A 54,514-nucleotide genomic window follows, 5' to 3' on the forward strand; every position below is an offset into this window, starting at 1 on the left:
CCGCAACGAGAATAGCGGGGCCGGGCAATCCGGCATTCCGGCGCTGATCTTCGAAAAACCGCTCGAAGGGCATTGAGGCCGTGGTGGTCGAGTTAGCCGACATTCGCATTCACCAGGCGCGCAAGGAAGATCTGCCGGCATTCGTGGCAATGTCGGTGCGCTGATAATTGAATTCGCCGTTGCCGAGGCAAAAGGCCGCGGCATCAGGCGGGTAGCGTTGACCTCGAACGCGGTGCGTAGGGATGCCCATCGTTTCTATGAAAGGCTGGGCTTCAGGCCCTCGCATCTGGGCTTCAAGATGGCTTTGAAATGACCCGTGGCTGTCGTGGAATCGCTGGACAATTCGGCTTGACGACGGCATAAGCGAGGAAACGAATTCTGGTTTGGCTCGCATCTGGCGGGCACAAGGAAAAGACATGTGGAATCTTCTGGTTCAGACCTTTACTTGGTGGAACGGTCAGACGATGGGCACGCGTTTTGCGACCTGGCGTTTTGGCAAGCGCGTCGGCGAGGATGAATTCGGCAACGTCTATTACGAAGGCGGCATGTCTTCCTATGGTCTGCCGAAGCGCTGGGTGATCTACAAGGGTTATGCCGAAGCCTCCGCCATTCCGCCGGGCTGGCATGGCTGGATGCATCATCGCACCGATGTTCCCCCGTCCAAAGAAACCTACGTCGCCAAGGAATGGCAGAAGGCACACCGTCCCAACCATACCGGTTCGCCGCAGGCCTATCGTCCGCCGGGCTCCATCGCCGTTCCGGGCGAACGTCCGCGCGTCACCGGCGATTACGACGCCTGGACGCCCGGCAACTGAGACGGCCCGACCGGGCAAACCCAAGACCCGGCTTTTGGCCACAATTGACCTTTACCCGCAGGTTGGCCGCGCTTGACCGCGGCCGCGAACTGAAAATGTCTGGAGACGGGTACACATGAAGCTCTTCACGCGGAACAAGGTGCTGCGTGCCGCCGGATCGCTGCTGGCGCTCTCGGCCCTGCTTCCGCCGGCTGCGGCACATGCCGCACGCATCGAAAATCCGGTTGCCGTCTTTTCCGGCCTCGACAAGATCACCGGCCGCATCACGACCTTCGACGTCTATGTCAATGAGACGGTCCAGTTCGGCGCGCTGCAGGTGACACCGAAGGCCTGTTATTCGCGCGACCAGTCGGAAGCACAGAAGATCGACGGTTTCGTCGAGGTCGACGAGATCACGCTCGACCGCAAGATCCGCCGCATCTTCACCGGCTGGATGTTCGCCGCCAGCCCCGGCCTCAACGCCGTCGAGCACCCGATCTACGACGTCTGGCTGAAGGACTGCAAGACAAGCTCGGACGTCCCGGCTCCTGACGGCACCAAGGCGACCGCGCGCTAAAGCGCGTCGCAATCTTCAGATTCGCTCCTCGTGCTTTAGGTCTTTGTTTTCCGCATGTCGCGCAAAACCGCGGGACAGTTTTGCGCGACACTTCAGCGCGTGCCGCCAAGCATGCAGCGTTTGGCTCAAAACTGAAGGTGCGGCGATTCCATCGCTTCGGTCAGCATCGCGGCATAATCGGCCTTCGGAACGTCGATCGCTCCGAACGTCTTCAGGTGCTCGGTGGTGAACTGCGTGTCGAGCAGGGTGAAGCCCCTTTGCCGCAGCCGGTCGACCAGATGAACGAGGCAGATCTTCGAGGCATCCGTCCGGCGCGAGAACATGCTTTCGCCGAAGAAGGCCGAGCCGAGCGAGACGCCGTAGAGACCGCCGACCAGTTCATCGCCCTCCCAGGCTTCGACCGTATGGGCATGGCCCATGTCGAAGAGCGTCGAGTAAAGTGATCTGATCGTCTTGTTGATCCAGGTGCTCGGACGCCCGGATGTCTCCTCCGCGCAGGCGGCGATGACCTGATCGAAAGCGTGATCGAAACGGATCTCGAAGGGATTCTTGCGCACCGTCTTGGCAAGGCTTTTCGAAACATGGAAATGGTCGAACGGCAGCACGCCGCGCAGTTCCGGTTCGACCCAGAAGATCTCCGGGTCGTCGGCGGATTCGGCCATCGGGAAGAGGCCGATGGAATAGGCGCGCAGGAGAATGTCAGGGGTGATGCCTGGTGACTTCCTGCGCGATCCTGCCATTCCTGTCCTATGCCGCCGGTGTGTTGGCCAGGTAGTCTTCCAACCAGTGGATGTCGTAGTCGCCGTTGGCGATATCCTGGTTGGAGACGAGATCCTGGAATAGCGGCAGCGTCGTATTGATGCCGTCGACGACGAATTCGTCGAGCGCCCGGCGCAGGCGCATCATGCATTCGACGCGGGTACGGCCGTGCACGATCAGCTTGCCGATGAGGCTGTCGTAATAGGGCGGGATCTTGTAGCCCTGATAGGCACCGGAATCGATGCGCACGCCAAGGCCGCCCGGCGCGTGGAAATGCGTGATCGTGCCGGGTGAGGGTACGAAGGTGCGCGGGTGCTCGGCATTGATGCGGCACTCGATGGCGTGACCGGAAAAATGCACTTCGTCCTGCGTCACCGAGAGACCGCCGCCGGAAGCGACGCGGATCTGCTCGTGCACCAGGTCGATGCCGGTGATCGCTTCGGTGATCGGATGCTCCACCTGCAGGCGGGTGTTCATTTCGATGAAATAGAACTCGCCATTCTCATAGAGGAATTCGATCGTGCCGGCACCGCGATATTTCAGCTTCTTCATGGCGTCTGCGCAGATCTGGCCGATCTTCATGCGCTGCTCGACGTTAAGGGCCGGCGAATTCGCCTCTTCCCAGACCTTCTGATGGCGCCGCTGCAGCGAGCAGTCACGCTCGCCTAGATGGATGGCATTGCCTTCGCCGTCGCCGAACACCTGGATTTCGATGTGGCGCGGTTTGCCGAGATATTTTTCCATGTAGACGGCATCGTTGCCGAAGGCGGCTGCCGCTTCCGTGCGCGCCGTCGACCAGGCCTCAATCACGTCGGCCTCGCTCTTGGCGACTTTCATGCCGCGTCCGCCGCCACCGGCGGTTGCCTTGATCAGCACGGGATAGCCGATTTCGGCGGCTGTCTTCAGCGCATCTTCTTCGGTCTTCACTTCGCCGTCCGAGCCTGGAACGACGGGAATGCCGAGTTCCAGCGCCGTTGTCTTGGCAGTGATCTTGTCGCCCATGATGCGGATATGGTCCGCCGTCGGCCCGATAAAGGTGATGCCGTGGGCTTCGAGGATGTCGGCGAACTTTGCATTCTCCGACAGAAAGCCGTAGCCCGGATGCACGGCGTCAGCGCCGGTGATCTCGCAGGCGGCGACGATCTGGTGGATGTTGAGATAGCTCTCGCGCGAGGAGGGCGGGCCGATGCAGACACTTTCGTCAGCAAGGCGCACATGCATGGCATCGGCGTCGGCGGTGGAATGAACCGCGACGCAGGCGATGCCGAGCTCTTTGCAGGCCCGGAGCACGCGAAGGGCGATTTCCCCGCGATTGGCGATGAGGATTTTCGAAATCATGGGCATGGGCCTATTCGATGACGACGAGGGCTTGGCCGTATTCGACGGGATGTCCGTCATCGACGAGGATCTCGGTTACCTTGCCTGATTTCGGCGAAGGGATCTGGTTCATCGTCTTCATCGCTTCGATGATGATCAGCGTCTGGCCTTCCTTGACGGTTGCGCCGACTTCGATGAAGGCACGCGCGCCCGGAGCCGGCGCCATGTAGACGGTGCCCACCATCGGTGCATTGACGACATTGGCCGGGTTGCGGCTGGGAGCTGCCGCAGGTGTGGCAGCGGCTGCCGCGGCAGCGGGCGCGGCAAAGGCCGGTGCCGCGATTGGCGCCTGGACATATTGCGGCGTGCCGGCGCGCGAAACGCGGATGCGCAGGTCATCCTGCTCGACTTCGATCTCCGTCAGATCCGTTTCGTTGAGAATATTGGCGAGATCGCGGATCAGTGCCTGGTCGATACCCGATTTCTTTTCAGCCATGGTGTTGCCCTGTCTTATTCTTATGCCGTGATGTTCTTCAGCGCGTGAAGCGCCATGATGTAGCCGTAAGGCCCGAAGCCGCAGACCATGCCCTTTGCAGCGGGCGCGATCATCGACTCGTGGCGGAATTCTTCCCGCGCATGGATGTTGGAGATATGCACCTCCACTACCGGAATGGAAATGGCGCGGATCGCGTCGTGCAGCGCAATCGACGTATGGCCGTAGGCGCCGGGGTTGATCGCAACGCCAACAGCCTTGTCGTCGGCCTCATGGAACCAATCGACGAGCGTGCCTTCGTGGTTGCTCTGGCGGAAGTCGATATCGAAGCCGAGCTCGCGCCCTGCAGCCTTGCAATCCACCTCGATGTCCTTGAGCGTCTTGCCGCCATAAATACCGGGCTCTCGTTTACCCAGCATGTTCAGGTTGGGGCCGTTCAGGACAAAAATCGTTTGCGTCATCGAATGTTCCGTAAAATGTACGACGGCAACCTATAGACTCCGCGAAGGCTGAATGAAAGCCCTTACGGATTGCCCAGCGGCAATCGTGCCACATTTGTCCACATGGTTGGAACACTTCGATTTTGACGATTTGATGGGCTGACGGTCGCTCAAGCATGTCGCGTAAAAGTGCGCAGCACTTTGATTGCTCAGCAGGCGGTCTTGCCGCAGCTGCGCATGTTCTTGACCTTGGCTTCGAGATCGTCGAGCCCAACGGCGCCAGGCACCAGTTCGTTGCCGATCACATAGGACGGCGTGCCGCTGATGCCGAGACTGGAGGCGAGCTGGTAGGTCGCCTGGACTATACCGTCATTCGGGCTCTTTGCCATCTCGGCGCGGATCTTGTCCGCGCTGACGCCGAGCGAAGCGGCAACCGCGATCGCTGTTTCGTCGGAGGCACGGCCTTCGGTGCCGAGAAGGGCGACGTGGAAATCGGCATATTTTTCCGGTGCGAGCTTGCGGAAGGCGTCGGCCACCTTGTGGGCGGCGACCGAATCCGGCCCGAGGATCGGGAATTCCTTGAGGACGAAACGGACGTTCTTGTCCTTTTTCAGCATCGCCTGCATGTCGGGAAGCGCATGCCGGCAATAGCTGCAATTATAATCGAAGAATTCGACGACAGTGACATCGCCCTTGGGATTGCCGAGCGTGACGTCGTTCTTCGAATCGAAGATGTCGGTGGTGTTCTCTTCGATCGCCATATTGGCCTTCACCAGACGCTGAGCTTCCTGCTTCTTCTGCAGCGCATCCTGGACTTCGAGCATGATCTCGGGATTCTCGATCAGGTATTGCTTGATGAATTCGCCGAACTCCTTCTTCTGCTGGTCGTCGAGCGCTGCTGCCGGAAGCGGAAGGGCGATCGATGCGGCAAGCGCCAGTGCGGTGAAGGTCTTCGGGAAGAATGCCATGATATCCTCGTCATCGGCGATGTGGTCGTCTCTTCGTCGAGAAGACCGTCGCCGGGTTAATGGACTTGAATGCGTCGCGTCAAGGTACGGTGCGTTCTGTTCTGCTCAAACAGGAATTTTTCATCCCCGCGCGGCCCTCGCGGGATTGTGATGAGCCGATTAATGCGGCAATTGTCGGGCCGTCATTGAAGAAGCTGAGCGAGAAACGAACTTGTTTTCCATATCGAAACGCAGCGAAGTCGAGCCTTTTCATGCCATGGACGTCTTGGCGGAGGCGACGAAGCGGCGTGCGGCCGGCCATCCCGTGATCTCGATGGCGGTCGGTCAGCCCTCGCATCCGGCACCTCAAGCAGCACTCGAAGCGGCGCGCACAGCCCTTACCGAAGGCCGGATCGGCTATACCGATGCGCTGGGCACAGCGCGGCTGAAATCGGCGCTCGCCTGGCACTACAAGGATCGCCACGGGCTGGAGATCGATCCCAAGCGCATCGCCATTACCACAGGTTCCTCGGCTGGCTTCAATCTCGCCTTCCTGTCGCTCTTCGATGCCGGCGATGCGGTGGCGATCGCAAGACCCGGTTATCCCGCCTATCGCAATATCCTCGGTGCGCTGGGTCTGAAGGTCCTCGAAGTGCCGGTAACGGCCGAGACCCACTTCACCCTGACGCCGCAAAGCCTGGAAGCGGCGCAGAGGGAAAGCGGCATGACGCTGAAAGGCGTATTGCTCGCAAGCCCCGCCAACCCGACCGGTACGGTGACCGGCCGCGATGGGCTGAAGGCGCTTTCGGATTACTGCGCCGCCCATTCCATCGCCTTCATCTCCGATGAAATCTACCACGGGCTGACCTTCGCCGGCGAGGAGGCGAGCGCGCTGGAACTGACCGACGAGGCGATCGTCATCAACTCCTTCTCCAAATATTATTGCATGACCGGCTGGCGAATCGGCTGGATGGTGTTGCCGGAACGCCTGGTGCGGCCGATCGAACGGGTGGCGCAGAGCCTCTACATCTCGCCGCCCGAACTCTCCCAGATCGCCGCCACGGCCGCTCTTGGCGCTGGCGCCGAGGTCGATCGTTATAAGGCGAGCTATGCCGCCAACCGCGACTTGCTGATGCGGCGACTGCCGCAGATCGGGTTTTCGATCGCCTCGCCGATGGACGGCGCCTTCTACGCCTATCTCGACGTCACCCGTTTCACCAATGAAAGCATGGGCTTTGCCAAACGCATGCTCGCGGAAATCGACGTCGCCGCCACGCCCGGTCTCGATTTCGATCCGCTGGAGGGAAATCGAACGCTACGTCTGTCCTATGCGGGCTCGGAAGCGGAGATCGCCGAGGCGGTGGAGCGAATCGCAGCCTGGTTGAAGTAACGTCCGCTGCCGGGCAAGCGGCAGTCGCTCTCCAATACTCAGCTGCGTCGCGAAAACAGCGAAGCAAAGGTCGAAGATGGTTTGTTGTTCAGCCGCGGCACCACCACGAGCTGCTTGATGTCGCCGCGCTTGTAGGCGGCGAGGAAGCGGCGGTAGTCCTTGAAGGAGACGCAGCCGTTGGAATCGCCGTTTTTGCCGAGCATGTAGGTATGGGCGAGCAGGCCGACACGGTCATAGATGGCGTCCGAACCCTCGACCGGCGTCAGCCGCAACGCCTCGACGCCATGGAAAAGGCTCTCGCGCATGGTTAGGACATAGGTGTGCGGCGGCGTCGGTCCGCGCATCTTCTTGTTCACGAAACGCGGGTTGTCGCGCATCTTGCCGAGCCCGGAATGGGCCTCGAGCCGCTCGCCGTTCGGCAGATAGACGGTGCTGTTTTCGATGTCGTAGATCGCCACGCCTGCGCGCAGCTTCGGCGAGAAGACCGGCTTGTCGTAGCGCGGCACTGCATCGTCCTCGTCATCCTCGATCGGCGAGTTCGGTTGGGCGTAGGCAAGTACAGGCTCGCCAGTGCGCTGCGAACCCTTGGAGGCCGGTGTCGGTTTGCCGATGAGGCCATCGGGACGTGCCATCGGCAGCGGCACCGAACCTTCATCCGGCGCCAGCACGAGATCGAAGGGGGGCGCGTCGTCCGCGGCGGCGACGACGTCAGGTGTGGGTGCCGAAGCGGGTATGGAGGCGGTTCTGACAGGAGGCGCGGTTGGTTCGACCGGGGCCGGCGCGATTTGCCGGGATCCGGCATCGGCAAGCGCAAGCAGGGTCGGGAGTTCGGCTGCGGCGACCGCCTCCTTCGAGGGAACGATGATCCGGTCGCCGTCGTCTTCGTCCGTCTCTGCCGAGGCGAGCTCGACCGGCGCCGTCACGATGACGTCGTCCTTGCGGAATTTGGCGCTGTCGGAGATCGCCGCCACGACCGGTTGTTCGGCAGCCACAACGAGCCGATTGTTTTTGGCGAGAACCGCAAGCGCTGTCGCGGCGGCAGCGGTCTTTTCCGCATGGGATTGAATGAGGCTCGCCGTCAGCGGGACCTTCGGCTTCGCATCGAAGGCGGCCAGCCGATCGGCCTTGCCGACATGGATCAGCCTCTCGTGGCGCGTTGAAGGCACCACCTTCGGCGCAGCGCCGAGCTGTGCCAGGCGATCCGGCGGAGAATACGGAGCGGCTATCGAGTGCATCGTCGCGAAGGTCGCGATCAGCCATGTAGAGGTCAGAAATCCGGCGCCAACAACACCGTAAAGGAAACCGCGAGATCTGCGCCAACGGAAAGCAGATCCGCCAAGATGGGTGACGTTATCGAACGTCCCGACCGCAAACGCCATACTACACTCGTCTTTCAAACTCGCTACGCAGGCCGGCGGCACTGACTGACTAAACTTCGCCGGGGGCCGGTACAGGCGCAAATGGGCCGAATTTAGACCACCCACGATGTCCGACTGTCTCGCAAGGATGACGAATTATGGTTTCTAATTTGTTTACGCGGCGTTGCAGTTTTTCACGACGTCTCAAAAAGATGCGTTGAGGCGTCTCAGGCGCGCTCCATCACATAACTTCCCGGCGCTTCCTCGATCGCGTTCAGCGCGTCGCCGCCGGGTTTGCGGGCCGGCACGCGTCTGCCGTCATGCGTCTCGATCCAGGCCTGCCAATGCGGCCACCATGATCCCGGGGTCTCCGTCGCCTGCTCGAGCCAGGTCTCGTAGTCCCCCTTGGCGGGGCCGCCGGTCCAGAATTGATACTTCTTCCTGTCGGGCGGGTTGACGACGCCGGCGATATGTCCCGAGCCGGTCACGACGAATTCCACCTTGCCGCCGAAGAACCGGCTGCCGAGGAAGACGGACTTGGCAGGTGCGATGTGATCCTCGCGGGTGGCGAGATTATAGATCGGGATCTTGACGTCCTTGAGCGACACGGACTTGCCGTCGAGGATCATCTCGTTCTGTGTCAGCGCATTCTTGAGATAACAATTGCGCAGGTAGAAGGCATGGTTTGCCGCCGCCATGCGGGTCGAATCGGCGTTCCAGAACAACAGGTCGAAGGGCAGGGGATCCTGGCCCTTGAGGTAGTTGTTGACGAAATAAGGCCAGATCAGCTCGGAGGCGCGCAACATGTTGAAGGCCATCGACATCTTCGTGCCGTCGAGATAGCCGGCCGCCTGCATATGCTCTTCGAGCGATTCAAGCTGCTCCTCGTCGACGAAGACCTTGAGGTCGCCGGCATGGGTGAAGTCGACCTGGGTGGTGAAGAGTGTCGCGGTCTTGATGCGCTTGTTCTTCTCCTTGGCATGCAGCGCCAGTGTCGCGGCCAGCAGCGTGCCGCCGACGCAGTAGCCGACGGCGTTGACATCCTTCTCGCCGGTCGCCTTCTCGACTGTATCAAGCGCGAAATCGATGCCCTCGCGGGCATAGGCCCCCCAGTCCTTGTCGGCGTGGCGCGCATCCGGGTTGACCCAGGAAATGACGAAGACCGTCTGACCCTGGTCAACGCACCATTTGATGAAGGATTTTTGCGGGTTGAGGTCGAGAATATAGAACTTGTTGATCCAGGGCGGGCAGATCAATAGAGGCCGCTTCAGCACCGTTTCGGTCGAAGCGTCGTACTGGATGATCTGGCAGATGTCGTTCTGGGCGATCACCTTGCCTGGCGTCAGCGCCATGTCGCGGCCGACGGCGAATTTCGTCATGTCGGTCTGGCGAAGACGAAGGTCGCCGTTTCCGGCAGCGATATCCTCGGCCAGCATCTTCATCCCGCGCACCAGATTGGCGCCACTGGTTGCGATCGTCTCGCGGTAGAGCTGCGGATTGGTGGCGATGAAGTTGGTCGGCGAAAGCGCTGCCGTGATCTGCTTCACATAGAAACCGGCCTTGTGTTTTGTGTGCTCGTCGAGGCCATCGGTCTCCAACACCAGTTTTTCCACCCAGTCGGTCGTGACGAAATAGACCTGGCGAAGAAAATCGAAGAACGGATTCTTCTGCCAGTCCTCGTCCGAAAAGCGCTTGTCCTTGCGGGTGTCCGGCTCGGGTGGCGTGGGATCGCCTTGCATGCGCTGCATCGAGCGCACCCAGATGCCGAAGAACGAGGACATCAGCTGCGTCTGTGCCTCGAAGGTGCGGCGCGGATCGGAAATCCAGTATTCGGTGACCTTGGAAAGCGTCTTGACCATGTCGGTCATCGGATCGGCGGCGGTTTCGCTGATCTCGCCACGTTCGCGCGGCGCAAGCCAGGCAGACGCTGCTTGTCCAAGATTTTCGAGCGCCCGGGCGAAATTCATCGCCATCGCCTCGGGATCCTTCAACAGATAGGGATCGAGATCACTCGCGTCAAAGCCGGTCTTGCCGCCATTCTCCTGCTTGCTGTCGGTCACCATTTCCTCCGGCGGCAGCACCACTCTTTTTATCCATTCGTTGTACATCGTGATCGAACGAGAAAACAAGTTCCACCCGCATCGGCTCATGCTATTGCTTTGTGGCTGCGACAAATTTAACAGTCGAAGCAGTCAAAACTGGATTTTTGAGGCATGACGAAGAACGGCATTCGGCGCATCGCAATCTTCAACCGCACCGCACTAATCTGCGTCGCGGCGGCGATGGCCCTTGCCGGATGCAATCTGACGGCGGAAGAAAAGGCCGCAGCCGCCGCCAAACGAGCAGCACCCACCGCCGTCGTCATGCCGGCTACCAAGGGCGAGGCGGCCGAGGGCGGCCTTGCAAAATACCCGGACGGCTATCCGAATTTCGGCGCGCCGCTGACGGCTGCCAATGTCCAGATGAGCGACGAGCAGGCTGCCGAACTGCAGCATCAACTGACGGCACTTGGCGCCCGGCGCAAGGCCGGCACGATCTCGGAAGCCGTATATCAGGCCAAGGTCGCCGAAATGCGGCGTCTCGCCGCCGAGCACGGCACTGATACGCTCTCCGAAATCTCCAAATAGACCTTGCCTTTCAGGCAATTTGGACGCAAAGCCATTCCGAATGGATCTGAAGATGCAATTTTCCTGATAATGTGCATTACGCGGCCTTTCCGTCAAAGATTTGCCGCGTGGCTTGGGTCTGATGAATACGGCGTTGCGATTCTGAAGTTCGTGTCGCAGCCGCCGGGAGACGGAACGAACTTCGACTGCGGCCCGAAATGCCGCCTTTCCATGGGGAATGAGATGGAAGAGTTTCACAAAGTCCGGCGTTTGCCGCCTTATGTTTTCGAACAGGTCAACCGTTTGAAAGCAAGCGCGCGAGCGGGCGGCGCCGATATCATCGATCTCGGCATGGGAAACCCCGACCTTCCCACTCCCCAGTCGATCGTCGACAAGCTGTGCGAGGTCGTGCAGGATCCGCGCACGCACCGTTACTCGTCGTCCAAGGGCATTCCTGGGCTGCGCCGTGCCCAGGCCGCCTATTATGCCCGCCGTTTCGGCGTCAAGCTCAACCCGGATACGCAGGTCGTCGCCACCTTGGGCTCCAAGGAAGGCTTCGCCAACATGGCGCAGGCAATTACCGCGCCCGGCGATGTGATCCTTTGCCCGAACCCCACCTATCCGATCCACGCCTTCGGCTTCCTGATGGCCGGTGGCGTGATCCGCTCCATGTCGGTGGAGCCGGATGCGAGCTTCTTCGAACCGCTCGAACGTGCCGTTCGGCATTCGATCCCGAAGCCATTGGCGCTGATCCTCAACTACCCCTCGAATCCGACGGCTTTTGTCGCGACGCTCGATTTCTACAAGGACGTCATCGCCTTTGCGAAAAAGCACGACATCATCGTGCTTTCCGACCTTGCCTATTCGGAAATCTACTTCAACGGCGCCCCGCCGCCGTCGGTTCTCGAAGTGCCGGGCGCGATGGACGTGACGGTCGAGTTCACCTCGATGTCGAAGACCTTCTCCATGCCCGGCTGGCGCATGGGCTTTGCCGTCGGCAACGAGCGGCTGATCGCGGCGCTCACCCGCGTCAAGTCCTATCTCGACTACGGCGCCTTCACGCCGATCCAGGTGGCGGCGACGCATGCGCTGAACGGCGATGGTTCCGATATTGCGGAAGTCCGCAACGTCTATAAACGTCGCCGCGATGTCATGGTCGAAAGCTTCGGCAAGGCCGGGTTCGAGGTGCCGCCGCCGGCTGCGACAATGTTCGCCTGGGCGAAGATCCCGGAAAAGTTCCGTCATCTCGGTTCGCTGGAATTCTCCAAGCTGCTGGTCGAGAAGGCCGACGTCGCCGTTGCCCCGGGCATCGGCTTCGGCGAGATGGGCGACGACTATGTCCGTCTGGCACTTGTCGAGAATGAACACCGCATCCGCCAGGCTGCGCGCAACATCAAGAAGTTCATGTCGACGGCAGACGAGACGATGCACAACGTCATCTCGCTGAACGCACACCGCTAATCCAACCGTTGGGCAGCCGCGTCATGCGGCTGCCGCCACACAGACATTTCAGGATCGATCCATGGCAGATGCCCTCAAAATCGGCATTGCGGGCTTGGGCACCGTTGGCGCCTCGCTTGTCCGCATCATTCAGCAGAAAAGCAACGAGCTTGCCGTCACCTGCGGGCGTCCGATTACCATCACGGCCGTCTCTGCGCGTGACAGGACAAGGGACCGCGGCATCGATCTTTCCACTGTTACCTGGTTCGACCGGCCGGAAGATCTTGCCGAAAAAGGCGATATCGACGTCTTCGTCGAGCTGATGGGCGGCGCCGAAGGGGCGGCCAACATCTCTGTGCGCGCCGCACTTCAGCGTGGTCTCCATGTGGTGACAGCCAACAAGGCGCTGCTTGCCTATCACGGCGTCGAGCTTGCGACGATCGCCGAGGAGAAGGGGTCGCTGCTGAACTTCGAGGCGGCAGTCGCCGGCGGCATCCCGGTCATCAAGGCGCTACGTGAATCGCTGACGGGCAATTCCGTCTCGCGCATCTATGGCATCATGAATGGCACCTGCAATTACATCCTGACCAAGATGGAGAAGGAGGGGCTTTCCTTCGCCGAATGCCTGAAGGAAGCGCAGCGGCTGGGTTATGCCGAGGCCGATCCGGCCTTCGATATCGAGGGCAACGACACGGCCCATAAGCTTTCCATCCTGACGACGCTCGCCTTCGGCAATCAGATCGCCGCCGACGATATCTATCTCGAGGGCATCACCAACATCTCGATCGAGGATATCCACGCCGCTGCCGAGCTCGGTTATCGCATCAAGCTCTTGGGCGTTGCCCAGCGCACCGATACCGGCATCGAGCAGCGCGTCCATCCCACAATGGTGCCGGTCGATTCGGTCATCGCCCAGGTCGACGGCGTCACCAATGCAGTGGCGATCGAATCCGACGTGCTCGGCGAACTGCTGATGGTTGGCCCTGGCGCCGGCGGCAACGCCACGGCCTCGTCGGTGCTTGGCGATATCGCCGATATCGCCAAGAGCCAGCCGGGCGCCCAGCGCGTGCCGGTGCTCGGCCATCCCGCAACGACGCTGGAACCCTACCACAAGGCGCAGATGCAGAGCCACGAGGGCGGCTATTTCATCCGCCTGACCGTGCTCGACCGCACCGGCGTGTTTGCCAGCGTCGCAACCCGCATGGCCGAAAACAACATCTCGCTGGAATCGATCGTCCAGCGCTCCAAGCAGCACCTGGCGCCATCGCATCACCAGACGATCATTCTCGTCACCCATGCGACGACGGAAGATTCGGTGCGCAAGGCAGTCGCCTCGATCAAGTCGGAAGGTTACCTCTTCGGCGAGCCTCAGGTGATTCGCATCGAGCGGCCGAAAGAGGAAGGCTGACCTCTCTTTTGCCTCAATCCGGGATAGCTGACCCGCCCTGTGCACGCAGGGCGGGTTTTTTATTGGCTGTTTAACCGCTCTCACGAAAACTTATATTAACAGATACCGAAACATTGATATAAATAAGCCGGGAGAGGGGAGTCGCCGGCTTTGGAGAATATCGTGAACAAGGGCAGCCATGCCGGGAAGGGGTATGGCCGTTCGGAAGAGAAACCTCCCGATCATCCGGGTGTGTTTGAGAACGTTCCCGAAACGGACCATGATGTGGTTCGTTACCAAATCCCCGGGGCCTCCAGCGAGGCCCATGATGACGACGAAAGTCCTGAAGGCCGCAACTGGGCCATTCTCCTCACCGTGTTTTCCGTCATTCTCGTGCAGATAAGCGGAATCGCCCTGATAGTCTGGGCGGTATTCTAAAGCGTGTCGCGACTTTCAGATTCGCTCTCGCGCTTTAGGTCTTTATTTTTACGCATGTCGTTGTCGCAAAACCGCTGGACACTTTTGCGCGACATGCTTGGTAAAAATCCGTGTCTGCAAATCCATCGCTATGTTATCTCCGCTGCTCCTGTAGAAAGAGCAGATGAAGTCAGCGGAGTGTGGCATGGCAGATCTCGTCGACCCCGTACAGCGCGCGTTTCTCGGCGTGGAGAAATCCGCGCTCGACAATCGCTGGGTGGCGCGGCTCGACCAGGCAGGGCAGAACCGCGCGCTGGCCATGTCGCAGATCCATGGATTGCCGGATCTGATCGCCCGGGTGCTCGCCGGGCGCGGCGTGACGGTGGACGAGGCGATCGAATTCCTCGATCCGACGATCCGCAGCCTGATGCCCGATCCCCATAAGCTGACCGATTGCGAAAAGGCCGCGACCCGCCTCCTGCGCGCCATCGAGCGCGGCGAGAGCGTCGCCATCTTCGGCGACTACGACGTCGACGGCGCAGCCTCCTCGGCACTGATGTTCCGCTTTCTCAGGCATTTCGGCGTCAAGGCGACCATCTATATCCCCGACCGCGTCTTCGAAGGTTACGGCCCCAATCCGGCGGCGATCAACCAGTTGATCGATAACGGCGCTCAGTTGATCGTCACCGTTGATTGCGGCTCCACCAGCCACGAGGCGCTGGCCGCCGCTGCCGCGCGCAATATCGATGTCGTCGTCATCGATCACCACCAGGTGACACATGAGCTGCCGCCCTGCCATGCGCTGGTCAACCCGAACCGCGAGGACGATCTCTCGGGGCAGGGGCATCTTTGCGCCGCCGGCGTCGTCTTCATGGTGCTGGTCGCGACGCTCAGGCTGCTGCGTGCGGCCGGCAACAAGCGCATCCTGGCGCTCGACCTGCTGCAGTGGCTGGATATCGTGGCACTTGCGACGGTCTGCGATGTCGTGCCGCTGAAAGGCCTCAACCGCGCCTATGTCGTGAAGGGGCTGGTCGCTGCCCGCCACCAGAGCAATGCCGGACTGGCAGCACTCTTCCGCAAGGCGGGGCTCGCCGGCCCGGTGACACCCTATCATTTTGGCTTCCTGATCGGCCCGCGCATCAATGCCGGTGGGCGGATCGGCGACGCGGCACTCGGAAGCCGGCTGCTGACGCTCGATGATGCCGGAGAGGCTGATGTGATCGCGCAGCGCCTCGACGAGCTCAACCGCGAACGCCAGGCGATGGAGGCGATCATGCTGCAGGAGGCGGAAGCCGAGGCGCTTGCCGAATATGGCGACGGCGAGGGGGCGTCCGTCATCGTCACCGCCCATGAGAAATGGCATCCCGGTATCGTCGGGCTGATCGCGGCGCGGCTGAAGGAAAAGTTCAAACGGCCGGCCTTCGCGATCGCCTTCGATTCCTCCGGCCGAGGCACCGGCTCAGGCCGCTCGATCAACGGCTTTGACATGGGCAGGATGGTTCGGGCCGCAGTCGACGAGGGGCTGCTCGTCAAAGGCGGCGGCCACGCCATGGCCGCGGGCCTGACGGTCGAGCGTACTGAGCTCGGCAGGCTGAGGACCTTCTTCACCGAGAAGGCCGAGAGGACGGTGGCCAGCCTCGTCGCCAACGAAACGCTGAAGATCGACGGTGCGATCGGCGCAAGCGGCGCCACTCTCGAACTCATCGACAGCCTGGAGGCCGCCGGCCCTTACGGCTCCGGTCATGCTCAGCCGCTCTTTGCCATACCGGCCCATCGTTTGCGTGACGCGCGCCTGGTCGGCGAGAAACATGTGAAGGTGACGCTGGAGGCCATGGACGGATCGCGACTCGACGGCATCGCCTTCCGCGCCGCCGATACGCCGCTTGGCAATCTTCTCATCAATTCACGCGGCGCCAACCTCCATGTCGCCGGTTCGCTCGGTGCCGATCATTACCAGGGCGCACGCCGCATCCAGCTGCGCGTCTGCGATGCAGCGCCGGCGAAATAGAGCAGTCACGCAAGAACGCTGACGATGGAAGGTGTCAAGAGAGAGAAAGTGGTACGCCCTAGGGGAGTCGAACCCCTCTTCCCAGAATGAAAATCTGGTGTCCTAACCGATAGACGAAGGGCGCTTCCTTCGTGGTGGCGCCCTTATAGTCAGCACCTTCGAAGGCCGCAAGCGCCAAGGCGCGAAAAAATCATCGTTTTCGCCGATTTATTTCGGCTGTGGAAAAACGAGGCGCAAGCTGCGGCGGAGAGGAGACAAATCAAACCGGCGGGCTAGGATGGGCAGCGTCGAGCGAACCGAAGGGTTCCTCGAGGAGAATGATAGGGGCGGCCGACGTCGATCGAATGACGACGGCCTATCAACAGAATGGTACGCCCTAGGGGAGTCGAACCCCTCTTTACAGAATGAGAATCTGTCGTCCTAACCGATAGACGAAGGGCGCGCAGGCAGCCTCGTTAAAATAGGAGCGCGCGCTGGCTTCTGCAAGCGGAAGTGATGGCTTCTTTATGGAGAGAAAGTGGTACGCCCTAGGGGAGTCGAACCCCTCTTCCCAGAATGAAAATCTGGTGTCCTAACCGATAGACGAAGGGCGCGTCCTTCGTGGTGGCGCCCTTATAGTCAGGCGTTTTGAATCCCGCAAGCGGAATTGCGGTTTTCTTTCAAAAAAATGACAGGAAATCCGAGTGCGTTCGAGAAGCCGATTATTGAAGCTGAATCAATAGGCTGCCGGTTGTTTCTTTAACGCGACGAGGCGGCGCTGCCGTAACGTGATGCGAAAATCGCCCGGCCTTCAGATCGCTCTTGCCGTCGCCATCGGTGCGCGCTTGCCGCCGCAGCCCCAGTTCCAGTCACGGGTTTTGCCGGTATCGAGGTGAACCGAATCCGTGTGGCAGTAGGTGCCGACGCCGCCGCGGTCCGGTAACGAGCGGATATAGGCGGCGATATCCCATTTCGCGACACCGTCGATCTGGATGTCGGCGGCCTCGCAGCTCTTGTGCATCGATTCGTCAGCGCCGCCGACGAGGCGGTTATGCTCTTCGTCACGGTAGCCGGAGGTGACGATGACAGGCCGGCCGAAATGACTTTCGACCGTCTTGATCACCTTCAGCAGGTCGGGTTTGAAGCAGCCGACCTCGACCTTGTCGTTCTGGAGATGCAGTCCGTTCGGCGCGATACGCGTCATGCCGGGCAGGGCCGCCTTGTGCAGCAGGCCGGAAAGGCTGCCGAGCAGGTTCTGCTTCGGCGCGCTGTAGAGCGCGTTCATCGTCGAGGTGGGAATGCTGCCCGTCGCCAACGACGCTGTCTGCACAGGCTCAAGCTGCGTGCTGCTATTCTGTGAGGATTGCTGCGGCAGCACCGGCTCCGCCGGCTGTTGGGGCACGGGCGGCTGGCTGTAGACGCTGCTTCGCGCCGGTGCTGCACCTTCCACCGGCACATAGGCCTGCGGCTGAATGACGGTGGATGTGCTGTTGTTCTGCGGCGCCGGCTGTTGATCGGAAAAGATGCTCATCGCTTGCGCGTTGATCCGGGTCGACTGCAGTACGAGCCCGCCAATATTGGCAGGCGCCGCTGTCGCCGGATCGGCGGGCGGAGCGACGGCATTTGGATCTTGTGCCACGACCTGAGGCGCGGCTTGAGCGCCGGAGACGTTGACGAGCCGGGGATCCGTATACACCGAACGTGGGGCAGGGCTTGCAGGCGCTGCCGTGGCCAGCTGCGGTGCTGCGGCCGGCACAGCCGGAACCGCCGCCGCCGAATCGAGCGCCTTCTTGTCCGACGCGCAGCCGGACAGCGCCAGCACCGAGGTGGCGATCAGCAAAGCGCCCGTCAAGGGCATCCGCATCTGCATGTTACGCAAGCGACAATCTCCAGTTGATGCGGAAAATCGGCGAAAAACGCTTCTCTTCCGCTTCGAGTCGTCAGGAGATTGCCTGCGGGGCCGGATCGCGGCAAGCGCCGAGGCGCCGACGGGACCCGAAATCGAAAAAGCCGCAAGCCTCGCAAAAGCCTTGCGGCGAAAACCCTTACCAGGCGCCGGTATTGCCCATCGAAGCCCAGGGCTCAGTGGCCGGAAGCGGGTTGCCCTTTTGCAGGATTTCGATCGAGATGCCGTCGGGCGAGCGCACGAAGGCCATGTTGCCGTCGCGCGGCGGCCGGTTGATGGTGACGCCGTTGTCCATCAGATTCTGGCAGGTCGCGTAAATATCGTCGACCTCATAAGCGAGGTGGCCGAAATTGCGTCCTCCGCTATAATCTTCCGTGTCCCAATTGTAGGTAAGCTCGAGGCAGGGGGCCTTTTCGCTGCGCGCACGGTCGAGATCGTCGCGAGCGGCCAGAAAAACCAGGGTGAAGCGGCCTTTCTCGTTTTCGTGGCGGCGAATCTCCTCCAGCCCGAACAGCGTGGTGTAAAAGGTAAGCGAGGCGTCCAGGTCTTTGACGCGTACCATTGTGTGGAGATAACGCATTCTATCTACTCCTTTATTGGGGCTGGCTTTTTTCAGCGAGCCGAGGTCAGCTTCGGGCAAGTCATCTTTATAAAATGTGCAGCTGGGAATAACCGAAAACTAGGACTTGCGCTTATCCGTTACCAAGATGTTAATCTTGATTTGAAGAATCAGTTAACCGTAACAGTGTGACGCGTATTCGAGGGGCTGGCGACAATGGCTGATAGGATTTCATCGAACGAATACTCCGACCTCGACGAGCTATCGGGAGAGGCGGTCGATCTTGTTGAAATCACCGGCGTCGTCAAGTGGTTCGACGTCGCCAAGGGTTTCGGTTTCATCGTGCCCGACAACGCCATGCAGGATGTTCTCCTGCACGTGACCTGCCTGCGCCGCGACGGTTACCAAACGATCCTCGAGGGAACGCGCATCGTTGCCCTCATCCAGCGCCGCGAGCGCGGCTATCAGGCTTTCAAGATTCTCTCGATGGACCAGTCGACCGCGGTTCATCCCTCGCAGCTGCCGCCGGTGCGCACCCATGTGCAGGTCACCGCGACGAGCGGGCTTGAGCGTGCGCTGGTCAAGTGGTTCAACCGCACCAAGGGCTTCGGCTTCCTGACGCGCGGCGAGGGCACGGAAGATATCTTCGTGCACATGGAAACGCTCCGCCGCTTCGGCCTGACGGAGCTGCGCCCCGGTCAGGTGGTGCTCGTCCGCTTCGGCGACGGCGAAAAGGGCCTGATGGCCGCAGAGATCCATCCTGACGTTCCGAGCCCGGCAAGCCGGTCGCACTGAACATGCGCGGCCTAATCCTGTTTGATGCCATCAGAAGCGCCATCCTGGCGCTTTTTTTCATGGTTGCGCTGCCGGCGTTGGCTGACGAGCAGATGCGGTTCGACAAGGAGCCGCTGCTCATCCAGACCGCCGCGGGCAAGGTGCTGCATTTCACCGTCGAGATAGCCTCGAGCCCCGATCAGCGCGCCCGCGGACTGATGTTTCGCAAGGTGATGGCCGACGATGCCGGTATGATCTTCGATTTCGACGAGCCACGGCGCGTCACCATGTGGATGGAAAACACCATCCTGCCGCTCGACATGCTTTTTGCCGACGACACCGGCACGATTCGCCACATCAAGGAAAAGGCAGTGCCCTATTCGCGCGACATCATCGATTCGATGGCCCCGGTGAAATACGTCGTCGAACTCAATGCCGGTATCGTCGCCAAATTGGGTATCAAGCCTGGCGACAGGATCGTCAGCGCCACGACGACCAAGAAGGCGAAGTAACGGAAGCATGACCGCGCGCGCAGGCGAGCTGCGATGCAGCTGTCCAAGAATTCAAGAATATCGAGATATTTGAATGGTCGGAGTGGAGAGATTCGAACTCCCGACCCTCTGGTCCCAAACCAGATGCGCTACCAGGCTGCGCTACACTCCGTGCCGTTAATGGCAGGGGAGATACACGGTTCACTTCCCCGTCGCAACCCATAAATCCAGCACAGGCTGGAGATTTTCTCGCCAGCCTGTGGATGCAGTCCAGAATAATCTCGGATGTGCCGTCAATTTGCCGGCGAGGCGTAATGGAACGTCGGGACGGATCGGCCTTAGCCGCGGGCGAGCAGGCCGATATATTGGGCGTAGCTGATGGCAACGTAGAAGAAAGCTGTGATGCCAGCACCTATCACAATGGCATTGAACTCCGCCGAACGTCTCATCATGCGTGCAAATCCACTGAAACCGATTGAGCGATAAACTAGTGCCGAGGGAAGGCAGCGGCAATCAGGTTGTCATCACAAGGTGAGACAAGCGGTAATATTGCGAAATCCGGCCGGCAATCCCCGGATTTGAAGGCGAGGCGGGGGCCGGCATCCCCTCGTCATGCAAACGGAGTCGGCAGCGGCGTCGTTCACCGCCTTTTTTCTTGAAAAAGCGGGGATTCGCGGCTAAGCAAAATTCATCTCTTTGCGTTATCCTCAGCGATGATGCAAAGGTCCGGTACGGGCCGGCAACGGGATGAGACCATGAAAGGCGGGCGCTGCCCGCATAGTCGGAGACGCTGCAGTCATGTCTGCCAAGATCTATCGTCCAGCCAAGACCGCCATGCAGTCCGGCAAGGCCAAGACCCATCTCTGGGTGCTTGAATACGATCAGGAGTCGGCGCGCAAGATCGATCCGATCATGGGCTACACTTCCTCGGGCGATATGCGCCAGCAGGTGAAGCTCACCTTCGAAACGCAGGAACTCGCCGAAGCCTACGCCCAGCGCAACGGCATCGAATACCGCGTCATCGCACCGAAGGATCCGGTCCGCCAGGTTGTCGCCTATCCCGACAATTTCCGCTATACCCGCACGCAGCCCTGGACGCACTGAGATTTCTCGTCCAGATATGCCGCATCCGGTCGCGTCTCGTGAGACGCGGTCAACAGACGGCCCCTTAGCTCAGCTGGATAGAGCACCTGCCTTCTAAGCAGGTTGTCGCAGGTTCGATTCCTGCAGGGGTCGCCACAAATTTAATGACTTGAAGCCGCCCCCGTGATCAGCCCGAAGAGGCCTGGTCACGGGGCGCTGACATTTGGACCGCCGTCCGGCCAATCCCGCGTACAGCGGCCGGACGGGCATCCGCTAGCTAGTAGGATTGAGTCCGGTGGCGCAGCGGCCGGCCCCTTGCGCGACCGAACCGTCATGGGCCCCCATCATCTCGCTGACCAGTGGGCCTCGCCGCTCTCCAAGTTCGTCGACGATCAGTAGCTTGCAGCTGGCCAACTGCTTCTGGAAACGGAGGACTTGCCGCTAAGGCATGTCGCGCAAAAGTGTGCAGCCGTTTTGCGGCAAAGAAGTAAGGAGCTAATCTGAAAGATCGCGACGCGCTCAGACCGGTGTGTAATTATTGTTTGAACTGATTTCGCAACACTCCGAACGAGATGCCACCTTGATCACCAGCAACCGTCCGATCGACAAATGGACGGAGACCTTGGGATCCGAGCGCCCGCCGGGCCGCATCACCCCACTACTTCAACATCCTCGAGATGAACGGCGACACTACCGCCTCGCGCAAAGCCGCGCCCGAAAGGCGGCCGACACCCGCCGAAAAATCGCAGCGCGCGGATGGTACCCCCGGTGGGGCTACGCCCTCCCGGCGGGATCATCCACGCGCCGTTAGCACGATTGTTGCGGCGATCGGACGACCGCCGCAACGGATATAGTTACAGGATCAAATCGCCTGCCCCCAGCTGGACGTGGCCATGCAGCTGAACTTGGAAGTCCTGAACACCGTCGCCGTTCAGGTCGCCCTGGACAACGGTAGCACCAGCCTTGTCCTCATAGTGCCAAGTGAGCGCGCCGGCCTTGTGGTCGAAAGAGGCACCCTCCTGCGCCAGGAAATGGAATGCTCCATTGCCCTGCGCAGAGCCATTTGCATCTATCGCCGCGAAGTCGATCTTATCGACGCCGTGCTGGAAGTCGGTGATGACGTCGCGGTTCGAGCCGGACCCGATTTCCGTCGGTGCTTTGAAGACAAACGTATCCGCGCTGACGCCACCGGTCATGACGTCCTTTCCGGCACCACCAATGATGACGTCCGTGCCGGCGCCGCCGTTCAGCTTGTCCGCGCCGGCCCCGCCATCGAGAACGTTGCTGCCGCTATTGCCGGTCAGCACGTCGTTGTAGCTGGAGCCAGTCAAGTTTTCGATGCTGACGAGCTTGTCACCGGTGGCATGGCCGCCCGATGCGGCCCCAGTCGCCAAGTTGACGTTGACCCCGCCGGAGCCCGCATAGCCGGCCGTGTCGTTGTCGGCACCACCATTGATGACGTCCCCGCCGGCGCCGCCGCTGAGCTTGTCCGCGCCAGCTCCGCCATTGAGAACGTTGCTGCCGCCATTGCCGCCGGTCAGCACGTCGTTGTAGCTGGAGCCAGTCAAGTTTTCGATGCCGACGATCTTGTCACCGGTGGCTTGCCCGCCCGATGCGGTCTTAGTCGCCAGGTCGACGTTGACCGCGCCGGAGCCCGCATAGCTGGCCGTGTCGTTACCAGTGCCGCCGTCGAGCACGTCCGCGCCGGCGCCGCCCTTCAGCACGTCACTACCGCCGAGACCCTTGAAGGTTTCGTTGCCGCCGTTGGACTGGCCGGTGTGTGGCATGATGTCGTTGCCGTTGGTGCCGATGAATTCCTTCGTCGGCGTGGTTGGCGTTCCCGGTTGTGTCGGTGTGGTTGGCGTTCCCGGATTCGTCGGCGTGGTTGGCGTCCCCGGATTCGTCGGCGTGGTCGGCGTTCCCGGTGCTGCGCTGGAGCCCGATTCGTAGGCACCGACATCGACAGTTCCAACGACACGAGCGTGGCCGTCCAGATCGTCCGAGGCGACGCCGTACTTGTTGGTTCCGTGGTCGATCGCCAGCGAGCCGGAGCCGAGGTGGAAGTTATCGCTCGCTGCCCCCGAGAATTTCGGATCGATGCCGAGCTGGTTGCCATTCGCCGCGCTCGGCATCGCGTTGCCGCCGTCGGTCTTGACCGATGCCTGGCCGGCCGTGCCGTTGTAGGTGATGTTGTTGGCCCAGACGACGTTGTTGTTGGCGCCGCCGATAGACGTGTTATCGATCGCAGTGTTGTTCTTGTTCACCGATGGGTCCGCTACGGCAATGTTGTTGACCCAGGTGTTGTTGTTCGACGCCGAGTTGCTGAGCTCGCCGCGCCAGGTGCCGGTGTTCGCCGGGTCCTGATTGTTGTGGTATGCGGTGTTGTTTTTCACCGTAACGGAGTCGCTCCAGGTAACCTGGATGCCTTTGCCGCCGTTCTCGTAGACCAGGTTGTTCTCGACCAGGGTCTTGAATGTATAGTTCGGATGACCGCTCGCCTGCGTGCTCTGGAAATCATCGATGATGATGCCGTTGCCGTCAGTGTGCGCACCCGACTTCGTGACGTTGTCGTGCGAGATGTTGTTGCGCACGATCGTCCGGTAGCCGTCCGTCGAGGTGTCGCCGGTAATGTTCCGGTTCTCGTAGATCGAGATGCCCGAGAACCAGCCCGACGATGCGTTATTGTAGGTCTCGTTCCCTTCGATCTTGATGAAGTCCGACTGGTTGAACTGAATGCCCGATTCCCCGGCGTCGTGGACCTTGTTGTTGAGAATTGAGACATGGTGGACGTTGTTCGCTTCGATGCCGTCGCCGTTGCCGCCCTTGATGTCGAAGCCGTCGATTGTCACGTAGTTGCCGTTGACGCTGATCGCGTTGTGCGAGCCAGAGGGCGGCCGGATCAGCGCCCCGCCGGGCACTTCAGAGCGCAACGTGATGTTGCCCGCCGCCGAGCCGTCTTTGTCGATGTTGATGGCCTCGTTGTAGGTCCCCGCCTTCACCACGACCTCGTCGCCGGGCTTAAGGTTCGCCGACATCGCCTCGCTGATCGTGCGGAAGGGAGAAGAGGTACTGCCGTTACCGCCGTTGGTGCCGGTCGTCGCTACGTAGTATGTTGTCATGGTCTTGTTCCTCAACCCCTGCCCGTTAATATTTTGGGTTAATCCTGCGTTACGGCGGCAGGTTATAGGGCGACATTTTGGAGGGCGCAACAGCAACGAAACAGTAAGTGCTTGAGAAGCATAGCCTTATTGCTGCCACAATATCCGACTCGATCCAAAGTTACGTTTTGAAATATTTGGTGAATTTCGAGTCGCCTAGAATGTGGCAGTATTAATATCTCGCTCACCGCGAGTTATTCTTTCTGCAACCAGAGCGACATGCATCCATTGAAAACTTTAGAAAAACCTGATGGGCGTGGCTGGATTGCTCCCGTCAAATGCGGAATCGACATTTTTTTCCGAATTCGGCAATTTTGGGCAGCATCGCCTTACGATTGGTGCTGATCGAGATGGGAATGGGGGCATGACCGTAGCCGATTCGACCAAACCCCATTGCGCAGCATTTCAAGCACCACCGCTTTCCCGCCGAGATCATCGGGCATGCGGTGTGACTATACCTCGGCTCCGGACTGATGCCTGGTCCAGGAGCGTGAGACTGACTGGAAGGCGCCCCAAGAGCCATCGTCGCCATTCTCTCCAAAGCAATTTCGCGGAGCGTGTTCACATTTCGTTCCCGTGGTGCTAGTCTCACCTTCAGCGACGGGCGAGGGGAGGCCTTATGAATCAAAGGGGCAAGTTTGAGCGACTGAAGGCACTTCACCAAAGGGACAGCGCCTTTGTCATCCCTAACCCATGGGACGCCGGTTCGGCTCGCCTTCTCGCGAGCCTTGGCTTCGAGGCGCTCGCGACCACCAGCGCGGGTTACGCATTTTCCAAAGGCAAGTTGGATTCATTTGCGAGCCTTGGCCGAGATGAGGTCCTTGAGAACGCCGCCGAGATCGTTGGCGCTGCTGATCTTCCTGTCTCTGCTGACCTTGAAGATGGCTTTGGTGCGTCGCCAGAAACCTGTGCGGAAACCATCCGCCTGGCCTGCGAAACTGGACTTGTCGGCGGATCAATCGAAGACGCAACAGGCAATCCTGCTGCCCCGATCTACGACCTATCGCAAGCCGTCGAGCGCATCCATGCTGCAGCGGAGGCTGCACGCGGTCTGCCTTTCCTACTCACGGCGCGGGCGGAGAATTATCTTTGGGACAGACTCGATCTGGACGACACCCTCGAGCGGCTGCAAGCATTTTCGGCCGCTGGGGCAGATGTGCTTTACGCCCCGGGCTTACCTGATATCGAGGCAATCAGAACCGTTTGTGCGGCCGTGGACAAGCCAGTCAACGTGGTCATGGGTTTGAAAGGGCGAAAATACTCCCTTGCCGAACTGTCGAGCGTCGGAGTACGCCGCGTGAGTGTCGGCGGCTCTTTCGCGCGGGCCGCGCTGGGTGCGTTGATGCGCGCTGCTATGGAGGTCAAAACAGCCGGTACGTTTGAGTATGCCGACGACGCGCTCTCCGCTGCATTTGCCAGCCAACTGATGTCACGGGAGAAACGCCAGGACAGGCTATGAGTTGGGCCAAAGTCGAGAAGCAAAGATTTTCTCAAGGGACCGCTGCGGCAGTTAGTCTGTCTGCAGCAGGCCGCCCCGGAGTGAACGTCACGGTGACTTTCTTCGCGCGGATGAAACCATCCAACCCGTAACAGGGCCGGCCGCCGCGGCGCGATCTGGGGGGGCTCCTAGAACCCGGTGCTATCCCGCACTTCCCCCAGCCCTTATACGAGGCAGGCTGCAGCTTTCCGCCATCCGTCCAAGCCTGTGTGTTCGGCTTCGGCGATCAGCGTTGGTTGCGCGCCTATTGCGTCCTGCCGGATCCAGGCAGCGATTTCAGTGAACGACCGAGAGGTAGCGGATGCCGGCTTCATCAGCCGCTCTCATCAGCGCTTCCCGCGCGGCGTTTGGGGGCGTGGTGCCGCGGATGGCGTCGAGGCATGTCCTCACCGCCACGACGTACTCCTCGCCATCATCCCCAGGCCATTCGGAAATGAGCATGGTGGCCGCGTCGCCGAGGGTCCTGACGACGCTGTATTTATCTTGGCCGCTCATGAGGATCCTCAGGGCGGGAAACTGATGCGATGTGTACCGATTCATTACATTTGGTCCTTGCATCATAAACATATTAGTAACTCTGCAAGAAGCGTTCCAACCGGAGCTGCTGTATGATCATCGGCGGATGGTTCCGCAAAACAGTCGCCAACTGAACGGGGAGATCGATTCCGATTGAAGGAATTATGCAGTCGCAGAGTGGTCAAGCCGATCTAGGTCAAAGCACTGCGGAGCAGTTCCGACTTTATCTTGGGATGCTTCTCGGACGGATGATAGGCTCCAGCTAGGGCTGCCGTTACCATGATCGACACCGAAAGGAATGATGCGACGATGCTCAGCACGGGAACCGGAGACTTTCGACCCGCCCAGAGGAACACAAAGCCAGCCGCGAAAGCAAAGAACCAAAAGACCAAGACTTCGCCCATTGTCCTCGCGAATACCTCCATTGCTCCAGAGGACACCGAAACCACGGTTTCCAATCCTCCAAGCCACAACAGGATGTTCATCACCATATCTGCGATGAAGGCCAATACCATCGATCCTATCAAAAGCCGTGACATCTCGTTTCTCCGTTGAAATCTTAAGTTGTTATTTTGTCGGGCGCAGCTTTCGATCGGATTATCTGGATTGTTAAAATGCTTAGGGCTATTGCCGTCTTGTCCGATTGGGCAGCAATTCGAAGCAATGCTCACACAACCAAAGTGGCCGGGAACTTGTTTTAAACACATTGCCGTCCTATTGATTTTTCTATCGAAATTGCTTGTCGAGCTTGGTTAGCGCCCTGGCGTCCCAGCTGAACTTTCCTTTCAAAATCGATTTCTGCGCCGTCCGGCAGCCATCGGAGGGTGATTGTCATGCCGGTTGAGGGGGGATCGTCATGAACGCAGGCAATTCTTTGATCGACGCAAGCCTCCGCCAAATACCCATCGTCGCTGCCTGATATGCCTTCGGTCTTTGACCGCGGATCTCAGTGGCGGCATTCCGGCTGGGTTTTCCAGCCATTGAGGAGAATTTCATGAGCAAGACCAATGCAGAGGCATTGTTGCGCAAAGCGCAGCGCCAAGTTGCCAATACCAGCGGCGGTGGCCATCTCGGCGGCACCAACTTCGGTCAGGGCAATGACGCCAAGACCTCGTCCGGAAGCGGCAATCGCCCGGCGGGCAAGGGTCGGCCGCCAGCTGGCGGCAAACGCTGACTATAGCGCCGCGCGTCTTTCCGATTTAAGGAACTATGCAGAGGTCGCGATTGAAGACAGCCCCGCCAAAATGGCGGGGTTTTTGTTTGATAGGCTTCTGAAGGGCACGGCCCGTCTCAGCGATCCAGGAAATGATCGAAATAGATCTGGGGGATGGGGTAGGCGTAGACGCCTCTGTCGACGAAGCTGCGCCTATAGAGGCAATTTCTGAGAGCCGCGTTATAGTGAAGGCTTCGCGGGTCCGGCGAGCCTCGTCGCCATGAGCTTGCCTCCGGCACGCAGCGTTGGAGTGCCTTGTCGTATCGAGCCAGGAGGACCGGATCGGTGTCGACCCGAATGCCGCTGTAGGATTGATAGTTTGAAGGAGATTCTGCGGCCGATATACAGCCCAGGCCAAGTGCAACACCAACGACTGCCATCAATCGCATCGGATTTAATTCTCCCCTGATCGATTATCGAAGTATCGAGCCGAACGTTATTGGTTCCAGCGCCTGCGGGCAAGGGGACGCCTTGTTCCGGCGTCCGCTTCTGCCGAGACGTTACCCGCATAGCTGCCGCCACAGAAATAGCGGCAGCTATCCATCATCGATCAATCCAGGAGGTCGGCCGGTACCTTGCCGCCGTTTTCCGAAAGCCGCTTCATCAGCGCCTTGTGCAGCCACATATTCATTTTTGCGGAATCGTTGCTGTCGCCGGTATAGCCGAGTTCAGCGGCAAGTTCCTTGCGCTCGGTGAGGCTGGCATCCATCCCGACGGCTTTCATCAGGTCCACGATCGAGCGGCGCCAATCGAGCTTCTGGCCGCTCTTCTTCACAGCCGCGTCAAGGATCGGGACGATATCGACTGTGGCTGTGCCTGGCGCGGTGGCCGTGGCGGCCGGCTTGCTCTGCGGGGCAGGGGCCGCAGGTGTCGGACTGGGGGCTGCCGACGGTGAGGCAGGCGCTTGCGCCGGCTCTGTCTTTGGCGCGCCGGCAGCAACGGGTTCGGCTGCTTTCGCCTCTCCGAAGATTGCATGTTTGATCTTGTCGAAAATGCCCATTCTAAACCTCCAGTTCCATCAGATGAGAACAAGCTGAAACATGGACTTCCCGCCTGATATATCCAGACGGAAGGGGAGTTATTTTTAGCAATCTAAATCGGAGGTGGAAAAGTCAATTCGGGGAAGGGTGTAGTCGATCTGCACGAAAACGCTGCAAATGGATCAATCGCGGCCAATCGTGTCGCGAACGGAGATTTGCTTGCAGGCTCTAAGTTTCCTGGTGCAATGGGGCGGAAATACTCCGTCGGCTCTCCAGTCGCTGCGAGATATGTTTGCTTTTGGCACAGTCTGTCAGATAATTCGTATTTCAATAACCGTGAAACATCATTGCACGCCGCTGAACCGACTTGCCGCGCCGTGTTATGAAACATTCGTCATCCCTTCACGTTGCCTTGCTATGGACGTCCTGGAGTTGCAGGCGTCCAATCGATCGAAGGCACGCGCGTTCCTCGATTTTCGACTGCCGGGCAGATCGTTCGGCGGAATGGAAACGGAGGAAGACATGACCCATAACCACAATAGACTTTTCTTTGCAGTGCTCGCATCCACCTGCGCCTTCCTTGTCATGCCGGCAAGCCATGCGCGTGCGCTCGATGTCGGTGTGTCGGTGAATGCCGGCAATGCTGTCAGCGCCGATATCGGGGCTTCGCTCGGCGGCGGGAGCGGCATCAGCGCCGATGCCAATGCTTCCGCTGGCGGCTCGAACGGCGTCAATGCCGATGCGACCGCCAGTGCCGGCGGTGGCCGGGGCATCGATGCCGATGTCAATGCCAGTGTCGGCGGCGGCAACGGTCTCGACGCAGACGCCAACGCCAGGATCGGTGGCGGGCGCGGCGTCAATGCCGATCTCAATGCACGCACCGGCGGTTCCGATGGAATCGATGCCAACGCCACGGCCTCGGTCGGCAGCGGTAATGGCGTCGATGCCAATCTCGCCATCGGCAGGGTAGATGGGGCAGGCAGCGGTGGCAGACCTGCGGCTGAGCGCAGCCTCAGCGCGTCACAGACCCGCACTCTGGAGGCCTTCCGGGCAAGGCCCGTCAATGAGCAGCGCAAGATGCTCGTCCGTTGCGCTGATATCTCCGCCTCCGGCGGTGATTCCGGTCTTGCCGGTCTCTGCAGTCTGCTGCAGGCGACAGCCTCCCGCTGAATGTGAAAGACCCGCCGAACCGGAAGGCGCGGCGGGTCTATTCAAAGGACGCTTCGATTTAGTGCAGGATCTGGCTGAGGAACAGCTTGGTACGCTCGTGCTGCGGATTGTCGAAGAAGGCAGCCGGTTCGTTCTGTTCGACGATTTGGCCCTGGTCCATGAAGATAACCCGGTTGGCGACCTGACGGGCAAAGCCCATTTCATGCGTAACGCAGAGCATGGTCATGCCTTCCTCGGCAAGCCCCACCATGGTGTCGAGCACTTCCTTGATCATTTCGGGATCGAGCGCCGAGGTCGGCTCGTCGAACAGCATGATCTTCGGGTTCATGCACAGCGACCGGGCGATCGCCACGCGCTGCTGCTGGCCGCCGGAGAGCTGGCCCGGATATTTGTTGGCCTGCTCCGGGATCTTGACCCGCTTCAGGAAGTGCATGGCCACTTCTTCGGCCTGCTTCTTCGGCATCTTGCGCACCCAGATTGGCGCCAGCGTGCAGTTTTCGAGGATCGTCAGATGCGGGAAGAGGTTGAAGTGCTGGAACACCATGCCGACTTCGCGCCGCACCTCGTCGATCTTTTTCAGGTCGTTGGTGAGTTCGGTGCCGTCGACGATGATGCGGCCCTTCTGATGCTCTTCCAGTCGGTTGATGCAGCGGATCATCGTCGACTTGCCCGAGCCCGACGGGCCGGCAATGACGATGCGCTCGCCGCGCATGACCTTCAGGTTGATGTCGCGCAGCACGTGGAAATCGCCGTACCACTTGTTCATGTTGACGATCTCGACCGCCACTTCCGTCGCGGAAACGGTGAGCTTTTTCGCTGGAGCTTCAGCCATGATATTTTCCCTCATTCTTATCGTTTTAGCGTTCTTATCGTTTGTGGCCGGTATCGAGATGACGTTCCATGAAGCCTGAATAGCGCGACATGCCGAAGCAGAACAGCCAGAAGATGAAGCCCGCGAAGATCAGGCCCGTGATCGGCGTGACGGCGCTTGCCCAGTTGGCATCGGAGAAGTTCAGCTTGACGATGCCAAGCAGATCGAACATGCCGATAATGGTGACCAGCGACGTGTCCTTGAAGGTTCCGATGAAGGTGTTCACGATGCTCGGAATGACCAGCTTGATGGCCTGCGGCATGATGATCAGACGGGTCTTTTGCCAATAGCCGAGGCCAAGCGAATCGGCGCCTTCGAATTGTCCCTTCGGGATCGCCTGAAGGCCGCCGCGGATCACTTCCGCCATATAGGCCGAGGTGAAGATCGACACACCGATCAGCGCCCGAAGCAGTTTGTCCACGTTCCAGCCCGTGGGAAGGAAGAGCGGCAGCATGACACTTGCCATGAACAGAACGGTGATCAGCGGAACGCCTCGAATGACCTCGATGAAGGTAACGCAGAGCATCCGGATGACGGGCATCTTCGAGCGGCGCCCCAGCGCAAGCAGAATGCCGCAGGGTAGGGAGACGGCAATACCGACAAAGGACAGAACGAGCGTCACCATCAGCCCGCCCCAGAGCGGAGTGTCCACTACTTCGAGGCCGAAGCCGCCGTGAAGAAGCCAGAAGGCGAGGACCGGCAGCACGGCGAACAGAAGAATGGCGTTCAGGCCCTTGCGCGGCGCTGACGGGATGAGCATCGGAACCAGCAGCAGAATGAACAGGATCCCGACGATCGCCGGTCTCCAACGCTCATCGAGCGGATAGCGGCCGAATATAAACTGATCATACTTGGCGCTGATGAAGGCCCAGCATGCACCACTCCAGCCGTCAGGCTGGATGCCGCCCTGGATCGTCGTCGCGCAGAATGTGCGGTCCGGGCCTGACCATACGGCCTGGATGAACAGCCAGTTGACGAGGTGCGGTACGGCCCATGCGATCAGCGCAAGAGCCAGGATAGTCAGGATCACGTCCTTCGGAGTTGCCAGGAGATTGCGACGTATCCAGGCGACGGCTCCCCTCTCGCCGGGGGGCGGCGGTTCGGCGGCAAGGATGGACGTTCTGACGAAGGGTTTATCGGCGACCGACATCTTATCTCTCCACCAGTGCCATCTTGGCATTGAACCAATTCATGAACAGCGACGTGAGAATGCTCAAGCTGAGATAGACGATACCCCAGATGCAGACGATCTCGATCGCTTGACCGCTCTGATTGAGGATCGTGCCACCGACGGCAACGAGATCCGAGAAACCGATCGCGATGGCGAGTGAGGAGTTCTTGGTCAGGTTCAGGTACTGGCTCGTCAGCGGCGGGATGATGATGCGCAGCGCCTGCGGCACCACGACAAGTCTCGTCACACTCGACGGATGTAGCCCCAGCGCGCCAGCTGCCTCGGATTGTCCCTTTGCAACGCCGCGAATACCGCCGCGAACGATCTCGGCGATGAAGGAGGCGGTATAGAAGGACAGAGCGAGAAACAGTGACATGAATTCGGGGCCGACGACGGAGCCGCCCGTGAGGTTGAATTTTCCGGCAATCGGAACGTCGAAGGTGAGCGGAAAGCCGGAGACAACGAAGACCAGCAATGGCAGGCCGACGATCAGCGCGATCGACGTCCATACGGTGTGGAACGGCTGGCCGGTTGCGGCTTGGCGTTTGTGGGCCCAGCGCGCGATGATGACGGTGGCGACAATCGCAATCACCAGGGCGATGCCGACAGCTATCATGCCGGTCTCGAAGATCGGCTTCGGGAAGGCTAGTCCTCTGTTGTTGAGGTACATGCTGAACGGCAGACCCACCGACTCGCGCGGCTGCGGCAAGACAGAGAGAACGCCGAGATACCAGAAAAAGATGACGAGCAGCGGCGGAATGTTGCGGAAAATCTCGACATAGACCGTGCAGAGCTTGGCAATCAGCCAATTGCGCGACAGCCGGCCGATCCCGATCAGGAAGCCGATGATGGTCGCCGTGAAAATACCGGTCACCGCCACCAGCAAGGTATTCAGAATGCCGACGACAAGTGCGCGCGCATAAGTCGAGTCACTCGAAAAGCTGATCAGCGACTGGCCGATTTCGAAACCGGCCCGACCGCGAAGAAAGCCGAAACCCGATGCCGTATTGCTGCGGGCAAGGTTGACGGCCGTGTTGTGGGCCACCCACCACACAAAGCCGACGAGAATAACGATTGTTAGAACCTGGTAAAATATGCTCCGGTATTTCGGGTCGTACATTGCCGACCGGAAACTCCAGCCGGTGTCATGCAAAGGTGTCGTATCCACAGCCTCATGCGTCATGCCGCGCCAATCCCCTTGTGCCCGTTTTCGGGCTTTCTTTTTAACTTTTTGGAAGCGGGAAGGCGGCTTGGCCGCCTTCCCGGTATTTCATTGCTAGCGTTCGATTAACGAACCGGCGGCGCGTACTGGATGCCGCCCTTGTTCCAGAGAGCATTCAAGCCGCGTGCGATCTTGAGCGGGCTCCCCTGGCCGATGTTGCGCTCGAAGATTTCGCCGTAATTGCCGACGCCCTTGATGACATTGGCGGCCCAATCATTGGTCAAGCCGAGATCGGTGCCAATCTTGGTATCGGTCTCGCTGCCGAGGAAGCGCTTGATATCAGGGTTCGGCGAGTTCTTCATCTCGTCGACATTTGCCTGGGTGATGCCGAACTCTTCGGCATTGATCAGCGCATAAGCCGTCCAGGAAACGATATCGAACCACTGATCATCACCCTGACGGACGGCCGGGCCAAGCGGCTCCTTGGAGATGATCTCGGGAAGGATGACGTGTTCGTCGGGATTCTTCAGCGTCAGACGCAACGAATAGAGACCGGATTGGTCGGTCGTGTAAACGTCGCAACGACCAGCGTCGTAGGCAGCGTTGACCTCAGGAAGGTTTTCGAAGACGACCGGATTGTACTGCAGATTGTTCGTCTTGAAGTAATCGGCGAGGTTTAGTTCGGTGGTCGTGCCCGACTGCACGCAGATTGCGGCGCCGGAGAGTTCGAGAGCCGACTTCACATTCAGGCCCTTGCGCACCATGAAGCCCTGGCCGTCATAATAGGTGACAGGACGGAAGTTGAAGCCGAGTGCGGTGTCGCGGTTGATAGTCCAGGTCGTGTTGCGCGAGAGAACGTCGATTTCGCCGGACTGCAGAGCGGTGAAGCGTTCCTTCGCATTTGTTGGCGTGTACTTGACCTTGGTGGGGTCGCCGAACACGGCCGAAGCGACGGCCTTGCAGAAGTCGACGTCGAAGCCGGCCCAATTGCCGGAGGCGTCAGGTGCGGCAAAGCCGGTAAGGCCGGTATTGACGCCGCACTGAACGAAACCCTTTGCCTTGATGTCTGAGAGAGTGGTGGCGGAGGCGGCCGAGGCGCCAACTGCCAAAACTGCTGCGCCGATGGCGGCGGACAGGAGCTTATTTTTCATTTTCCCAACCTTTTCCGTTGTCTTATCTTTTCTTGTGGGGAGTGCGTGCCGACAATCCGTCGCCTCCCCATTGTCTCGACACCCTCCCGGCGCGAGTGGGTCTATCACAGTCGCAAATGTCACTATGGTCAAGTGTCGCGCTTAATAATTGCGGCGAAATGCAACATTTTGGCAGATTGCGCTGCATTCATGGGCGGGTGATTAGGAAATAGGCGTCCGGTTGCGGAAAAATAACGCGAAAATCGAAATTTCCATCATTTCAGATCGGCGCCTCAACCGATCTTCAAGGGGTTGACCCGACACGGCGGGGCGTCCAAAAGTCTGGTTTCGCGACCCTTCGCCAAAGGCTATTTCCGACATGAAAGACAAAGACAGCTTGCTGCAGAATGCCGGCATCAACACCCGCCTGACCCATATCGGCAACGACCCTTTCGATTATCACGGCTTCATCAATCCGCCGGTCGTGCATGCCTCGACGGTGCTGTTTCCGAATGCGCGGGCGATGGAGACGCGCGCGCAGAAATACACTTACGGGACGCGCGGCACCCCGACGACGGATGCGCTCTGCGAGGCGATCGACGCACTCGAAGGCTCGGCCGGCACGATCCTCGTGCCGTCGGGCCTTGCGGCCGTCACCATTCCGTTCCTGGGTTTCGTCGCTGCCGGCGATCATGCGCTGGTGGTCGATTCGGTCTATGGCCCGACGCGCCATTTCTGCGATACGATGTTGAAGCGCCTCGGCGTCGAGGTGCAATATTACGATCCGACCATCGGCGCCGGCATCGAGGCGCTGTTCCGGCCGAACACGAAGCTCGTCCACACCGAGGCTCCGGGCTCCAATACCTTCGAAATGCAGGATATTCCGGCGATCTCGGCAGTCGCGCACCGACATGGCGCCGTCGTCATGATGGATAATACCTGGGCGACGCCGCTCTATTTCAGGCCGCTCGATCACGGCGTCGACATCTCGATCCACGCATCCACGAAATATCCGTCCGGCCATTCCGACATCCTGCTCGGAACGGTTTCGGCCAATGCCGAGCACTGGGAGCGGCTGAAGGAGGCAAACGGCGTGCTCGGCATCTGCGGCGCACCCGATGATGCCTACCAGATCCTGCGCGGATTGCGCACCATGGGCCTGCGCCTCGAGCGGCATTATGAAAGCGCGCTATCGATCGCAGAATGGCTGGAGGGCAGGGAGGATGTCGCCCGCGTGCTGCATCCGGCCCTGCCGAGTTTCCCGTCTCACCAACTCTGGAAGCGCGACTTCAAAGGCGCCAGCGGCATCTTTTCCTTCGTGTTGGCCGCCGAAGGCCCCGAGAAGTCCAGAGCAAAGGCGCATGCCTTCCTCGACGCGCTCAGGATTTTCGGTCTCGGCTATTCCTGGGGCGGCTATGAAAGCCTTGCCTTGCACGCCTATCTCAACGATCGCACGGTCGCCAAGGCGCCGACGGATGGTCCGGTCATTCGCCTGCAGATCGGCATCGAGGACGTGGTCGACCTGAAGGCCGATATCGAACGGGGTTTTGCGGCGGCAAGCGCGGTCTGATCAGACAGGCTTTGTCGTCGCTTGTGACAACTCAAGGCAGATCGACAGCCCGATAGCCGTAGATCCAGTCGAGATCTGCCGCGAGGCTCAGCGGCGGCTTGAGGCCGAGCACGAGATCGCGACCGATCCGGATCGGCCCTTTCGCATGATAGGCGAACCGGTTGAAGGCGCCGCGCTGGCGAAGTTTCGCAATGCGTGGCGCCCGATGTCTTTCGAAGCGCGCCAGCGCTTCCGCCACGGGACGTTTCGAAAGAAATGCTGCCAGTTCATAGGCGTCTTCGATCGCCATCGCTGCGCCCTGTCCGGCAAAAGGCATCATCGCGTGGGCGGCGTCGCCGATCAGAACCGTCTTTCGGCCGTCCTGCCACGTCCCCGCGGTAGTTTCGAACAGCGGCCAGAACGTCAGTTTTTTCTGTCTGTCGAGCAGCGAGACGATCGCTGCATTCCAGCCGGAAAGGCGTGCTCGCAGCTCGGCGCGCTGTTCGGCCGTCGGCTCGCTTTGCCAGGCCTGCGGCGCGATATTGCCGGCGGTGATCGCCACCATGTTGAAGCTGTCGCTTTCCCTCAGCGGATAGCAGACGAGGTGCGCCGAACCGCCGAGAAAAGCCGAAACGCTTGCCCGGTCGAGGAAACCGGGCGCCTCATTTTCGGCAATGGTGAAGCGGTAGGCGATATTGCCGGAAAAGCGCGGCGAGGGGCTGCCCGGAATGGATTGCCGAAGCTTCGACCAGACGCCGTCAGCGCCGATCACAACATCGGCCGCCCGCTCGAATGGCGGTACGGTCGTATCGATCCGCACGCCAAGGTGAAGCCGGCAGAGCGGATCGGCCGTAACCGCAGCCAAAAGGGCTTTCTGCAATGTGGTGCGGTGCAGGACGCCATAGGGTGCGCCCCAGCGTTCCCGAGCGAATTTGCCTGCCGGCACGGCCGCGAGCTGGCGGAGCGACCCGCCCGATATCAGCCGGATGGCGTCCGGCTCGAGCCAGACCTTTGACAGTCCTTCAAGGATGCCGAGTTCGGCAAGGATGTGCGAAGCGTTCGGCGAAACCTGCAATCCGGCGCCGATTTCGGTGAGTTCGCCCGCTTGCTCAAAGATCTCCGAACTGATGCCTCGGCGCGAAAGCGCAAGGGCAGCGGTCAGCCCTGATATCCCGGCGCCGATGATTGCGGCATGTTCGACCGGCATTGTCCGTCCGATCCGGATCTGGACTGACTACGCCGCCTTCACGTGGAAAACGCAACCGGCCGGATTGGTTTGGCTGGGCTTGAGCGCGGAATTGAAGCGATAGAGCGTCGAGCAGTAGGAACAGACCTTCTCGTTGTCGTCGCCCATGTCGATGAAGATATGCGGATGATCGAAGGGAGCCGAAGCGCCGGTGCACATGAATTCCTTGACGCCGACTTCGATAACGCGGTGACCGCCGTCGTTCTGGAAGTGGGGAATGTTGTGGCCGGCCATGTCGCTCTCCGAATGCTTTGAAATGTGCGCGAACCTTATAAGCCTTCGCCGCAAATGTGTAGAGCCAAACCGCCGCGCCGGGCACAGTTTTTAGCCACAGTTTTTGGCTTCACGATGAAAGGCCGCTCGACTATGGTCGCGCCAAAAAGGAAGGCCCGATGAACCTGAATACACCCGCATTTTCGAGCTTCACCCATGACGGATTGCAGCTCGCCTTCTTCGATGAGGGCGATCCGGCCGGTGTGCCGGTGTTGTTGATCCACGGCTTTGCCTCGACCGCAAACGTCAACTGGGTGCATCCGGGCTGGTTGAAGACGCTCGGCGATGCCGGCTACCGGGTGATCGCCATCGACAATCGCGGCCACGGCGCAAGCGATAAGCCGCACGATGCCGAAGCCTATCGTCCATGGGTCATGGCCGGCGATGCGATCGCGCTGCTCGACCATCTCGGCATCCCCGAAGCCAATGTCATGGGCTATTCGATGGGCGCGCGCATTTCCGCCTTTGCCGCGCTTGCCAATCCGCATCGCGTCCGTTCGTTGGTGCTCGGCGGCCTCGGCATCGGCATGACCGACGGCGTCGGCGACTGGGACCCGATCGCCGATGCGCTGCTGGCGCCGTCGCTGGACGCGGTGACACATGCCCGCGGCCGCATGTTCCGCGCCTTCGCCGAGCAGACGAAGAGCGACCGGGTCGCTCTTGCCGATTGCATCCGCGGCTCGCGCGATCTCGTCGCCCGCTCCGATATGGCCAAGCTCGACATGCCGACGCTGATCGGCGTGGGTACGAAGGATGACATCGCCGGCTCGCCGCAGGAATTGGCGGCGCTGATGCCCAGTGCCGAAGCGCTCGATATTCCGGGCCGCGATCATATGCTCGCCGTCGGCGACAGGGTTTTCAAGCAGGCAGTGCTGGCCTTCTATGCAAGGGTCGCCCATCGCTGACAACATCGTGATGCCGAAAAACCATGCTAAAAAACCATGGCGGCGGCACCCATTTATGTTATTGGCGTTTTCCTCTATATATTGGCATTCCGAAAACGGCATTCCGGCTGGCAGCGAGGAGAGCGGCGATGGTCGCAAAGACTGACATTCGTGCTTTTGACACAGGCCATCCGCTAAAGGTGATGGATCCCATCTGGGACAGCCTGCGCGAGGAAGCCCGGCTCGCGGCCGAACGGGACCCGGTTCTCGCCGCCTTCCTCTATTCGACCGTGATCAACTACCATTCGCTCGAGGAATGCGTCATCCACCGCATCTGCGAACGTCTCGATCACCCCGACATGCAGGCGAACCTGCTTCGCCAGACCTTCGAAGAAATGCTCCTCGACTGGCCTGAGTGGAGCTCCATCCTGCGCGTCGATATCCAGGCGATCTATGACCGCGATCCCGCATGCCTGCGCTTCATGGAGGCGGTGCTTTATTTCAAGGGCTTCCATGCGCTGCAGACACATCGTCTGGCCCATTGGCTGCTGAACCGCGGACGACGTGATTTTGCGCTCTATCTGCAGAGCCGCTCCTCCAGCGTCTTCCAGACCGACATCAATCCGGCCGCCCGTATCGGCAAGGGCATCTTCCTCGACCACGCCACTGGCCTCGTCGTCGGCGAGACGGCCGTCATCGGCGACAACGTCTCGATCCTGCACGGCGTCACACTCGGCGGCACCGGCAAGGAGGGCGCCGACCGCCATCCGAAGATCGGCTCCGGCGTCATGATCGGCGCCGGTGCCAAGATCCTCGGCAATATCGAGATCGGCTACTGCTCACGCGTCGCCGCCGGCTCCGTTGTCCTGAAGGCGGTGCCGCCCAAAAAGACAGTCGCGGGTGTGCCGGCCAAGGTCGTCGGCGAGGCCGGTTGTTCCGAGCCGTCGCGCAACATGGACCAGGTGATCGGCGCCGATATCTGAGCGCCCGTTGGAAACAAGGATAGGAAAAGTCGGCGGGATACGAGCGGGGAGAGCCATGAGCAAACGGCAACCTTGCCTTTACACCGCTGCATTTCCTGTGCAAGAAGCGGCCAATCAAGACCGCTTACGGAGATGACAGAGTGAAGCCAGAAGAAATCAAGAAGCTCGACGCCTATTTCAAGCGCATGTTCAATCCGCAGATGATCGTCAAGGCGCGTCCGCGCAAGGATGATTCTGCGGAAGTCTATCTCGGCGAAGAATTTCTGGGTGTGGTCTATATCGATGACGAGGACGGCGACCGCTCCTACAACTTTTCGATGGCGATCCTCGACGTCGATCTCTGATCGCGTTCGAAAGCTTCAAAAGGACCGAATGGCGCGATCCGTTCGGTCCTTTTTCGTTTTTTCCATTCGCAATGAGAATTTATTCAAAACTTCCGGTTGTGGCATTCTGATATATTTTAGCAAAATCAGTTAAAGACGTACGTGCCCCGGCGCGCTGCCTTTGTTATGTCATTGTAATGCAACCTTTGGATGTTTTGCAACGCACAAGACTACTTGACTATTTGTGCATTGCAGCTACCCTGCGGCCACCAACAGCCCAACGGAGGATGGCTCATGTTCAACTTTGAAGACGCCAACAAGAAGAGCAAGGAAGCCGTCGATACGGCCCTGAAGACCTATACCGACACGTCCAAGGGCTTTCAGGCAATCGCCGCAGAAGCCACTGAATATTCGAAGAAATCTTTTCAGGACGCGGTGACGCATTTCGAAACGCTGGCCGGCGTCAAGAGCTTCGAGGCCGCTTTCGAGCTGCAGACGAGCTACGTCAAGGCGTATTTTGAAGGCTTTGTCTCCGAGACGACGAAGCTCAGTGAGATGTATGCCGATCTCGCCAAATCAGCCTACAAGCCCTATGAGGCACCGATCGCCGCTGCGGTCGTTAAGACCGCCAAGGCGGTGTCGGCGGCGACGCCTGCTGCTGCTTGAACTGATTCAAAGGCGCAACCTGCGCTACATATTGAAAAATGAAGACCGGCTACGCATCTGTAGCCGGTCTTTTTGTTTCCACTTTCGCTGCAGCGCCCGCATGGGATCGACCGGGGACTTTTTTGGTCTTTCCCGTGCATGCCGGCCATTTCTTGATTGCAGTGTCTGACAGGGGGCTTAAAATCAGCCTATTATGAACTAAGTTAGTGTTTCAGATATTCGGCGGGAAAAGCACCCTCCCATGCTCCGCTGGATTGCTTGAGGAATGAATGACAATGATCGCAAAGCCGATCCGGATGCAGAACGACAGCGAAAGGAACGGGGACAACGCAAATCGAACCTCGGTCATCACGCGCACCAAGCCGAAGACCAAGAAGCCCAATCTTTATCGTGTGCTGCTTTTGAATGACGACTACACTCCCATGGAATTCGTCATTCATATTCTGGAGCGTTTTTTTCAGAAGGATCGTGAAAGTGCCACCCGCATCATGCTCCATGTCCATAACCACGGCGTCGGCGAATGCGGAATATTCACATACGAGGTAGCGGAAACGAAGGTCAGCCAGGTGATGGACTTCGCCCGGCAGCACCAGCATCCGCTGCAATGCGTCATGGAAAAGAAGTGAGGATCTGAACGTGCCAACATTTTCGCCTAGTTTAGAGAAGGCGCTCCATCAGGCACTGACCTTTGCCAACGAGCGGCACCACGAATATGCGACGCTCGAGCATCTGCTGCTCGCCCTGATCGACGATGCCGATGCGGCCGCGGTCATGGGTGCCTGCAATGTCGATCTCGACGCGCTGCGCAAGACGCTCGTCGAATATGTCGATAACGAACTTTCCAACCTGATCACCGGTTATGACGAGGATTCGAAGCCGACCTCCGGCTTCCAGCGCGTCATCCAGCGTGCCGTCATCCACGTGCAATCGTCCGGCCGCGAAGAGGTGACCGGCGCCAACGTGCTCGTCGCGATCTTCGCCGAGCGCGAAAGCCACGCCGCTTATTTCCTGCAGGAGCAGGAGATGACCCGCTACGATGCCGTCAACTACATCTCCCACGGCATCGGCAAGCGCCCGGGCGTTTCGGAAGCGCGTCCCCCGCGCGGCGCCGAGGACGAAGCCGAAAGCAGCAAGCCGACGGCGCGCGGCGGCGAGGAAGAGGGCGGCCCCAAAAAGCAGCAGGACGCGCTCAAGGCCTATTGCGTCAATCTCAACGAGAAGGCCAAGGGCGGCAAGATCGATCCGCTGATCGGCCGTCACGCCGAGGTCAACCGCACCATCCAGATCCTGTGCCGCCGTTCGAAGAACAATCCGCTCTATGTCGGTGATCCCGGCGTCGGCAAGACGGCGATCGCCGAAGGCCTTGCCAAGCGCATCGTCGAAGGCAAGGTTCCGGAAGCGCTCGCCGATGCGACGATCTTTTCGCTCGACATGGGTACCCTCCTGGCCGGCACGCGCTACCGCGGCGATTTCGAGGAACGCCTGAAGCAGGTCGTCAAGGAACTGGAAGAATATCCGGGCGCCGTGCTCTTTATCGACGAGATCCACACGGTGATCGGCGCCGGCGCCACCTCAGGCGGCGCAATGGATGCATCGAACCTGCTGAAGCCGGCCCTGTCATCGGGCGCGATTCGCTGCATCGGTTCGACCACCTACAAGGAATATCGCCAGTTCTTCGAGAAGGACCGGGCGCTGGTCCGTCGTTTCCAGAAGATCGACGTCAGCGAGCCGTCGATCGAAGATGCAATCGAGATCATGAAGGGACTGAAGCCCTATTTTGAAGAGTATCACCACCTGCGTTATTCGAACGACGCCATCAAGTCGGCCGTCGAATTGTCGGCCCGCTACATCTCCGACCGCAAACTGCCCGACAAGGCGATCGACGTGATCGACGAAACCGGTGCGGCGCAGATGCTGCTGCCGCCGTCCAAGCGCCGCAAGCTGATCACCGAAAAGGAGATCGAGGCAACGGTCGCCACGATGGCGCGCATTCCGCCGAAGACCGTCTCCAAGGACGATGAAGCCGTGCTTGCCAATCTCGAGAAGGAACTGCGCTCGGTCGTCTACGGCCAGGATATCGCCATCGAAGCGCTTTCGACCTCGATCAAGCTGGCGCGCGCTGGCCTTCGTGAGCCGAACAAGCCGATCGGCGCCTATGTCTTCTCCGGTCCGACCGGCGTCGGCAAGACCGAGGTGGCAAAACAGCTGGCATCGTCGCTCGGGGTCGAACTGCTGCGTTTCGACATGTCGGAATATATGGAGCGGCACACAGTTTCGCGTCTGCTCGGCGCACCTCCGGGCTATGTCGGCTTCGACCAGGGCGGTCTTCTCACCGATGGCGTCGACCAGCACCCGCATTGCGTGGTCCTGCTCGACGAAATCGAGAAGGCCCATCCTGACATCTACAATATCCTGCTGCAGGTCATGGACCACGGTACGCTGACCGACCATAACGGCAAGAAGATCGATTTCCGCAACGTCATCCTGATCATGACGACCAATGCGGGTGCATCGGAAATGGCCAAGGCGGCGATCGGCTTCGGCTCGTCCAAGCGTACCGGCGAGGACGAGGAGGCGCTGACCCGCCTGTTCACGCCGGAATTCCGCAACCGTCTCGACGCGATCATTCCCTTCGCGGCGTTGCCGACGGCCGTCATCCACAAGGTCGTGCAGAAGTTCATCATGCAGCTGGAGGCCCAGCTTTCCGAAAGGAACGTCACCTTCGACCTGCACGAGGATGCGATCGCCTGGCTGGCGGAAAAGGGTTACGACGAGAAGATGGGCGCCCGCCCGCTTGCTCGCGTCATTCAGGATACGATCAAGAAGCCGCTCGCCAACGAAATCCTCTTCGGCAAGCTGAAGAAGGGCGGCGTCGTCAACGTCACTGTCGGCCCGAAGGAAGACGGCAAGCCCGGCATCGTGCTCGAAGCCATTTCGGAAACGGCGCCGATCAAGCCGAAGCCCGAAGCCGAGGTCGTGCATCCCGAAGGCGATGATGGGGATGACGGCGAGCTGAAGACGAAGGCGGCCCGCAAGACCCGCGCCAAAGCGGTGCCGCAGGCCGAGCCTGAGGTCCGCGACGCCCCGAAGAAGGGAAGCGCTGTTCCGAAGGTTCCACGCAAGAAGTAAGATACCATCACCGAATTGGAAAAGGCCGCGTCACTGCGGCCTTTTCGATTCCGGATCTGCATGCGCCGTTTTTTAGAGCCTGGTGTAGTCGATCTCGAGAAAGTCGGCGACCTCGGGCACCCAGCGATCGCGCACGAAGGCGACATGTAGGGGATGGAGGTTGTACGTGTCGTAGCCAGCCTGATCGTCGAATTCCATCGAAAAGCCGAAGGTAAAATCATTCTTTGGACTCGTCTGCCGAAGCTGCTCGAAATTCCGCACGCTCGGGATCTTGGCAAGCACCAGCGCGTCAGCGAGGAACGACGTTTCTTCAGCCGAGCCGGCTTCGTGCTTGAGGCGGAACGCGACAGTATGGCGGATCATGATCTTGTTCCAAATGATTGTCTGGATTGAATTCTCTGAAATCGAGAGGTGTTGACCTTACGCCAGCGCTGCCCTGATCTTTTCGGCATTGGCGGCAAGCACGGCACCGTCCTCCATCTTGCCGGAATGCGGCTTGAGTGCGACGCCTTCATGCCGCGGGATGACGTGAAAATGCAGATGGAACACCGTTTGCCCGGCGGCCGACTCGTTGAACTGGGCGATGAACACGCCATCGGCATCGAAGACGTCCTTGACCGCATTGGCGATCTTCTGGACGACTGATATCGCATGGGTGAGGGTGGCTGGATCGGCATCGAGGAGATTGCGGGACGGCGCCTTGGGAAGGACGAGCACATGGCCCGGCGCCTGCGGCATCACATCCATGAAGGCGATGGTATGCTCGTCCTCGTAAACCCGATGCGAGGGGATTTCGCCGCGGAGGATCTTGGCGAAGATGTTGTTGTCGTCATAGTCGGCCGGGCTGGTCATCACGAAATCTCCTCAGTTCATGGTTGATCGGGTAACGCGGCCGGTGCGGCGGCGTCAATCCTCCTGCTGGCGTTCGCCCTTGCGGAAAGGGCTGTGCTCTGTCAGCAGCTCGCTCATCTGTTCGACATCGGCGCGCTCGCGGGCGAGATAGTCGCCGATCGCCCGGCGAAGGCCGGCATGAGCGACATAATGGGCGGAATGCGTCGTCACCGGCAGGTAACCGCGGGCAAGCTTGTGTTCGCCCTGCGCGCCGGCCTCCACCCGTTTCAGCCCTTTCGAAAGGGCGAAGTCGATCGCCTGATGATAGCAGACCTCGAAATGCAGGAAAGGATGATCCTCGATGCAGCCCCAGTGACGGCCGTAGAGTGTATCGCTGCCGATGAAGTTGATCGCGCCGGCGATATAGCGCCCGTCGCGCTTGGCCATGACGAGCAGGATATCGTCTGCCATGCGTTCGCCGATCAACGAGTAGAACTTGCGGGTGAGATAGGGGCGGCCCCACTTGCGCCCGCCAGTATCCATGTAAAACTTGAAGAACTGGTCCCAGATGCGTTCGGTCAGGTCGCGGCCGGTCAGCCAGTCGATGCTGATCCCGTTTTCGAGGGCGGCGCGGCGCTCCTTGCGCAACGCCTTGCGTTTGCGCGAGGCAAGCGTTTCGAGAAATTCCTCGTGATTGGCATAGCCGTCATTGATGAAATGGAACTGGTGGTCGGTGCGGTGCAGATAGCCGTCCATCTCGAAAACGCCGATCTCTTCGTCCGGCACGAAGGTGATATGGGCCGAGGAGATGCCGAGCCGCCGCACCACCTCCTTCAGGCTTTCGGCGATCGCGCTCTGGATCGGAAGCCGCTGCAGCCCCTCGGCGACCAGAAGACGCGGGCCTGTCGCCGGGGTGAACGGGATCGAGCACTGAAGTTTCGGATAATAACGCCCGCCGGCCCGCTCGAAGGCGTCGGCCCAGCCATGGTCGAAGACATATTCGCCTTGGCTGTGGTTCTTGAGATAGCCGGGCAGGGCGCCGATCAACTCGCCGCGCTCGGTCTCGAGCAGCAGGTGGTGGCCGAGCCATCCCGTCTCTGCGTCGGCCGAGCCGGATTCTTCCAGCGACGATAAAAAGGCGTGTGAAACGAAAGGGTTGTAGGCAATCGTAGCGCAGGTCTTCGACGCTCCGGAAAGCTTGGACCAGCTCTCCGGGGAAATCCCGGTGAAGGAGCGTTCGACGCGAATGGATAGTTCGTCAGTCATGGGACAAATGCGAAGCCTGTGGGAGGATGGTTTCGGCTCTGCCTTACAGCGCCACGCGTCTTTCAGACGCGCAAAGGACGTTGTAAACTTTGAGTTGCTGCATAATTTTATCCTGAAATCGATTCCGATTTAAGGAATTATGCAGTCTGCGCATGATCTTGGCCAAAAAGCGAGCGTCAAGCAACCACACGCGGATCGAAGCCTTCGAAGGTCATCTGGTCTGCGTTTGCGAATGTATGCCGGCGCGCCTCTTCGTCACGCACCGTCCAGGTGATAACAGGAATGCCCTTTTCGCGTTCGCCGATGATAAAGGGGTTCGGCAGGTCGCCATAATGATAAGAGATGAAATCGAGACCGATCTCCATCGCCTCCGCATGTGTCTTGAACGCCTCCGGCGTGTTGCCGTCGGCCGTCAGCCCGAGCGGGTAGGGTGAGCCAAGCGCCTTCAGATCGCGCAGCAGCCAGTGGTCAAAACTCATCAGCGCCACCTTGCCCTCATAGCCTTCGAGCACCTCGAGAACAGCCTCGGCGAAACCTTCGTCGTCGGCCTCGCGGCCCTTGAGCTCCAGCACCAGCGGCACCTTGCCCTTGACGAGGTCGAGGAGCTGGCGCAGCGTCGGCACCTTATCGCTCGTGCCGCCAACGGCGATCAGTCCGAGTTCCCGGGACGTGCGCTCGCGGATGTCGCCGTGGAGGTTGCACAGGCGCTGCAGGTCCTCGTCGTGAAAGATGACCGGTACGCCGTCGGAGGCGTAGTGCAGGTCGCATTCGATCGCAAAACCCGCTTCGATGGCGCGCGAGAAGGCGGACAGTGTGTTTTCCCAGACATGCGTGTTGAGATCGTGATAGCCGCGATGGGCGACCGGCAGGTCCCTGATCCAGGCAACATTGGTCATTCTGCGATTTCCATGATAGCGTCTATCTCGACGGCGGCATTCAGCGGCAGGGCGGCCATGCCGACAGCGGCACGCGCATGTTTGCCGGCTTCGCCAAGCACGCCGGCAATCAGGTTTGAAGCGCCGTTGATGACGAGATGCTGCTCGACGAAGTCGGGCGACGAGGCGACGAAACCGTTCAGCTTGATGACGCGCCGGATACGGCCGAGATTGCCGCCAAGTGCCGTCTTCGCCTGGGCAAGGATGTTGATGGCGCAGAGTTCTGCGCCGCGCTGGCCCGTTGCAACGTCGACGGTCTTGCCGAGATGGCCCGAGACAGTGACCTTGCCGCCTTCGAGCGGCAGCTGGCCGGAGATGTAGAGAAGATTGCCGCTGATGACATAGGGAACGTAATTTGCAGCAGGTGCTGCTGCTTCGGGCAGGGTTATCCCCATCTCAATCAGGCGCGCTGCAATTTCATCGGACATTTTCGTCTCCGCTTTTGTTGTCAATTCTTCAAAAATTATGCATCAAGACTAGAATCTTTAATATGACAGTTTCGAGCCTCGATTTGGCCGAAAGCGTTCTTATAACATCGCGACCGAGTCCAACAGGAGTTAATGAATGTTCCGATCGAGTCTTGTCGCTCTGCTTCTCGCCAGCGTTTCCGCCAATGCATGGGCGGCTGCGCCCGCGGTTAGCGCTGCGATCGCGACCGGCCTCGTCGCACATCGCGCGGTCTACGATTTGGAACTGAAGGACGCTTCGGACCGCTCCGGCATCGCCGGCATGTATGGTCGCATGGTCTATGAGTTCGACGGCAGCTATTGCCAGGGCTTCACCACCAATTTCCGCTTCGTGACGCAGATCGACACCGGCGACAGCGTGCGTGTCAGCGACCAGCAGACCAAGACCTTCGAGAACCTGAAGGACGGCAAGTTCACCTTCGACACCAAATCCTTCACCGACGAGCAGCTCGACAAGGAGGTCAACGGTGCGGCTGAGGACCAGCCGGATGGTGTCAAGGTCGATCTCAAGCAGCCGGCGAGCCGCGAGCTGCAGCTTTTAGAAAGCCGTTTTCCCACCGAGCATATGCTCGATGTGATCCAGCACGCCAAGGACGGCAAGCGCTTCTTCGAGGCGCGCGTCTTCGACGGTTCCGATGACGGCGACAAGTCGCTGGCGACGACGACGATCGTCGGCAAGCAGGAGACGCCGATCGCCGAGGAAGCCGATGCCGGCAATGCCGGCGCCTTCTCGAAGACGGCCTTCTGGCCGGTGACGATCGCCTATTTCAACGAGGGTGCGAAATCGGATGCTTTGCCGGTCTACCGCATGTCCTTCAAGCTCTATGAGAATGGCATCACCCGCGACCTGACGATGGACTACGGCGATTTCGTCCTGACCGGCAAGCTCGCCAAGCTGGAGCTGCTCGACCGCAAGGCCGAAGTTTGCAAGTAGGCCTCGTTGCCTTCCGCAGCCCCCTGAGTCTGATATTCATCGTGTCGATGTTCGACGCTGGCAGGCTGAGTGCGGCATTCCAAGGGCAGGCAGTCGCCTTCGTCTCCTTTATTGCAGATCCATGCGCCGCGCCCGGTGCGTGAGCCAGGTTTTTTCAGCATAAGCCTTGCTTTTGCGCCAAATCGAATGTATGGGCACCGGCATTCCACACGTAAGGCATGGGATCGTCCGGGAGAAATCCGGGCTGTTCCGCCCGGTGGCATTCTCGAAGAGGATGCTGTTCGCCTTGCGGAGGTTCAACCGGAAAAGGAGTAACAAGGCATGGCATTGCCTGATTTTTCTATGCGCCAGCTTCTTGAAGCAGGCGTCCACTTCGGCCACCAGACGCATCGCTGGAACCCGAAGATGAAGCCGTACATCTTCGGCGATCGCAACAACATTCACATCATCGATCTGGCCCAGACCGTTCCGATGCTGTCGCGCGCCCTTCAGGTCGTCAGCGACACCGTTGCCCGCGGCGGCCGCGTTCTCTTCGTCGGCACCAAGCGCCAGGCGTCGGAGATCATCGCCGACAGTGCCAAGCGCTCGGCCCAGTACTACGTCAACTCGCGCTGGCTCGGCGGCATGATGACGAACTGGAAGACGATCTCCAACTCGATCCAGCGCCTGCGCAAGCTCGACGAGATCCTGAACGGCGAAGCCCAGGGCTTCACCAAGAAGGAACGCCTGAACCTTGAGCGCGAGCGTGAAAAGCTCGACAAGGCCCTCGGCGGTATCCGCGATATGGGCGGCACGCCCGACCTGATGTTCATCATCGACACCAACAAGGAAAAGATCGCGATCGACGAAGCCAAGCGCCTCGGCATCCCGGTTGTCGCCATCATCGATTCGAACTGCGATCCGGACCTGATCGACTATCCGATCCCGGGTAACGACGACGCATCGCGCGCGATCGCTCTTTACTGCGAGCTGATCTCCCGCGCCGCCATCGACGGCATCGCGCGCCAGCAGGGCTCTTCCGGCCGCGATCTCGGCGCATCCTCCGAACTTCCGGTCGAGCCGGCTCTCGAGGAAGCAGCCGAAGGCTGATGAAGGCGGGCGGATCGAAAAGGTCCGCCAAGGCTTACAGAGACTGGGCTTGCAGAGACTGGGAAAGGCCGCTCGCGACTCATCGAAGTTCGGCGGCCTTGCCTGTTTCAAGGGGAGGGCGTCAGGCTCTCCGCCCGATAAGTTTCGTTATGGCGCGTCTTCATCACGCTGTCATACATACAGGTACATTTCGTGCCTCAATCCGGTGCCGAGCCGCGCTTTGCGGTCCACCGTATGAACCGACAAGAGGAAGCTAATGAGCGAGATTACGGCTGCAATGGTGAAGGAACTGCGCGAAAAGACCGGCGCAGGCATGATGGACTGCAAGAAGGCTCTTGCTGAAACCGCTGGCGACATGGAAGCGGCGATCGACTGGCTGCGCGCCAAGGGCATCGCCAAGGCCGACAAGAAGTCCGGCCGCACCGCTGCCGAAGGCCTCATCGGCGTTTCGAGCCAGGGCACCAAGGCCGTCGTCGTCGAAGTCAATTCCGAAACCGACTTCGTCGCCCGTAACGATGCTTTCCAGGAACTCGTCCGCGGCATCGCCAAGGTCGCCGTCTCGACCGACGGAACCGTCGATGCCGTTGCCGCTGCGACCTACCCGGCATCCGGCAAGTCCGTGTCCGACACGATCAAGGATGCGATCGCAACGATCGGCGAGAACATGAACCTGCGCCGTTCGGTCGCTCTCTCGGTCGAAGACGGCGTCGTCGCCACCTATATCCACAATGCTGTTTCCGACGGCCTCGGCAAGCTCGGCGTTCTCGTCGCGCTGAAGTCGACCGGTGACAAGGATGCCCTGAACGCCATCGGCCGTCAGGTCGCTATGCACATCGCCGCCACCGCGCCTCTGGCGATCCGCCCGGAAGAAGTCGATGCCGCTGTCGCCGAGCGCGAGCGCAACGTCTTCATCGAGCAGTCGCGCGCTTCCGGTAAGCCGGACAATATCATCGAGAAGATGGTCGACGGCCGCATGCGCAAGTTCTTCGAGGAGGTCGCCCTTCTCTCGCAGGCTTTCGTCATCAATCCGGATCTGACGGTTGCAGCCGCCATCAAGGAAGCTGAAAAGGCCGTCGGCGCGCCGATCGAAGTCGCCGGCATGGCCCGTCTTCTGCTCGGCGAAGGCGTCGAGAAGGAAGAGACCGATTTCGCGGCCGAAGTCGCGGCTGCCGTCAAGGGTTGATCTTCCAGCCATAATTGGGAAAACACGAAGGGCATCGCGTGACAACGCGGTGCCCTTCGTGTATCGGGCATTCACGGCAATTTACGAGGAGCCAAGATGTCTTTAGAGCCTGTCTATAAACGCGTTCTACTCAAGGCCTCCGGCGAAGCGCTTATGGGTGGCCAGGGTTTCGGGATCGATGTGACGGTAGCGGACCGCATTGCATCCGATATCGCCGAGGCACGGCATATGGGCGTGGAAGTCGGCGTCGTCGTCGGTGGCGGCAATATCTTTCGCGGTGTCGCGGTGGCGTCCAAGGGCGGCGACCGAGTCACCGGCGACCATATGGGCATGCTCGGCACCATCATCAACGCGCTGGCGCTGGCGACCTCGCTGCGCAAGCTGAACATTGATACGGTGGTCCTTTCGGCCATCTCCATGCCCGAGATCTGCGAGAGCTTTTCGCAGCGCGCAACCCTTTATCACCTGTCGATGGGACGCGTGGTGATCTTTGCCGGCGGCACCGGCAACCCCTTCTTCACCACCGATTCCGCCGCAGCACTCCGCGCCGCCGAAATGGGTGCGGAAGCGATCTTCAAGGGCACGCAGGTGGACGGCATCTACACCGCCGACCCGAAGAAATATCCCGATGCGACCCGTCTCGACCGGCTGACGCACCAGGAAGTGCTGGACAGGGGGCTTGCGGTGATGGACGTTGCCGCCGTGGCGCTCGCCAGAGAGAATTCCATTCCGATCATCGTCTTCTCGATCCACGAAAAGGGTGGTTTTGCTGAAATCTTGACGGGCGGTGGCCTCAAGACCATCGTCTCCGACAACTGATATAAGCTGCGCCGCTGTTCGGCGCAGTCCTCGCTAGAACTTGATGATTTTAGGCCCGGCGGGCCTGAAATCTGAATCATGTTCGGCATTAAATAGTTAGAGCATGATGTCGTCCGAAAACTACTGACACTTTTCGGCATCATGCTCTGGAGCATGTCGCGCAAAAGTGTGCAGCGGTTTTGCGATAACGACATGCGTAAAACCAGGACTTAAAGCGCGGCAAGCGAATCTGAAAGATCGCGACGGCGTTCTACGGGAGCATCGACATGAGTGAAGGTATCGACATCAAGGAACTGAAGCGCCGCATGGATGGCGCGATTTCCGCATTCAAAAGCGACATCGCATCGTTGCGCACCGGCCGTGCTTCGGCCAACATCCTCGACCCGGTGACGATCGAGGCCTATGGCTCGCGCATGCCGCTGAACCAGGTCGCCAACATCACCGTGCCCGAGCCGCGCATGCTGTCGGTTTCCGTCTGGGACAAGTCGATGGTCAGTGCCGTCGAACGCGGCATCCGCGAATCCAATCTCGGCCTCAACCCGATCATCGACGGCCAGAACCTGCGCATTCCGTTGCCGGAACTGAACGAGGAGCGCCGCAAGTCGCTCGTCAAGGTGGCGCACGACTACGCCGAAAAGAGCAAAGTGGCGATTCGCCATGTCCGCCGCGACGGCATGGACGGCCTTAAGAAAGCCGAGAAGGACGGCGTCATCGGCCAGGACGAGAGCCGGGCGCAGTCGGAACGTGTACAGAAGATGACGGACGAGACGATTTCCGAAATCGACCGCTTGCTTGGCGAGAAGGAAAAGGAAATCATGCAGGTCTAGTGGATCTGTGCCTTTGCCTGGAAAGACCGGACGGGAAATGTCGGAATCTGTATTTGTGACTGTGCCGGAGCATGTTGCCATCATCATGGACGGCAATGGCCGTTGGGCCAAGCAACGTGGCCTGCCGCGCACGATGGGCCATCGCAAGGGTGTCGAGGCGGTGCGTGAGACAGTCCGCGCCGCCGGTGCGGCCGGCATAAAATATCTGACCCTCTTTGCCTTCTCGTCGGAGAACTGGCGCCGGCCCGAAGCTGAGGTCTCCGATCTGCTCGGCCTGCTCAAGGCTTTCATCCGGCGCGATCTCGCTGAGCTTCATCGCCAAAACGTGCGGATCAAGGTGATCGGTGACCGCGACAGCCTGCGCAGCGACATTCTCAGCCTCTTGCTGGAGGCCGAGGAGACGACCAGGGACAACACGTCGCTGACGCTCGTCATCGCCTTCAACTACGGTTCGCGCGACGAGATCGCCCGCGCCGTCGTCAGCCTCGCCCGGGATGTCGAGGCCGGCCGCCTGAGAGCTCAGGATATTACACCCGCGCTGATCAACGCCCGTCTCGATACGGCCGGCATCCCCGATCCGGATCTCATCATCCGCACCAGTGGCGAAGAGCGGCTTTCCAACTTCCTCCTCTGGCAGGCCGCCTATTCGGAATTCATCTTCCTTCCGGAATATTGGCCGGATTTCAGCCCCGAGATCTTCCGCTCGGCGCTCGAGACATTCGCCTCTCGCGAACGGCGCTTCGGTGGCCTGTCCTCGCAAGCGGCCGCGGTCGGCACCTGATGCAGCAGGAACTGAAGCTCCGCATCGTTTCAGGACTGATTCTTGCGGCTATCGTTCTTGCCGCCACCTGGTATGGCGGCTTTGCCTTCCGTATCCTGGCGGTCGTGATCGGCCTGCTGATCTACTATGAATGGTCGAAAATAACAGGCATCGCGCGGGATTGGGTCGCCAATGCCGTCGGCTGGATCGGCGAGGCGGCGATTGCCTTCCTCGTGCTTGTTGGCAATTTCGAATTCGCCGCCGGCATGCTGGCCGGCGTCACCGCCGTCGGCATCGCCCTGATCATCCTGCAGGGCACCAGCCGCTGGTTTCCGGCAGGCCTGTTTTATGCCGGCGCCACCGGCCTGGCGCTTGCCGCGATCAGAAGCGATGACCGGCTTGGCCTTTACGCCATGCTCTTCGTCTTTGCCGTCGTCTGGGCAACCGATATCCTTGCCTATTTCGTTGGCAGGGCGCTTGGCGGGCCGAAGCTTGCCCCTTCGATCTCGCCCGGAAAGACCTGGTCGGGTGCAATCGGCGGCGCCGTGTCGGCGGTCGCAGCCGGCGTCGTTCTCATCCATTTTCTCCTTCCGGGCGCTGAAATCGTCGCTGCCGGTGTGGCGTTGGTTCTCTCGGTTTGCAGCCAGTCGGGCGATCTTTTCGAATCGTTCATAAAGCGGAAATTCGGCGTCAAGGATTCGAGCCGTCTCATTCCGGGCCATGGCGGCGTCATGGACCGTGTCGACGGACTGATTTTTGCCTGTTTTTCGGCGTTCTTGCTTGCTGGGCTTTTTTCCCTGATAAAGGGGGCCGGAATGACGTCGCTCGGCGCGGCATTGTTCGGACTGTGACAACGCGCAGCCTGACGGAAGGGACTTATGGAAACGGTGAGCGGCATATACGCATTTCTGATGGGGAACATCGTTACCTTCATCCTCGTGCTGTCACTGCTCGTCTTCGTGCATGAGATGGGCCATTACCTCGTCGGGCGCTGGAGCGGCATTCGCATCCTTGCCTTTTCCGTCGGCTTCGGTCCGGAAATATTCGGCTTCACCGACCGCCACGGAACGCGCTGGAAGATTTCGGTGGTCCCGCTTGGCGGTTACGTAAGGTTCTTCGGCGACGAGGATGCTTCGAGCAAGCCCGACACCGACAAGATCGCCGCCATGTCCGAGGAGGATAGGGCACGCTCCTTTGCCGGCGCCAAGCTGTGGAAACGCGCTGCAACCGTCGCGGCTGGCCCGATCGCCAATTTTCTGCTCGCGATCGCCATCTTCACCATTCTTTTCTCGGTCTATGGCCGCACGATCGCCGATCCTGTCGTTGCCGAGGTCAAGCCCGACGGCGCTGCCGCTGCCGCCGGCATCCTTCCAGGCGATCTGCTGATCGCCATCGACGGCGGCAAGGTCGAGACCTTCGACGACGTGCGCCGCTACGTCGGCATCCGCCCGAGCCAGAAGATCGTCGTGACGATCGAGCGCGCCGGCCAGAAGCTCGATGTGCCGATGGTGCCGCAACGCGTCGACACGACCGACCAGTTCGGCAACAAGGTCGAGCTCGGCCAGATCGGCATCGTCACCAGCCGGGAGGTCGGCAACTTCCGCCTGAAGACCTATACGCCGCTACAGTCGCTGCGCGAGGCTGTGATCGAGACCCGTGACATTGTCACCGGCACCTTCAAATATATCGGCAACATCTTCAGCGGAACGATGCGCGCCGATCAATTGGGCGGGCCGATCCGCGTGGCGCAGGCGTCGGGCCAGATGGCGTCGCTTGGAATAGGGGCGGTGTTGCAGCTTGCGGCGGTACTTTCTGTTTCGATAGGATTGCTTAACCTGATGCCGGTTCCGGTACTTGATGGCGGCCACCTGATGTTCTATGCGGTGGAAGCGGTGAGGGGAAAACCGCTGGGCTCTTCGGCCCAGGAAATTGCGTTTCGCATCGGCCTGGCGATGATACTGACATTGATGGTTTTCACGACCTGGAACGACATTGGCTCGTTGAGAGGGTAAACGAGCAAGGTGAGGATAATTACTATTTATTTACGATGTTTCAAGGCTGTAGTGGCGAATGGGTCACGCTTGCAAATGAAGTAAACAGAAATTAACGACCTGCCTTGCTTGTATGTCAAAAGCGGGTAAAACGACACACGTGACCGGAATCGGGTTCTCCTGGAACCGGGGACGAGGGAAACAAAAGGTAATGGGTGAAATGAAGGCTGGTTCAAAGTTTTTGAACGCAGTATCGGCGGTTGCGCTGTCTGCTAGTGTTGTTGCTTCGGGCGCAGGTGCTTTGACGTTCGTTTCCGCTACGGCCGCTGAGGCCGCGGTTATCCAGCGCATCGATGTGCGCGGCGCAAGCCGTGTCGGCGCGGAAGCCGTCCGGTCGAACCTCACCATCGCTCCCGGAAAGAGTTTTTCGAACAGCGATATCGATGCCTCGGTCAAGCAGCTCTACGGGACGGGTTACTTCTCCGACGTGAAGATCTCGGTCTCCGGAAGCACGCTGGTCGTCAACGTTCAGGAAGCCCAGCTGGTCAATCAGGTCGTCTTCAACGGCAACCGCAAGATCAAGGACGACAAGCTCGCGACGATCGTCCAGACCCACGCTGCCGGTCCCTACAGCGACACCCAGATTCAGGCTGACATCCAGTCGATCAAGGAAGCTTATGCTGCCACCGGCCGCAGCGAGGTCGAAGTCACGACGCAGGTGGTGCCGCTCGGCGAGGGCCGTGTCAACCTCGCCTTCGTCATCAA

At 59.9% G+C, this 54,514-nt stretch carries 56 protein-coding genes, 5 tRNA genes and 2 pseudogenes (2 of these 63 cut by a window edge); 34 read left to right on the forward strand and 29 right to left on the reverse strand.

The window, feature by feature from the left end; translation table 11 throughout:
- The 4 genes and pseudogenes from RLCC275e_RS08760 to RLCC275e_RS08775 all read left to right on the forward strand — a co-directional run.
- Positions 1 to 76: the 3' end of a GNAT family N-acetyltransferase gene (locus RLCC275e_RS08760; RefSeq protein ID WP_033182511.1), read on the forward strand. The gene continues 428 nt to the left of window position 1, outside the view; 76 of the gene's 504 nt are visible here — the last part of the coding sequence; its start codon lies off the left edge, out of view; the stop codon is at positions 74 to 76.
- A gap of 57 nt (positions 77 to 133) precedes the next feature.
- Positions 134 to 313: pseudogene (locus tag RLCC275e_RS08765) on the forward strand (GNAT family N-acetyltransferase); the annotation flags it as partial.
- A gap of 103 nt (positions 314 to 416) precedes the next feature.
- Positions 417 to 815, forward strand: coding sequence for an NADH:ubiquinone oxidoreductase subunit NDUFA12 (locus tag RLCC275e_RS08770; protein ID WP_033182512.1), 399 nt, complete (start codon positions 417 to 419; stop codon positions 813 to 815).
- A gap of 115 nt (positions 816 to 930) precedes the next feature.
- Complete coding sequence (locus RLCC275e_RS08775) at positions 931 to 1,371, forward strand: DUF2155 domain-containing protein (protein WP_033182513.1); 441 nt, start codon at positions 931 to 933, stop codon at positions 1,369 to 1,371.
- A 125-nt stretch (positions 1,372 to 1,496) separates the two neighbouring features.
- Here RLCC275e_RS08775 and aat read toward each other — a convergent pair whose 3' ends face one another.
- The 5 genes from aat to RLCC275e_RS08800 all read right to left on the reverse strand — a co-directional run bounded on the left by aat (position 1,497) and on the right by RLCC275e_RS08800 (position 5,348).
- Entirely contained in the window at positions 1,497 to 2,111 is a 615-nt protein-coding gene (gene aat, locus RLCC275e_RS08780) for a leucyl/phenylalanyl-tRNA--protein transferase (RefSeq protein ID WP_033182514.1), read from the reverse strand.
- A 7-nt stretch (positions 2,112 to 2,118) separates the two neighbouring features.
- Complete coding sequence (gene accC / locus RLCC275e_RS08785; protein ID WP_171816955.1) at positions 2,119 to 3,474, reverse strand: acetyl-CoA carboxylase biotin carboxylase subunit; 1,356 nt, start codon at positions 3,472 to 3,474, stop codon at positions 2,119 to 2,121.
- A gap of 4 nt (positions 3,475 to 3,478) precedes the next feature.
- The gene (gene accB / locus RLCC275e_RS08790; RefSeq protein WP_033182515.1) at positions 3,479 to 3,943 is read right to left on the reverse strand and encodes an acetyl-CoA carboxylase biotin carboxyl carrier protein; all 465 of its coding nucleotides are present in this window, start codon (positions 3,941 to 3,943) and stop codon (positions 3,479 to 3,481) included.
- A 20-nt stretch (positions 3,944 to 3,963) separates the two neighbouring features.
- Positions 3,964 to 4,401: a type II 3-dehydroquinate dehydratase gene (aroQ, locus tag RLCC275e_RS08795; protein WP_003558970.1), complete on the reverse strand. Its 438-nt coding sequence runs from the start codon at positions 4,399 to 4,401 to the stop codon at positions 3,964 to 3,966.
- A 188-nt stretch (positions 4,402 to 4,589) separates the two neighbouring features.
- Positions 4,590 to 5,348 (reverse strand): DsbA family protein, encoded by a 759-nt coding sequence (locus tag RLCC275e_RS08800; RefSeq protein WP_003558972.1) that lies wholly within the window; start codon positions 5,346 to 5,348, stop codon positions 4,590 to 4,592.
- Between the two features lie 211 nt (positions 5,349 to 5,559).
- Between RLCC275e_RS08800 and RLCC275e_RS08805 the strand changes: the two genes are divergently transcribed.
- Positions 5,560 to 6,717, forward strand: coding sequence for a pyridoxal phosphate-dependent aminotransferase (locus tag RLCC275e_RS08805; RefSeq protein ID WP_033182517.1), 1,158 nt, complete (start codon positions 5,560 to 5,562; stop codon positions 6,715 to 6,717).
- A gap of 38 nt (positions 6,718 to 6,755) precedes the next feature.
- Here RLCC275e_RS08805 and RLCC275e_RS08810 read toward each other — a convergent pair whose 3' ends face one another.
- Positions 6,756 to 8,096 carry a DUF2778 domain-containing protein gene (locus tag RLCC275e_RS08810; protein ID WP_033182518.1) on the reverse strand — a complete coding sequence of 447 codons (1,341 nt, stop codon included), beginning with the start codon at positions 8,094 to 8,096 and terminating at the stop codon, positions 6,756 to 6,758.
- Between the two features lie 206 nt (positions 8,097 to 8,302).
- Positions 8,303 to 10,138, reverse strand: a complete 1,836-nt coding sequence (locus tag RLCC275e_RS08815) for a PHA/PHB synthase family protein (protein WP_245485059.1) — start codon at positions 10,136 to 10,138, stop codon at positions 8,303 to 8,305.
- Between the two features lie 150 nt (positions 10,139 to 10,288).
- On the opposite strand from RLCC275e_RS08815, the gene RLCC275e_RS08820 reads away from it, so the two are divergent.
- From RLCC275e_RS08820 to recJ, 5 genes are all read left to right on the forward strand, one after another.
- Positions 10,289 to 10,702, forward strand: a complete 414-nt coding sequence (locus RLCC275e_RS08820; protein WP_033182520.1) for a hypothetical protein — start codon at positions 10,289 to 10,291, stop codon at positions 10,700 to 10,702.
- Between the two features lie 222 nt (positions 10,703 to 10,924).
- Entirely contained in the window at positions 10,925 to 12,142 is a 1,218-nt protein-coding gene (locus tag RLCC275e_RS08825; RefSeq protein WP_026154130.1) for an LL-diaminopimelate aminotransferase, read from the forward strand.
- 61 nt (positions 12,143 to 12,203) lie between these two features.
- Complete coding sequence (locus RLCC275e_RS08830; protein WP_033182521.1) at positions 12,204 to 13,529, forward strand: homoserine dehydrogenase; 1,326 nt, start codon at positions 12,204 to 12,206, stop codon at positions 13,527 to 13,529.
- A gap of 150 nt (positions 13,530 to 13,679) precedes the next feature.
- Positions 13,680 to 13,946, forward strand: coding sequence for a hypothetical protein (locus RLCC275e_RS08835; RefSeq protein WP_210274531.1), 267 nt, complete (start codon positions 13,680 to 13,682; stop codon positions 13,944 to 13,946).
- Positions 13,947 to 14,130: 184 nt separating this feature from the next.
- Positions 14,131 to 15,933: a single-stranded-DNA-specific exonuclease RecJ gene (gene recJ, locus RLCC275e_RS08840; protein ID WP_033182522.1), complete on the forward strand. Its 1,803-nt coding sequence runs from the start codon at positions 14,131 to 14,133 to the stop codon at positions 15,931 to 15,933.
- A gap of 49 nt (positions 15,934 to 15,982) precedes the next feature.
- Here recJ and RLCC275e_RS08845 read toward each other — a convergent pair.
- From RLCC275e_RS08845 to gloA, 5 genes are all read right to left on the reverse strand, one after another.
- Positions 15,983 to 16,057 (reverse strand) — tRNA-Glu (locus tag RLCC275e_RS08845).
- Between the two features lie 243 nt (positions 16,058 to 16,300).
- A tRNA-Glu gene (locus RLCC275e_RS08850) sits at positions 16,301 to 16,375 on the reverse strand.
- Between the two features lie 76 nt (positions 16,376 to 16,451).
- Positions 16,452 to 16,526: transfer RNA gene (locus RLCC275e_RS08855), tRNA-Glu, on the reverse strand.
- 197 nt (positions 16,527 to 16,723) lie between these two features.
- Positions 16,724 to 17,791, reverse strand: coding sequence for a YcbK family protein (locus RLCC275e_RS08860; protein WP_033182523.1), 1,068 nt, complete (start codon positions 17,789 to 17,791; stop codon positions 16,724 to 16,726).
- 166 nt (positions 17,792 to 17,957) lie between these two features.
- Positions 17,958 to 18,398 (reverse strand): lactoylglutathione lyase, encoded by a 441-nt coding sequence (gloA, locus tag RLCC275e_RS08865; RefSeq protein ID WP_033182524.1) that lies wholly within the window; start codon positions 18,396 to 18,398, stop codon positions 17,958 to 17,960.
- A gap of 195 nt (positions 18,399 to 18,593) precedes the next feature.
- Here gloA and RLCC275e_RS08870 point away from each other — a divergent pair, with 195 nt between their 5' ends.
- Positions 18,594 to 19,172, forward strand: a complete 579-nt coding sequence (locus tag RLCC275e_RS08870) for a cold-shock protein (RefSeq protein WP_003558995.1) — start codon at positions 18,594 to 18,596, stop codon at positions 19,170 to 19,172.
- 2 nt (positions 19,173 to 19,174) lie between these two features.
- A complete protein-coding gene (locus RLCC275e_RS08875; RefSeq protein ID WP_033182525.1) occupies positions 19,175 to 19,663 on the forward strand; it encodes a DUF192 domain-containing protein in 489 nt (162 codons plus the stop codon).
- A gap of 74 nt (positions 19,664 to 19,737) precedes the next feature.
- Here RLCC275e_RS08875 and RLCC275e_RS08880 read toward each other — a convergent pair.
- Positions 19,738 to 19,814: transfer RNA gene (locus tag RLCC275e_RS08880), tRNA-Pro, on the reverse strand.
- A gap of 626 nt (positions 19,815 to 20,440) precedes the next feature.
- On the opposite strand from RLCC275e_RS08880, the gene RLCC275e_RS08885 reads away from it, so the two are divergent.
- The 3 genes and pseudogenes from RLCC275e_RS08885 to RLCC275e_RS34635 form a co-directional block, all read left to right on the forward strand.
- Positions 20,441 to 20,746 (forward strand): ETC complex I subunit, encoded by a 306-nt coding sequence (locus tag RLCC275e_RS08885; protein ID WP_003539138.1) that lies wholly within the window; start codon positions 20,441 to 20,443, stop codon positions 20,744 to 20,746.
- Between the two features lie 58 nt (positions 20,747 to 20,804).
- Positions 20,805 to 20,881, forward strand: a tRNA-Arg gene (locus RLCC275e_RS08890).
- Between the two features lie 379 nt (positions 20,882 to 21,260).
- Positions 21,261 to 21,449 (forward strand): annotated as a pseudogene (locus RLCC275e_RS34635) (ATP-binding protein); the annotation flags it as partial.
- A 130-nt stretch (positions 21,450 to 21,579) separates the two neighbouring features.
- Here RLCC275e_RS34635 and RLCC275e_RS08895 read toward each other — a convergent pair.
- Positions 21,580 to 23,844 carry a right-handed parallel beta-helix repeat-containing protein gene (locus RLCC275e_RS08895; RefSeq protein WP_033182526.1) on the reverse strand — a complete coding sequence of 755 codons (2,265 nt, stop codon included), beginning with the start codon at positions 23,842 to 23,844 and terminating at the stop codon, positions 21,580 to 21,582.
- A 658-nt stretch (positions 23,845 to 24,502) separates the two neighbouring features.
- Here RLCC275e_RS08895 and RLCC275e_RS08900 point away from each other — a divergent pair.
- Entirely contained in the window at positions 24,503 to 25,342 is an 840-nt protein-coding gene (locus RLCC275e_RS08900) for an isocitrate lyase/PEP mutase family protein (RefSeq protein WP_033182527.1), read from the forward strand.
- Between the two features lie 315 nt (positions 25,343 to 25,657).
- On the opposite strand, the gene RLCC275e_RS08905 is transcribed toward RLCC275e_RS08900, so the two are convergent.
- Complete coding sequence (locus tag RLCC275e_RS08905; protein WP_018241867.1) at positions 25,658 to 25,948, reverse strand: DUF982 domain-containing protein; 291 nt, start codon at positions 25,946 to 25,948, stop codon at positions 25,658 to 25,660.
- A gap of 140 nt (positions 25,949 to 26,088) precedes the next feature.
- Positions 26,089 to 26,436 carry a hypothetical protein gene (locus RLCC275e_RS08910; protein ID WP_033182528.1) on the reverse strand — a complete coding sequence of 116 codons (348 nt, stop codon included), beginning with the start codon at positions 26,434 to 26,436 and terminating at the stop codon, positions 26,089 to 26,091.
- 455 nt (positions 26,437 to 26,891) lie between these two features.
- Between RLCC275e_RS08910 and RLCC275e_RS08915 the strand changes: the two genes are divergently transcribed.
- Positions 26,892 to 27,071: a hypothetical protein gene (locus RLCC275e_RS08915; RefSeq protein ID WP_003559012.1), complete on the forward strand. Its 180-nt coding sequence runs from the start codon at positions 26,892 to 26,894 to the stop codon at positions 27,069 to 27,071.
- Positions 27,072 to 27,187: 116 nt separating this feature from the next.
- Here the strand turns inward: RLCC275e_RS08915 and RLCC275e_RS08920 are convergent, their stop codons facing one another.
- Entirely contained in the window at positions 27,188 to 27,499 is a 312-nt protein-coding gene (locus RLCC275e_RS08920; RefSeq protein ID WP_003559015.1) for a hypothetical protein, read from the reverse strand.
- A gap of 161 nt (positions 27,500 to 27,660) precedes the next feature.
- The gene (locus tag RLCC275e_RS08925) at positions 27,661 to 28,110 is read right to left on the reverse strand and encodes a DUF3597 domain-containing protein (RefSeq protein WP_033182529.1); all 450 of its coding nucleotides are present in this window, start codon (positions 28,108 to 28,110) and stop codon (positions 27,661 to 27,663) included.
- A 502-nt stretch (positions 28,111 to 28,612) separates the two neighbouring features.
- Between RLCC275e_RS08925 and RLCC275e_RS08930 the strand changes: the two genes are divergently transcribed.
- Positions 28,613 to 29,260: a hypothetical protein gene (locus tag RLCC275e_RS08930; RefSeq protein WP_245484989.1), complete on the forward strand. Its 648-nt coding sequence runs from the start codon at positions 28,613 to 28,615 to the stop codon at positions 29,258 to 29,260.
- Positions 29,261 to 29,318: 58 nt separating this feature from the next.
- Here RLCC275e_RS08930 and RLCC275e_RS08935 read toward each other — a convergent pair whose 3' ends face one another.
- The 4 genes from RLCC275e_RS08935 to RLCC275e_RS08950 form a co-directional block, all read right to left on the reverse strand.
- A complete protein-coding gene (locus RLCC275e_RS08935) occupies positions 29,319 to 30,092 on the reverse strand; it encodes an amino acid ABC transporter ATP-binding protein (protein WP_003559021.1) in 774 nt (257 codons plus the stop codon).
- A 34-nt stretch (positions 30,093 to 30,126) separates the two neighbouring features.
- The gene (locus RLCC275e_RS08940) at positions 30,127 to 31,281 is read right to left on the reverse strand and encodes an amino acid ABC transporter permease (protein ID WP_003559022.1); all 1,155 of its coding nucleotides are present in this window, start codon (positions 31,279 to 31,281) and stop codon (positions 30,127 to 30,129) included.
- A gap of 1 nt (position 31,282) precedes the next feature.
- Positions 31,283 to 32,485 (reverse strand): amino acid ABC transporter permease, encoded by a 1,203-nt coding sequence (locus RLCC275e_RS08945; RefSeq protein WP_033182531.1) that lies wholly within the window; start codon positions 32,483 to 32,485, stop codon positions 31,283 to 31,285.
- Between the two features lie 104 nt (positions 32,486 to 32,589).
- Positions 32,590 to 33,615, reverse strand: a complete 1,026-nt coding sequence (locus RLCC275e_RS08950; RefSeq protein WP_033182532.1) for an amino acid ABC transporter substrate-binding protein — start codon at positions 33,613 to 33,615, stop codon at positions 32,590 to 32,592.
- 358 nt (positions 33,616 to 33,973) lie between these two features.
- Between RLCC275e_RS08950 and RLCC275e_RS08955 the strand changes: the two genes are divergently transcribed.
- Positions 33,974 to 35,164 (forward strand): cystathionine beta-lyase, encoded by a 1,191-nt coding sequence (locus tag RLCC275e_RS08955; protein WP_033182533.1) that lies wholly within the window; start codon positions 33,974 to 33,976, stop codon positions 35,162 to 35,164.
- A gap of 31 nt (positions 35,165 to 35,195) precedes the next feature.
- Here the strand turns inward: RLCC275e_RS08955 and RLCC275e_RS08960 are convergent, their stop codons facing one another.
- A complete protein-coding gene (locus RLCC275e_RS08960; RefSeq protein ID WP_033182534.1) occupies positions 35,196 to 36,350 on the reverse strand; it encodes an FAD-dependent monooxygenase in 1,155 nt (384 codons plus the stop codon).
- Positions 36,351 to 36,377: 27 nt separating this feature from the next.
- On the reverse strand, positions 36,378 to 36,623 hold the full coding sequence (locus RLCC275e_RS08965; RefSeq protein WP_003539274.1) for a zinc-finger domain-containing protein: 246 nt from the start codon (positions 36,621 to 36,623) through the stop codon (positions 36,378 to 36,380).
- A 158-nt stretch (positions 36,624 to 36,781) separates the two neighbouring features.
- On the opposite strand from RLCC275e_RS08965, the gene RLCC275e_RS08970 reads away from it, so the two are divergent.
- The 6 genes from RLCC275e_RS08970 (at position 36,782) to clpA (ending at position 42,647) form a co-directional block, all read left to right on the forward strand.
- Positions 36,782 to 37,567: an alpha/beta fold hydrolase gene (locus RLCC275e_RS08970; protein WP_033182535.1), complete on the forward strand. Its 786-nt coding sequence runs from the start codon at positions 36,782 to 36,784 to the stop codon at positions 37,565 to 37,567.
- Between the two features lie 128 nt (positions 37,568 to 37,695).
- Entirely contained in the window at positions 37,696 to 38,529 is an 834-nt protein-coding gene (gene cysE, locus RLCC275e_RS08975) for a serine O-acetyltransferase (RefSeq protein WP_003559034.1), read from the forward strand.
- Between the two features lie 140 nt (positions 38,530 to 38,669).
- Complete coding sequence (locus tag RLCC275e_RS08980; protein WP_003539277.1) at positions 38,670 to 38,873, forward strand: DUF3126 family protein; 204 nt, start codon at positions 38,670 to 38,672, stop codon at positions 38,871 to 38,873.
- Positions 38,874 to 39,146: 273 nt separating this feature from the next.
- Positions 39,147 to 39,518 (forward strand): phasin family protein, encoded by a 372-nt coding sequence (locus RLCC275e_RS08985; RefSeq protein WP_003559036.1) that lies wholly within the window; start codon positions 39,147 to 39,149, stop codon positions 39,516 to 39,518.
- 275 nt (positions 39,519 to 39,793) lie between these two features.
- Entirely contained in the window at positions 39,794 to 40,144 is a 351-nt protein-coding gene (gene clpS, locus RLCC275e_RS08990) for an ATP-dependent Clp protease adapter ClpS (protein WP_017988219.1), read from the forward strand.
- A gap of 10 nt (positions 40,145 to 40,154) precedes the next feature.
- Positions 40,155 to 42,647: an ATP-dependent Clp protease ATP-binding subunit ClpA gene (gene clpA, locus RLCC275e_RS08995; protein WP_003559038.1), complete on the forward strand. Its 2,493-nt coding sequence runs from the start codon at positions 40,155 to 40,157 to the stop codon at positions 42,645 to 42,647.
- A 72-nt stretch (positions 42,648 to 42,719) separates the two neighbouring features.
- Here clpA and RLCC275e_RS09000 read toward each other — a convergent pair whose 3' ends face one another.
- The 5 genes from RLCC275e_RS09000 to RLCC275e_RS09020 all read right to left on the reverse strand — a co-directional run bounded on the left by RLCC275e_RS09000 (position 42,720) and on the right by RLCC275e_RS09020 (position 46,107).
- Entirely contained in the window at positions 42,720 to 43,010 is a 291-nt protein-coding gene (locus RLCC275e_RS09000; protein ID WP_003559040.1) for a Dabb family protein, read from the reverse strand.
- 57 nt (positions 43,011 to 43,067) lie between these two features.
- Positions 43,068 to 43,499 (reverse strand): HIT family protein, encoded by a 432-nt coding sequence (locus RLCC275e_RS09005; protein WP_003559042.1) that lies wholly within the window; start codon positions 43,497 to 43,499, stop codon positions 43,068 to 43,070.
- A 54-nt stretch (positions 43,500 to 43,553) separates the two neighbouring features.
- Entirely contained in the window at positions 43,554 to 44,744 is a 1,191-nt protein-coding gene (locus RLCC275e_RS09010; RefSeq protein ID WP_033182536.1) for a GNAT family N-acetyltransferase, read from the reverse strand.
- A gap of 176 nt (positions 44,745 to 44,920) precedes the next feature.
- On the reverse strand, positions 44,921 to 45,640 hold the full coding sequence (locus tag RLCC275e_RS09015; protein ID WP_033182537.1) for a glycerophosphodiester phosphodiesterase: 720 nt from the start codon (positions 45,638 to 45,640) through the stop codon (positions 44,921 to 44,923).
- Positions 45,637 to 46,107: a RidA family protein gene (locus tag RLCC275e_RS09020; protein WP_033182538.1), complete on the reverse strand. Its 471-nt coding sequence runs from the start codon at positions 46,105 to 46,107 to the stop codon at positions 45,637 to 45,639. Before RLCC275e_RS09020 ends, RLCC275e_RS09015 begins: the two co-directional genes overlap by 4 nt.
- 136 nt (positions 46,108 to 46,243) lie before the next feature.
- Here RLCC275e_RS09020 and RLCC275e_RS09025 point away from each other — a divergent pair, with 136 nt between their 5' ends.
- The 9 genes from RLCC275e_RS09025 to bamA form a co-directional block, all read left to right on the forward strand.
- Positions 46,244 to 47,080 carry a cell envelope integrity EipB family protein gene (locus tag RLCC275e_RS09025; RefSeq protein ID WP_003559051.1) on the forward strand — a complete coding sequence of 279 codons (837 nt, stop codon included), beginning with the start codon at positions 46,244 to 46,246 and terminating at the stop codon, positions 47,078 to 47,080.
- A gap of 321 nt (positions 47,081 to 47,401) precedes the next feature.
- A complete protein-coding gene (gene rpsB, locus RLCC275e_RS09030) occupies positions 47,402 to 48,169 on the forward strand; it encodes a 30S ribosomal protein S2 (RefSeq protein WP_003559062.1) in 768 nt (255 codons plus the stop codon).
- Between the two features lie 256 nt (positions 48,170 to 48,425).
- Positions 48,426 to 49,352, forward strand: coding sequence for a translation elongation factor Ts (tsf, locus tag RLCC275e_RS09035; protein WP_003559063.1), 927 nt, complete (start codon positions 48,426 to 48,428; stop codon positions 49,350 to 49,352).
- Positions 49,353 to 49,448: 96 nt separating this feature from the next.
- The gene (gene pyrH, locus RLCC275e_RS09040) at positions 49,449 to 50,171 is read left to right on the forward strand and encodes a UMP kinase (protein WP_003539289.1); all 723 of its coding nucleotides are present in this window, start codon (positions 49,449 to 49,451) and stop codon (positions 50,169 to 50,171) included.
- A 266-nt stretch (positions 50,172 to 50,437) separates the two neighbouring features.
- Positions 50,438 to 50,998: a ribosome recycling factor gene (gene frr, locus RLCC275e_RS09045; RefSeq protein WP_003559065.1), complete on the forward strand. Its 561-nt coding sequence runs from the start codon at positions 50,438 to 50,440 to the stop codon at positions 50,996 to 50,998.
- Positions 50,999 to 51,035: 37 nt separating this feature from the next.
- Positions 51,036 to 51,779 carry an isoprenyl transferase gene (locus RLCC275e_RS09050; protein WP_033182539.1) on the forward strand — a complete coding sequence of 248 codons (744 nt, stop codon included), beginning with the start codon at positions 51,036 to 51,038 and terminating at the stop codon, positions 51,777 to 51,779.
- Positions 51,779 to 52,609, forward strand: a complete 831-nt coding sequence (locus RLCC275e_RS09055; RefSeq protein WP_033182540.1) for a phosphatidate cytidylyltransferase — start codon at positions 51,779 to 51,781, stop codon at positions 52,607 to 52,609. The genes RLCC275e_RS09050 and RLCC275e_RS09055 overlap by 1 nt, the downstream gene beginning before the upstream one ends.
- Before the next feature lie 27 nt (positions 52,610 to 52,636).
- A complete protein-coding gene (rseP, locus tag RLCC275e_RS09060) occupies positions 52,637 to 53,770 on the forward strand; it encodes an RIP metalloprotease RseP (protein WP_033182541.1) in 1,134 nt (377 codons plus the stop codon).
- Between the two features lie 199 nt (positions 53,771 to 53,969).
- Positions 53,970 to 54,514, forward strand: the start of a protein-coding gene (gene bamA, locus RLCC275e_RS09065) for an outer membrane protein assembly factor BamA (RefSeq protein WP_033182762.1). The gene runs 1,795 nt beyond the window's last position; only the first 545 of its 2,340 coding nucleotides appear in the window; its start codon is at positions 53,970 to 53,972; its stop codon lies off the right edge, out of view.

Origin of the sequence: Rhizobium brockwellii, from assembly GCF_000769405.2 — a bacterium.
GTDB classification, from domain to species: Bacteria; Pseudomonadota; Alphaproteobacteria; order Rhizobiales; family Rhizobiaceae; genus Rhizobium; species Rhizobium brockwellii.

What these genes read in the sequence shown, in the direction of transcription:
- RLCC275e_RS08770 (WP_033182512.1), top strand. Translation starts at nt 417, where the DNA reads ATGTGGAATCTTCTGGTTCAGACCTTTACTTGGTGGAACGGTCAGACG.
- RLCC275e_RS08775 (WP_033182513.1), top strand. Translation starts at nt 931, where the DNA reads ATGAAGCTCTTCACGCGGAACAAGGTGCTGCGTGCCGCCGGATCGCTG.
- aat (WP_033182514.1), bottom strand. Translation starts at nt 2,111, where the DNA reads ATGGCAGGATCGCGCAGGAAGTCACCAGGCATCACCCCTGACATTCTC.
- accC (WP_171816955.1), bottom strand. Translation starts at nt 3,474, where the DNA reads ATGCCCATGATTTCGAAAATCCTCATCGCCAATCGCGGGGAAATCGCC.
- accB (WP_033182515.1), bottom strand. Translation starts at nt 3,943, where the DNA reads ATGGCTGAAAAGAAATCGGGTATCGACCAGGCACTGATCCGCGATCTC.
- aroQ (WP_003558970.1), bottom strand. Translation starts at nt 4,401, where the DNA reads ATGACGCAAACGATTTTTGTCCTGAACGGCCCCAACCTGAACATGCTG.
- RLCC275e_RS08800 (WP_003558972.1), bottom strand. Translation starts at nt 5,348, where the DNA reads ATGGCATTCTTCCCGAAGACCTTCACCGCACTGGCGCTTGCCGCATCG.
- RLCC275e_RS08810 (WP_033182518.1), bottom strand. Translation starts at nt 8,096, where the DNA reads ATGGCGTTTGCGGTCGGGACGTTCGATAACGTCACCCATCTTGGCGGA.
- RLCC275e_RS08815 (WP_245485059.1), bottom strand. Translation starts at nt 10,138, where the DNA reads ATGGTGACCGACAGCAAGCAGGAGAATGGCGGCAAGACCGGCTTTGAC.
- RLCC275e_RS08820 (WP_033182520.1), top strand. Translation starts at nt 10,289, where the DNA reads ATGACGAAGAACGGCATTCGGCGCATCGCAATCTTCAACCGCACCGCA.
- RLCC275e_RS08825 (WP_026154130.1), top strand. Translation starts at nt 10,925, where the DNA reads ATGGAAGAGTTTCACAAAGTCCGGCGTTTGCCGCCTTATGTTTTCGAA.
- RLCC275e_RS08830 (WP_033182521.1), top strand. Translation starts at nt 12,204, where the DNA reads ATGGCAGATGCCCTCAAAATCGGCATTGCGGGCTTGGGCACCGTTGGC.
- recJ (WP_033182522.1), top strand. Translation starts at nt 14,131, where the DNA reads ATGGCAGATCTCGTCGACCCCGTACAGCGCGCGTTTCTCGGCGTGGAG.
- gloA (WP_033182524.1), bottom strand. Translation starts at nt 18,398, where the DNA reads ATGCGTTATCTCCACACAATGGTACGCGTCAAAGACCTGGACGCCTCG.
- RLCC275e_RS08870 (WP_003558995.1), top strand. Translation starts at nt 18,594, where the DNA reads ATGGCTGATAGGATTTCATCGAACGAATACTCCGACCTCGACGAGCTA.
- RLCC275e_RS08875 (WP_033182525.1), top strand. Translation starts at nt 19,175, where the DNA reads ATGCGCGGCCTAATCCTGTTTGATGCCATCAGAAGCGCCATCCTGGCG.
- RLCC275e_RS08885 (WP_003539138.1), top strand. Translation starts at nt 20,441, where the DNA reads ATGTCTGCCAAGATCTATCGTCCAGCCAAGACCGCCATGCAGTCCGGC.
- RLCC275e_RS08895 (WP_033182526.1), bottom strand. Translation starts at nt 23,844, where the DNA reads ATGACAACATACTACGTAGCGACGACCGGCACCAACGGCGGTAACGGC.
- RLCC275e_RS08900 (WP_033182527.1), top strand. Translation starts at nt 24,503, where the DNA reads ATGAATCAAAGGGGCAAGTTTGAGCGACTGAAGGCACTTCACCAAAGG.
- RLCC275e_RS08905 (WP_018241867.1), bottom strand. Translation starts at nt 25,948, where the DNA reads ATGTTTATGATGCAAGGACCAAATGTAATGAATCGGTACACATCGCAT.
- RLCC275e_RS08910 (WP_033182528.1), bottom strand. Translation starts at nt 26,436, where the DNA reads ATGTCACGGCTTTTGATAGGATCGATGGTATTGGCCTTCATCGCAGAT.
- RLCC275e_RS08915 (WP_003559012.1), top strand. Translation starts at nt 26,892, where the DNA reads ATGAGCAAGACCAATGCAGAGGCATTGTTGCGCAAAGCGCAGCGCCAA.
- RLCC275e_RS08920 (WP_003559015.1), bottom strand. Translation starts at nt 27,499, where the DNA reads ATGCGATTGATGGCAGTCGTTGGTGTTGCACTTGGCCTGGGCTGTATA.
- RLCC275e_RS08925 (WP_033182529.1), bottom strand. Translation starts at nt 28,110, where the DNA reads ATGGGCATTTTCGACAAGATCAAACATGCAATCTTCGGAGAGGCGAAA.
- RLCC275e_RS08930 (WP_245484989.1), top strand. Translation starts at nt 28,613, where the DNA reads ATGACCCATAACCACAATAGACTTTTCTTTGCAGTGCTCGCATCCACC.
- RLCC275e_RS08935 (WP_003559021.1), bottom strand. Translation starts at nt 30,092, where the DNA reads ATGGCTGAAGCTCCAGCGAAAAAGCTCACCGTTTCCGCGACGGAAGTG.
- RLCC275e_RS08940 (WP_003559022.1), bottom strand. Translation starts at nt 31,281, where the DNA reads ATGTCGGTCGCCGATAAACCCTTCGTCAGAACGTCCATCCTTGCCGCC.
- RLCC275e_RS08945 (WP_033182531.1), bottom strand. Translation starts at nt 32,485, where the DNA reads ATGACGCATGAGGCTGTGGATACGACACCTTTGCATGACACCGGCTGG.
- RLCC275e_RS08950 (WP_033182532.1), bottom strand. Translation starts at nt 33,615, where the DNA reads ATGAAAAATAAGCTCCTGTCCGCCGCCATCGGCGCAGCAGTTTTGGCA.
- RLCC275e_RS08955 (WP_033182533.1), top strand. Translation starts at nt 33,974, where the DNA reads ATGAAAGACAAAGACAGCTTGCTGCAGAATGCCGGCATCAACACCCGC.
- RLCC275e_RS08960 (WP_033182534.1), bottom strand. Translation starts at nt 36,350, where the DNA reads ATGCCGGTCGAACATGCCGCAATCATCGGCGCCGGGATATCAGGGCTG.
- RLCC275e_RS08965 (WP_003539274.1), bottom strand. Translation starts at nt 36,623, where the DNA reads ATGGCCGGCCACAACATTCCCCACTTCCAGAACGACGGCGGTCACCGC.
- RLCC275e_RS08970 (WP_033182535.1), top strand. Translation starts at nt 36,782, where the DNA reads ATGAACCTGAATACACCCGCATTTTCGAGCTTCACCCATGACGGATTG.
- cysE (WP_003559034.1), top strand. Translation starts at nt 37,696, where the DNA reads ATGGTCGCAAAGACTGACATTCGTGCTTTTGACACAGGCCATCCGCTA.
- RLCC275e_RS08985 (WP_003559036.1), top strand. Translation starts at nt 39,147, where the DNA reads ATGTTCAACTTTGAAGACGCCAACAAGAAGAGCAAGGAAGCCGTCGAT.
- clpS (WP_017988219.1), top strand. Translation starts at nt 39,794, where the DNA reads ATGATCGCAAAGCCGATCCGGATGCAGAACGACAGCGAAAGGAACGGG.
- RLCC275e_RS09000 (WP_003559040.1), bottom strand. Translation starts at nt 43,010, where the DNA reads ATGATCCGCCATACTGTCGCGTTCCGCCTCAAGCACGAAGCCGGCTCG.
- RLCC275e_RS09005 (WP_003559042.1), bottom strand. Translation starts at nt 43,499, where the DNA reads ATGACCAGCCCGGCCGACTATGACGACAACAACATCTTCGCCAAGATC.
- RLCC275e_RS09010 (WP_033182536.1), bottom strand. Translation starts at nt 44,744, where the DNA reads ATGACTGACGAACTATCCATTCGCGTCGAACGCTCCTTCACCGGGATT.
- RLCC275e_RS09015 (WP_033182537.1), bottom strand. Translation starts at nt 45,640, where the DNA reads ATGACCAATGTTGCCTGGATCAGGGACCTGCCGGTCGCCCATCGCGGC.
- RLCC275e_RS09020 (WP_033182538.1), bottom strand. Translation starts at nt 46,107, where the DNA reads ATGTCCGATGAAATTGCAGCGCGCCTGATTGAGATGGGGATAACCCTG.
- RLCC275e_RS09025 (WP_003559051.1), top strand. Translation starts at nt 46,244, where the DNA reads ATGTTCCGATCGAGTCTTGTCGCTCTGCTTCTCGCCAGCGTTTCCGCC.
- rpsB (WP_003559062.1), top strand. Translation starts at nt 47,402, where the DNA reads ATGGCATTGCCTGATTTTTCTATGCGCCAGCTTCTTGAAGCAGGCGTC.
- tsf (WP_003559063.1), top strand. Translation starts at nt 48,426, where the DNA reads ATGAGCGAGATTACGGCTGCAATGGTGAAGGAACTGCGCGAAAAGACC.
- pyrH (WP_003539289.1), top strand. Translation starts at nt 49,449, where the DNA reads ATGTCTTTAGAGCCTGTCTATAAACGCGTTCTACTCAAGGCCTCCGGC.
- frr (WP_003559065.1), top strand. Translation starts at nt 50,438, where the DNA reads ATGAGTGAAGGTATCGACATCAAGGAACTGAAGCGCCGCATGGATGGC.
- RLCC275e_RS09050 (WP_033182539.1), top strand. Translation starts at nt 51,036, where the DNA reads ATGTCGGAATCTGTATTTGTGACTGTGCCGGAGCATGTTGCCATCATC.
- RLCC275e_RS09055 (WP_033182540.1), top strand. Translation starts at nt 51,779, where the DNA reads ATGCAGCAGGAACTGAAGCTCCGCATCGTTTCAGGACTGATTCTTGCG.
- rseP (WP_033182541.1), top strand. Translation starts at nt 52,637, where the DNA reads ATGGAAACGGTGAGCGGCATATACGCATTTCTGATGGGGAACATCGTT.